Source organism: Paenibacillus sp. ALE2 (assembly GCF_054113385.1).
The window spans coordinates 2,637,501-2,695,171 of the sequence record NZ_CM134213.1 but is presented as its reverse complement, the minus strand read 5'-3'; the positions used below and the strand labels follow the sequence as shown (position 1 = coordinate 2,695,171).

Annotated in this window: 51 protein-coding genes, 15 tRNA genes and 1 rRNA gene (1 of these 67 only partly in view); 12 read left to right on the top strand and 55 right to left on the bottom strand. The window is 44.7% G+C overall.

Annotated elements, in window-relative coordinates; genetic code table 11:
• From ACXHJ1_RS11690 to ACXHJ1_RS11645, 10 genes are all read right to left on the bottom strand, one after another.
• Positions 1–221, bottom strand: the beginning of a protein-coding gene (locus tag ACXHJ1_RS11690; protein WP_457906096.1) for a response regulator transcription factor. The gene continues 1,375 nt to the left of window position 1, outside the view; only the first 221 of its 1,596 coding nucleotides appear in the window; the start codon lies at positions 219–221; its stop codon lies off the left edge, out of view.
• Between the two features lie 69 nt (positions 222–290).
• Positions 291–980 carry a DNA alkylation repair protein gene (locus ACXHJ1_RS11685; protein WP_107734738.1) on the bottom strand — a complete coding sequence of 230 codons (690 nt, stop codon included), beginning with the start codon at positions 978–980 and terminating at the stop codon, positions 291–293.
• A 19-nt stretch (positions 981–999) separates the two neighbouring features.
• Positions 1,000–1,617, bottom strand: a complete 618-nt coding sequence (locus ACXHJ1_RS11680) for a DNA-3-methyladenine glycosylase family protein (protein ID WP_457906095.1) — start codon at positions 1,615–1,617, stop codon at positions 1,000–1,002.
• A 61-nt stretch (positions 1,618–1,678) separates the two neighbouring features.
• Complete coding sequence (locus tag ACXHJ1_RS11675; RefSeq protein WP_457906094.1) at positions 1,679–2,494, bottom strand: radical SAM protein; 816 nt, start codon at positions 2,492–2,494, stop codon at positions 1,679–1,681.
• Between the two features lie 11 nt (positions 2,495–2,505).
• Positions 2,506–3,042 carry a methylated-DNA--[protein]-cysteine S-methyltransferase gene (locus ACXHJ1_RS11670; RefSeq protein ID WP_016819966.1) on the bottom strand — a complete coding sequence of 179 codons (537 nt, stop codon included), beginning with the start codon at positions 3,040–3,042 and terminating at the stop codon, positions 2,506–2,508.
• Positions 3,023–3,628, bottom strand: a complete 606-nt coding sequence (locus tag ACXHJ1_RS11665) for a bifunctional transcriptional activator/DNA repair enzyme AdaA (RefSeq protein WP_031462199.1) — start codon at positions 3,626–3,628, stop codon at positions 3,023–3,025. Before ACXHJ1_RS11665 ends, ACXHJ1_RS11670 begins: the two co-directional genes overlap by 20 nt.
• Positions 3,629–3,779: 151 nt before the next feature.
• Positions 3,780–5,270 (bottom strand): alanine/glycine:cation symporter family protein, encoded by a 1,491-nt coding sequence (locus tag ACXHJ1_RS11660; protein ID WP_045244916.1) that lies wholly within the window; start codon positions 5,268–5,270, stop codon positions 3,780–3,782.
• A gap of 220 nt (positions 5,271–5,490) precedes the next feature.
• A complete protein-coding gene (locus ACXHJ1_RS11655; protein WP_457906093.1) occupies positions 5,491–7,380 on the bottom strand; it encodes a beta-glucoside-specific PTS transporter subunit IIABC in 1,890 nt (629 codons plus the stop codon).
• 252 nt (positions 7,381–7,632) lie between these two features.
• The gene (gene licT / locus ACXHJ1_RS11650) at positions 7,633–8,463 is read right to left on the bottom strand and encodes a BglG family transcription antiterminator LicT (RefSeq protein WP_025365791.1); all 831 of its coding nucleotides are present in this window, start codon (positions 8,461–8,463) and stop codon (positions 7,633–7,635) included.
• A gap of 276 nt (positions 8,464–8,739) precedes the next feature.
• Complete coding sequence (locus ACXHJ1_RS11645) at positions 8,740–10,179, bottom strand: 6-phospho-beta-glucosidase (RefSeq protein ID WP_017427249.1); 1,440 nt, start codon at positions 10,177–10,179, stop codon at positions 8,740–8,742.
• Between the two features lie 427 nt (positions 10,180–10,606).
• Here ACXHJ1_RS11645 and ACXHJ1_RS11640 point away from each other — a divergent pair, with 427 nt between their 5' ends.
• From ACXHJ1_RS11640 to ACXHJ1_RS11600, 9 genes are all read left to right on the top strand, one after another.
• The gene (locus ACXHJ1_RS11640; RefSeq protein WP_457906092.1) at positions 10,607–12,067 is read left to right on the top strand and encodes an L-fucose/L-arabinose isomerase family protein; all 1,461 of its coding nucleotides are present in this window, start codon (positions 10,607–10,609) and stop codon (positions 12,065–12,067) included.
• Positions 12,068–12,090: 23 nt separating this feature from the next.
• Complete coding sequence (locus ACXHJ1_RS11635; RefSeq protein ID WP_019688558.1) at positions 12,091–12,936, top strand: transketolase; 846 nt, start codon at positions 12,091–12,093, stop codon at positions 12,934–12,936.
• A 3-nt stretch (positions 12,937–12,939) separates the two neighbouring features.
• The gene (locus ACXHJ1_RS11630) at positions 12,940–13,875 is read left to right on the top strand and encodes a transketolase family protein (RefSeq protein WP_457906091.1); all 936 of its coding nucleotides are present in this window, start codon (positions 12,940–12,942) and stop codon (positions 13,873–13,875) included.
• 15 nt (positions 13,876–13,890) lie between these two features.
• Positions 13,891–15,432, top strand: a complete 1,542-nt coding sequence (glpK, locus tag ACXHJ1_RS11625; RefSeq protein WP_045244918.1) for a glycerol kinase GlpK — start codon at positions 13,891–13,893, stop codon at positions 15,430–15,432.
• Between the two features lie 350 nt (positions 15,433–15,782).
• Positions 15,783–17,498: a BglG family transcription antiterminator gene (locus ACXHJ1_RS11620; RefSeq protein ID WP_457906090.1), complete on the top strand. Its 1,716-nt coding sequence runs from the start codon at positions 15,783–15,785 to the stop codon at positions 17,496–17,498.
• Positions 17,499–17,685: 187 nt separating this feature from the next.
• A complete protein-coding gene (locus ACXHJ1_RS11615) occupies positions 17,686–18,042 on the top strand; it encodes a PTS lactose/cellobiose transporter subunit IIA (RefSeq protein ID WP_016819955.1) in 357 nt (118 codons plus the stop codon).
• Entirely contained in the window at positions 18,039–18,338 is a 300-nt protein-coding gene (locus ACXHJ1_RS11610; protein WP_019688563.1) for a PTS sugar transporter subunit IIB, read from the top strand. The genes ACXHJ1_RS11615 and ACXHJ1_RS11610 overlap by 4 nt, the downstream gene beginning before the upstream one ends.
• A gap of 154 nt (positions 18,339–18,492) precedes the next feature.
• Complete coding sequence (locus ACXHJ1_RS11605; RefSeq protein ID WP_107734748.1) at positions 18,493–19,794, top strand: PTS sugar transporter subunit IIC; 1,302 nt, start codon at positions 18,493–18,495, stop codon at positions 19,792–19,794.
• Between the two features lie 75 nt (positions 19,795–19,869).
• Positions 19,870–21,150, top strand: coding sequence for an apiosidase-like domain-containing protein (locus tag ACXHJ1_RS11600; protein ID WP_457906089.1), 1,281 nt, complete (start codon positions 19,870–19,872; stop codon positions 21,148–21,150).
• 131 nt (positions 21,151–21,281) lie between these two features.
• Here the strand turns inward: ACXHJ1_RS11600 and ACXHJ1_RS11595 are convergent, their stop codons facing one another.
• The 12 genes from ACXHJ1_RS11595 to ACXHJ1_RS11540 form a co-directional block, all read right to left on the bottom strand.
• Positions 21,282–21,758, bottom strand: coding sequence for an RNA polymerase sigma factor (locus tag ACXHJ1_RS11595; RefSeq protein WP_457906088.1), 477 nt, complete (start codon positions 21,756–21,758; stop codon positions 21,282–21,284).
• Positions 21,759–21,821: 63 nt separating this feature from the next.
• Positions 21,822–22,763 (bottom strand): polysaccharide deacetylase family protein, encoded by a 942-nt coding sequence (locus ACXHJ1_RS11590; RefSeq protein ID WP_117289243.1) that lies wholly within the window; start codon positions 22,761–22,763, stop codon positions 21,822–21,824.
• 65 nt (positions 22,764–22,828) lie between these two features.
• Complete coding sequence (locus ACXHJ1_RS11585; RefSeq protein WP_457906087.1) at positions 22,829–24,043, bottom strand: ABC transporter permease; 1,215 nt, start codon at positions 24,041–24,043, stop codon at positions 22,829–22,831.
• Positions 24,040–24,777: an ABC transporter ATP-binding protein gene (locus tag ACXHJ1_RS11580; RefSeq protein ID WP_016819949.1), complete on the bottom strand. Its 738-nt coding sequence runs from the start codon at positions 24,775–24,777 to the stop codon at positions 24,040–24,042. The genes ACXHJ1_RS11585 and ACXHJ1_RS11580 overlap by 4 nt, the downstream gene beginning before the upstream one ends.
• Positions 24,774–26,246: an efflux RND transporter periplasmic adaptor subunit gene (locus ACXHJ1_RS11575; RefSeq protein WP_019688567.1), complete on the bottom strand. Its 1,473-nt coding sequence runs from the start codon at positions 26,244–26,246 to the stop codon at positions 24,774–24,776. The genes ACXHJ1_RS11580 and ACXHJ1_RS11575 overlap by 4 nt, the downstream gene beginning before the upstream one ends.
• A 35-nt stretch (positions 26,247–26,281) precedes the next feature.
• A complete protein-coding gene (locus tag ACXHJ1_RS11570) occupies positions 26,282–27,391 on the bottom strand; it encodes a TolC family protein (RefSeq protein WP_457906086.1) in 1,110 nt (369 codons plus the stop codon).
• A 215-nt stretch (positions 27,392–27,606) separates the two neighbouring features.
• Complete coding sequence (locus ACXHJ1_RS11565) at positions 27,607–29,610, bottom strand: ABC transporter permease (RefSeq protein ID WP_174821044.1); 2,004 nt, start codon at positions 29,608–29,610, stop codon at positions 27,607–27,609.
• A complete protein-coding gene (locus ACXHJ1_RS11560) occupies positions 29,576–30,355 on the bottom strand; it encodes an ABC transporter ATP-binding protein (RefSeq protein WP_025365805.1) in 780 nt (259 codons plus the stop codon). Before ACXHJ1_RS11560 ends, ACXHJ1_RS11565 begins: the two co-directional genes overlap by 35 nt.
• A 100-nt stretch (positions 30,356–30,455) precedes the next feature.
• Positions 30,456–31,442: a sensor histidine kinase gene (locus ACXHJ1_RS11555; protein WP_457906085.1), complete on the bottom strand. Its 987-nt coding sequence runs from the start codon at positions 31,440–31,442 to the stop codon at positions 30,456–30,458.
• Entirely contained in the window at positions 31,439–32,140 is a 702-nt protein-coding gene (locus ACXHJ1_RS11550) for a response regulator transcription factor (protein WP_174821041.1), read from the bottom strand. Before ACXHJ1_RS11550 ends, ACXHJ1_RS11555 begins: the two co-directional genes overlap by 4 nt.
• Before the next feature lie 582 nt (positions 32,141–32,722).
• Positions 32,723–33,511 (bottom strand): TrmH family RNA methyltransferase, encoded by a 789-nt coding sequence (locus tag ACXHJ1_RS11545; RefSeq protein ID WP_019688576.1) that lies wholly within the window; start codon positions 33,509–33,511, stop codon positions 32,723–32,725.
• 77 nt (positions 33,512–33,588) lie between these two features.
• Positions 33,589–34,251 carry a potassium channel family protein gene (locus tag ACXHJ1_RS11540; protein WP_016819940.1) on the bottom strand — a complete coding sequence of 221 codons (663 nt, stop codon included), beginning with the start codon at positions 34,249–34,251 and terminating at the stop codon, positions 33,589–33,591.
• 164 nt (positions 34,252–34,415) lie between these two features.
• Here ACXHJ1_RS11540 and ACXHJ1_RS11535 point away from each other — a divergent pair, with 164 nt between their 5' ends.
• Complete coding sequence (locus ACXHJ1_RS11535) at positions 34,416–34,649, top strand: small acid-soluble spore protein SspI (protein WP_016819939.1); 234 nt, start codon at positions 34,416–34,418, stop codon at positions 34,647–34,649.
• Positions 34,650–34,801: 152 nt separating this feature from the next.
• On the opposite strand, the gene ACXHJ1_RS11530 is transcribed toward ACXHJ1_RS11535, so the two are convergent.
• The 3 genes from ACXHJ1_RS11530 to ACXHJ1_RS11520 form a co-directional block, all read right to left on the bottom strand.
• Entirely contained in the window at positions 34,802–36,382 is a 1,581-nt protein-coding gene (locus ACXHJ1_RS11530; RefSeq protein WP_016819938.1) for a peptide chain release factor 3, read from the bottom strand.
• 297 nt (positions 36,383–36,679) lie between these two features.
• A complete protein-coding gene (gene zwf, locus ACXHJ1_RS11525; protein WP_019688577.1) occupies positions 36,680–38,236 on the bottom strand; it encodes a glucose-6-phosphate dehydrogenase in 1,557 nt (518 codons plus the stop codon).
• Between the two features lie 187 nt (positions 38,237–38,423).
• Positions 38,424–39,188, bottom strand: coding sequence for a YwmB family TATA-box binding protein (locus tag ACXHJ1_RS11520; protein ID WP_457906084.1), 765 nt, complete (start codon positions 39,186–39,188; stop codon positions 38,424–38,426).
• Positions 39,189–39,436: 248 nt separating this feature from the next.
• Between ACXHJ1_RS11520 and ACXHJ1_RS11515 the strand changes: the two genes are divergently transcribed.
• Positions 39,437–39,892: a hypothetical protein gene (locus tag ACXHJ1_RS11515; protein ID WP_016819935.1), complete on the top strand. Its 456-nt coding sequence runs from the start codon at positions 39,437–39,439 to the stop codon at positions 39,890–39,892.
• A gap of 77 nt (positions 39,893–39,969) precedes the next feature.
• Here the strand turns inward: ACXHJ1_RS11515 and ACXHJ1_RS11510 are convergent, their stop codons facing one another.
• From ACXHJ1_RS11510 to ACXHJ1_RS11445, 14 genes are all read right to left on the bottom strand, one after another.
• The gene (locus tag ACXHJ1_RS11510; protein ID WP_013372995.1) at positions 39,970–40,620 is read right to left on the bottom strand and encodes a response regulator; all 651 of its coding nucleotides are present in this window, start codon (positions 40,618–40,620) and stop codon (positions 39,970–39,972) included.
• Complete coding sequence (locus tag ACXHJ1_RS11505) at positions 40,598–41,677, bottom strand: sensor histidine kinase (RefSeq protein ID WP_013372996.1); 1,080 nt, start codon at positions 41,675–41,677, stop codon at positions 40,598–40,600. Before ACXHJ1_RS11505 ends, ACXHJ1_RS11510 begins: the two co-directional genes overlap by 23 nt.
• Positions 41,678–41,693: 16 nt before the next feature.
• Positions 41,694–42,341 carry a cell wall-active antibiotics response protein LiaF gene (gene liaF, locus ACXHJ1_RS11500; RefSeq protein ID WP_164965055.1) on the bottom strand — a complete coding sequence of 216 codons (648 nt, stop codon included), beginning with the start codon at positions 42,339–42,341 and terminating at the stop codon, positions 41,694–41,696.
• A 148-nt stretch (positions 42,342–42,489) separates the two neighbouring features.
• A complete protein-coding gene (locus ACXHJ1_RS11495; protein ID WP_016819933.1) occupies positions 42,490–43,194 on the bottom strand; it encodes a PspA/IM30 family protein in 705 nt (234 codons plus the stop codon).
• Positions 43,194–43,679: a PspC domain-containing protein gene (locus tag ACXHJ1_RS11490; RefSeq protein WP_016819932.1), complete on the bottom strand. Its 486-nt coding sequence runs from the start codon at positions 43,677–43,679 to the stop codon at positions 43,194–43,196. Before ACXHJ1_RS11490 ends, ACXHJ1_RS11495 begins: the two co-directional genes overlap by 1 nt.
• Before the next feature lie 7 nt (positions 43,680–43,686).
• The gene (locus ACXHJ1_RS11485; protein WP_019688580.1) at positions 43,687–44,355 is read right to left on the bottom strand and encodes a PspA/IM30 family protein; all 669 of its coding nucleotides are present in this window, start codon (positions 44,353–44,355) and stop codon (positions 43,687–43,689) included.
• Between the two features lie 88 nt (positions 44,356–44,443).
• Positions 44,444–44,755, bottom strand: a complete 312-nt coding sequence (locus tag ACXHJ1_RS11480) for a LiaF transmembrane domain-containing protein (protein WP_017428655.1) — start codon at positions 44,753–44,755, stop codon at positions 44,444–44,446.
• A gap of 127 nt (positions 44,756–44,882) precedes the next feature.
• The gene (locus tag ACXHJ1_RS11475) at positions 44,883–46,109 is read right to left on the bottom strand and encodes an MFS transporter (protein ID WP_107734754.1); all 1,227 of its coding nucleotides are present in this window, start codon (positions 46,107–46,109) and stop codon (positions 44,883–44,885) included.
• Between the two features lie 143 nt (positions 46,110–46,252).
• Positions 46,253–46,810, bottom strand: a complete 558-nt coding sequence (locus ACXHJ1_RS11470) for a TetR/AcrR family transcriptional regulator (protein ID WP_016819928.1) — start codon at positions 46,808–46,810, stop codon at positions 46,253–46,255.
• Between the two features lie 440 nt (positions 46,811–47,250).
• Positions 47,251–47,490 carry a NifU family protein gene (locus ACXHJ1_RS11465; RefSeq protein WP_013373004.1) on the bottom strand — a complete coding sequence of 80 codons (240 nt, stop codon included), beginning with the start codon at positions 47,488–47,490 and terminating at the stop codon, positions 47,251–47,253.
• A 313-nt stretch (positions 47,491–47,803) separates the two neighbouring features.
• On the bottom strand, positions 47,804–49,201 hold the full coding sequence (gene sufB, locus ACXHJ1_RS11460; protein ID WP_457906083.1) for a Fe-S cluster assembly protein SufB: 1,398 nt from the start codon (positions 49,199–49,201) through the stop codon (positions 47,804–47,806).
• 43 nt (positions 49,202–49,244) lie between these two features.
• Positions 49,245–50,552 (bottom strand): Fe-S cluster assembly protein SufD, encoded by a 1,308-nt coding sequence (sufD, locus tag ACXHJ1_RS11455; RefSeq protein WP_457906082.1) that lies wholly within the window; start codon positions 50,550–50,552, stop codon positions 49,245–49,247.
• Positions 50,553–50,575: 23 nt separating this feature from the next.
• Entirely contained in the window at positions 50,576–51,352 is a 777-nt protein-coding gene (gene sufC / locus ACXHJ1_RS11450) for a Fe-S cluster assembly ATPase SufC (protein ID WP_107734757.1), read from the bottom strand.
• Positions 51,333–51,854 (bottom strand): MarR family transcriptional regulator, encoded by a 522-nt coding sequence (locus tag ACXHJ1_RS11445; protein WP_016819923.1) that lies wholly within the window; start codon positions 51,852–51,854, stop codon positions 51,333–51,335. The genes sufC and ACXHJ1_RS11445 overlap by 20 nt, the downstream gene beginning before the upstream one ends.
• Positions 51,855–52,956: 1,102 nt before the next feature.
• Between ACXHJ1_RS11445 and ACXHJ1_RS11440 the strand changes: the two genes are divergently transcribed.
• Positions 52,957–53,082, top strand: coding sequence for a hypothetical protein (locus ACXHJ1_RS11440; protein ID WP_258196287.1), 126 nt, complete (start codon positions 52,957–52,959; stop codon positions 53,080–53,082).
• A gap of 44 nt (positions 53,083–53,126) precedes the next feature.
• Here ACXHJ1_RS11440 and ACXHJ1_RS11435 read toward each other — a convergent pair.
• The 16 genes from ACXHJ1_RS11435 to ACXHJ1_RS11360 all read right to left on the bottom strand — a co-directional run bounded on the left by ACXHJ1_RS11435 (position 53,127) and on the right by ACXHJ1_RS11360 (position 57,527).
• Positions 53,127–53,205 (bottom strand) — tRNA-Leu (locus tag ACXHJ1_RS11435).
• A gap of 11 nt (positions 53,206–53,216) precedes the next feature.
• A tRNA-Cys gene (locus ACXHJ1_RS11430) sits at positions 53,217–53,291 on the bottom strand.
• Between the two features lie 12 nt (positions 53,292–53,303).
• Positions 53,304–53,375 (bottom strand) — tRNA-Gly (locus ACXHJ1_RS11425).
• A 6-nt stretch (positions 53,376–53,381) separates the two neighbouring features.
• Positions 53,382–53,456 (bottom strand) — tRNA-Gln (locus tag ACXHJ1_RS11420).
• 9 nt (positions 53,457–53,465) lie between these two features.
• Positions 53,466–53,538, bottom strand: a tRNA-His gene (locus tag ACXHJ1_RS11415).
• An 18-nt stretch (positions 53,539–53,556) separates the two neighbouring features.
• Positions 53,557–53,630 (bottom strand) — tRNA-Trp (locus tag ACXHJ1_RS11410).
• A gap of 7 nt (positions 53,631–53,637) precedes the next feature.
• Positions 53,638–53,723: transfer RNA gene (locus tag ACXHJ1_RS11405), tRNA-Tyr, on the bottom strand.
• 4 nt (positions 53,724–53,727) lie between these two features.
• Positions 53,728–53,803, bottom strand: a tRNA-Thr gene (locus ACXHJ1_RS11400).
• 22 nt (positions 53,804–53,825) lie between these two features.
• Positions 53,826–53,898, bottom strand: a tRNA-Phe gene (locus ACXHJ1_RS11395).
• A gap of 37 nt (positions 53,899–53,935) precedes the next feature.
• A tRNA-Asp gene (locus ACXHJ1_RS11390) sits at positions 53,936–54,012 on the bottom strand.
• Between the two features lie 15 nt (positions 54,013–54,027).
• Positions 54,028–54,104, bottom strand: a tRNA-Met gene (locus ACXHJ1_RS11385).
• A 26-nt stretch (positions 54,105–54,130) separates the two neighbouring features.
• Positions 54,131–54,206, bottom strand: a tRNA-Val gene (locus ACXHJ1_RS11380).
• A gap of 70 nt (positions 54,207–54,276) precedes the next feature.
• Positions 54,277–54,348: transfer RNA gene (locus tag ACXHJ1_RS11375), tRNA-Glu, on the bottom strand.
• Between the two features lie 17 nt (positions 54,349–54,365).
• Positions 54,366–54,457: transfer RNA gene (locus tag ACXHJ1_RS11370), tRNA-Ser, on the bottom strand.
• A gap of 3 nt (positions 54,458–54,460) precedes the next feature.
• Positions 54,461–54,536, bottom strand: a tRNA-Asn gene (locus ACXHJ1_RS11365).
• A 65-nt stretch (positions 54,537–54,601) separates the two neighbouring features.
• A 23S ribosomal RNA gene (locus ACXHJ1_RS11360) occupies positions 54,602–57,527 on the bottom strand.
• Positions 57,528–57,671: the final 144 nt, after the last annotated feature.

Sequence of the window (57,671 nt, the reverse complement as noted above, 5' to 3'; positions counted from 1 at the left end):
CTCAATTGTTGTAGATATTCAATCCCATTCATAATCGGCATTTGAATATCTGTAAAAACGATCTGGATCGGCTGGGATAATGAAATGGTCAAAGCATCTTTCCCATTCTTGGCTTCCCATACCTTGTATTCTGGACGTAAATCCCGGATCATGGCAGCCAACCCACGACGCTGCCTAGTTTCATCATCTACAACAAGCACTCCCAGCGGGATCGAATTCACAGACTCCCCTCCTGTCGGTCTTATACACGTATGTTTTTTCAGTATAACACTTACAGGCGGGGACCCATCCTATTTTCTTTTTCGCTTCATACTACGAATGGTCGTTTTTGTGGCCTGATCCACCCGGTATGATTCTGTGATTTTTTGCAGAGCTTTATTGAAAGTAAAATCGTCTAATGTATTATGACTTAAATACGCCGTCGTTACCTCTGGCAGCTTGATATAACAGATAGATATCGCCCATGCTACCGCCATTTGTACATAATAATCTTCCCGATGGGTCTGATCTAGCAAAGTAAGCACCCGGTTAATATACTGTTCCTCAATATAAAAATTCAGAAGCATAACCACCCCAAACCGAATCTCATATTCTTTCTTAGAAAACAGATAGGGCTGAATAAAATCCCATACTCTTTCTTTATGTTGCTTCGTAATTTTCAATCCGGCACAGAAACTGTCACATACGGACCAATTATCAATTTTAGGAACAAACTTGGCGGTATAACTCAAGACTTCCTCAATATCTGTTTTAACAGAACCAATCACCATACCTTGCAGCATCACTTCTTCAAAGTGTTCACTTTCAGCGGTCTCCAGATAGAGACGCCAATCTCCCTTGGCAATTTCTTGAGCCAGCTTACGCAGCACTGGCAGACGCACACCCAGCACATTATTAATCGTCGGAAGCAATGCAGCCGTAAATTTCTGAAAATCTGTATCCACATGTGACAATATCTGTTCTCTGATGGTCTTCTCCATATTTTCCACTCCCTGTTTGTTAACGAAATGAAATGCTCCACAAATAAATGGAGGCCACTGAACCATAAGGCGAATACACTCGGCGATACTCCTCAAATTGCTGCTTGGTCAGTGTATCTAAATGGTACAACTTCATCATTCCCCGCCGAATAGCCATATCGCCCCAACTGACGACGTCTGGACGTTCCATGCAATTAATCAGCATCATTTCAGCCGTCCAAGGGCCTATCCCTTGTAGCGAGGATAGTTTCTGGATCACCTGTGTATCGGAAAACTCATACAACTCCTGTAAATCCAACAATCCCTGCTCGATCGTTTGGGCTATATTCAGGATACATGCTGCCTTTTTCATGGTGATGCCACAGCTTTGAATATCCTGAGCTGTCTGAACGGCTATATTTTGTGGAGTGATCGCTCCTAATTTTTCCTGCATCCTTGTCCATATGGTCTGAACCGCCTTGGCGGAAATAAGCTGCCCCACAATCGCATGAACAAGCGCTGCAAACAGGTCGGGAATGATTCCCCGTTCTACCTTGCCCATTTGCGTTATAGCTGTACCAAGTACGGTATCTACCGTCTTCAGGTAGTTGATTTCCTTTTCCCCATAGTCAAAGTTCTTGGTCATTACCGTTTCCATTGGTTCTCCCGCTCCCCTTGTAAGGTGCACTCTTCATTTAATGACATAGGTTGCTTTCATATCAGGGTTCGAATCCTTCTTTGCTCACATAGAGCTGTTCTTTCGAAAAAACCTGAAGAAAACGCTCATAAACCGCCTTATACGCAGCTGGGTGATACCATTCCTCCAGCCCCAATGACTCGTACAGCGCACCAATGTTCAAGCTACGCGTCCGCCTTCCCCCGCTGCCGTCTCCCATAAAATAATCATCTATACAGACACGGTTGACCAGAGACACGAGCTTGTTTGCAAAATGCTCACTGCTTGGCAGCATCGGAGCAATGGTAGCTTGCGTCGGTACACCTGCCTCTTTTAAAAGTTGCAGTGTTTGGAGACGAGCCTGGATGGGAGGAGCCTCCGGGGTGAAATGTTTGCGTATATCCTCGCGGTCTGTTTCTACCGTGACGCTCACACGTACACGTTCCTTCAATTGGAGCAATAAATCAATATCCCGTCGTACAAGCGGACTACGCGTCTGTACAAAGAGAAAATCCGGTGGATCTTCCACCATCACTTCCAGCAGAGATCGGGTCACCTCTTGTTTGTACTCGGCCGGCTGATAAGGATCTGTGCTTGACGACATAAAAATCGTAACTTTACCTTTGGATTTGGCCCTACGAAGCTCCTTACGAAGAATATCTGCCGCCTCTTTCTTAATATCAACCCATGTTCCCCAAGCTTCCTTCCGAAACGTAGAGACTGGCAATTGGCGTACATAACAATACGAGCAACCAAAGGTACAGCCGGTATACGGGTTCAACGAGTGTGTATACCCTGACAAGAAGCCAGTCCCTTTATTCAAAAGAGTCTTGGGGGATTTGTAATACTCATTTTTCATACCTGACCTCACTACTGTATTGGTTTGTGTGTGTGATTCTTTTCAAGCTGCAAAAGCTTCACCTTCATGTCCAGCCCCCCACGATATCCGGTCAAAGCTCCATTCTTACCAATGACCCGGTGACAAGGGATGGTGACCAAAATCGGATTAGCACCGATAGCGGTACCAACCGCACGAACAGAGTTCGGCTTTTGAATCGCGTTGGCAATGTCTGAATAGGATTGTGTCTCCCCATACGGAATATTACACAGCGCGTTCCACACAGCCATTTGAAATGCAGTTCCATGAAAGTCAAAAGGGAATGTAAAATGTGTACGCTCCCCTTGGAAATATTCAATCAACTCCTTGGCATAGAGCTGTAAAATGGTATCCTCTTCAACTAAAGGACTGCCGGGAAATCGACTTCCTGCCCATGCAATCAATTCCTCAACAGTTTGATTAAGCGAACCAACATAACATAATCCTTCCGATGTAGCTGCAATATATAAATTCCAATCCTCATGCACCAATAATGACCAATAGATCGTTTTATTCATTTGATATACCATGCTGTGTATCTCCTTTTTGAGTTGCTATGGATTCGAGTTGGCGATATTGCAATGGAGTGTAGCCTATATTCTTTTTAAACAACGTAATAAAGTAAGGGGTATTGGACAGACCTACGTTCTCCCCCACTTCCGCAACAGATTGTTGTGAGCAAATAAGCAGCTTCTTCGCTTGTTCCAACCTCGTACGCTGTATATATTCCATCGGAGTTACATGCATGATTCGCTTGAAGGTACGATGTAAATGGTACGGACTTCCATGACTGATCTCTGCCAGGACGTGCAATGTTAAGTCCTTCATATAATTCGAATCTACGTATTCTGTAACTCCTGCGATCCAGTCGTGATCAGGCAATCGTTGTCCTGTCGGTTTACATCTTTTGCATGGACGAAAATGCTCAGCCAAAGCCTGCTCTGCTGATATAAATAAACGGATGTTCTCTATTTTAGGAGGTCGGGATTTGCAGGAGGGACGACAAAATATTTTCGTTGTCTTCACAGCATACAAAAATACCCCGTCATACGACTTGTCATTTTCTATAATAGCTCTCCACTTCTCGTCTGTTATGGATAAATCGGATGTTCTCATTTCAATCACCCCTCTGTGCAATGTACCCTGTCTCATATCTAAATTATAAACTAAACAGTGAACATATGTACCCCTTTTGGAATGTAAAGGCAAGATAATGAAAAAAGATGACCCACAAGGAGCCATCTTTAAATGTAGTAATCTATCTTATTTAGGCTTGAATCTTACCCGGTTCAACTGTGATCGTCAACTCATCTGAAGGAAGCTGATATTCCCGTGACCAATAATCTGCATTTGAAATTCCCGCCTGCTTCGGATCAAATACCGGGTCTAGCCCTTGCCTTCGCTGCTGCTCGTAATCCTTAAGCACGAGAAACGCAGGCTTGGCCAGGAGAATCATAGCAATCAGATTGACCCAAAGCATAATACCGACGCCCATATCCCCTAGTGTCCATGCCAAGGCCGATTCTTTGACGACCGTTCCATAAAACGTCGAACCCAGAATTACCAACTTTAACAGGAACATAGGCCATTTGGCTTTACGGTCGGCAACCAGGTAGGCCATATTCGTTTCAGCGATGTAATAATACGCAATAATGGTGGTAAATGCGAAAAAGAACAAGGTTATGGACAAGAGACTTGAGCCAAAACCCGGGAATACCGATTCAATAGCAGCCTGTGTATATTGGGTTCCTTCTTCAACACCCGGGAGATGCTGCACAATATACCCCCCACCTGGTCCCTTCACATTGTACATATTTGTAAACAATACCATGAAAGCCGTAGACGTACAGACTAAAAAAGTATCTACATATACGGAAAAGGCCTGAACCAGCCCCTGTTTTGCCGGATGGGACACTTCTGCTGCGGCTGCCGGATGCGCACCAGAGCCTTGTCCCGCTTCATTAGAATAAATGCCTCGTTTTACACCCCAAGCAATGGCTGTCCCTGCTATACCTCCGAACACTGAATCTACACCAAAAGCACTGCGAAAGATCAGGGCAAATACCTCGGGAAGTGCAGTAATGTTCGTCATCATAATGTAGAAAGAGACAAGGATGTAGCCCAGTGCCATAAACGGTATGACAACCTGAGCCACATTGGCAATTCTTTTGACACCGCCAAAAATGATAAGCGCCAGCAACACGACCACTAATATCCCAGAAACCTTCATATCCATACCAAACGAACTATGAAAAGCTACGGCGATGGAGTTCGATTGGGTCCCCGGCATCAACAAACACATAGCAACCAACGCTACTACCGCAAAAATAACGGCAAACCATTTTAAGCCTGTTCCTTTTTCAATATAAAAAGCCGGGCCGCCTCGGTACTGACCATCACGCTTTACCTTATATACCTGAGCCAGTGTAGATTCAACAAACGCCGTAGCCGACCCGATAAAGGCCATGACCCACATCCAAAATATCGCCCCAGGCCCCCCCATACCGACTGCCAATGCAATCCCAGCAATGTTTCCCGTCCCTACACGTCCCGATAGCGCCATCGTAAAGGCTTGAAAAGAAGAAACGCCTGCCTCTGAGCTTTTTCCTTTAAAGACAAGGCGAATCATCTCTTTGAAATGCCTAATTTGTAAAAATCGAGTCATGATTGAAAATAATAGCCCCACGCCCAAACAGACATATACCACAGGATTGCTCCAAATGACACCATTTACTGCCTCTGCCCACTTCTCTAACATTCCTTGCATTTCCCCCTGATCCATCAATTCATCTAGTCTATGTTTTCAGAAAATTTGCATAATTACAAAAAAATTATAGATTAGTTTTTACAACCGTACAAGCTAATTTAATTGACATATTGTCAATTACAAATAGCCTTATTCGGCATCATAGGACGACAAAAAAAGCTCTGATGATCCGTGAATGCGGATCATCAGAGCTTGGTCCTTACTTAAGATTTCAAGCGTTGCCTGCTTGCTCATTTGGAGCGCTAGACAGTTTCAACAACGGTGCTTGCTCCGTTACCTGCCCTTGAGGGATGGGGAGGATTTCCGTATATTCAGAAGAATTTGTGATGATAACTGGCGTAATCGTAGGATAACCCTCTGCCTTGATTTGCTCAACATCAAATTCGAGTAGCAAATCTCCTGCCTTTACTTGGTCACCTTCTTTGATATAGGAAGTAAAATGTTTACCATCCAGCTTAACCGTATCTACCCCAACGTGGATCAGAACTTCTGCGCCATGATGTGAAACCACTGCAAGCGCATGTTTTTTCTTGAACGCTACAGTAATGGTTCCGTCGAACGGTGCTACAACTCTACCCGTTGTCGGTTGGATGGCGATACCTTTACCCATAGCCTCCGAAGCAAATGCTGGATCAGGGACCTCCGAAAGAGCGACCACCGTTCCTTCAATCGGACTTAGTACCTCTTCATTAGAAGCTACAACTGTAGATGTCGATTCTTTAGACGAATGGTCTGTGGTTTCTTCCTCTTCAACTGGATCTTCGAAGCCTAAAATATAAGTCAAGATAGCCGAAACCAAGAATGAAACAGTAATCCCTAGAATCAATCCCGGGAAGCCTTGTCCGCCAGGACCGTAAAAGATCGGCAAGGTCAGCAATCCAGGTGCGCCGGAGGCGAATGCTTGCGTCCCCGCTTGGCCGATAATGGCACCACCGGCAGCACCGCCGATAATACCTGCAATAAACGGACGTTTCAGCGGTAGCGTAACCCCATAGACCGCTGGCTCTGTAATACCGAACAACGCAGTAAGTGTAGCGGAACCCGCCAGCGTTTTCAGCTTTTTATTTTTCGTTTTCAGCATGACACCAAACGCTGCACCGGTTTGAGCAAAAACGGAAGCTGAAGCAGCGGGTTTAATGCCATCCCGGCCGTTAACAGCAATGTTATTAATAAATACAGGGATAAGACCCCAGTGAACACCGAAAATAACGAGCAACTGCCAGCAAGCACCAAGAATTGCTCCAGCGAGCAGCGGACTAAAGCTAAATGCAGCAACGAGTGCGGTAGCAATTGCGTTGCCCACATACACTCCGACTGGACCAAAGACCATCAGGGTCAGAGGAAGCATAATTACAAGTAGAATCAAAGGTGTAATAAAGTTTTTAACGCTTTCATGAATCACTCGATTGCACCATTTTTCCAGCTTACTCATGACGATAACGGCTAAAATAATTGGAATAACGGTAGATGAATAACTCATCATCACAATAGGAATACCGAAAAAGTCTGTTGCTGTACCTTCTGTTTTCAGCGTGACAATCGTCGGGTAAAGCAGCCCTCCGGCAATGGTCAAAGCAACGAAGATATTACCTCCGAATTTCCGTGCCGTTGTAACCGCTAACAAGAGCGGCAGGAAATAAAACAAGCTGTCGGCCGCAGCATACAAAATCATATAAGTAGTGTCTTTCGGGACCAACCAGCCGAGGTTGCTCGCAATCAGCAGCAGACCTTTCAAAATACCGGACCCCGCCATAACTCCAAGCAATGGTGCGAAAATGCTGGAAATCACGTCAATGACAGCGCCAAATCCTTTTTTGCCTTTAGTTGAGTTCTCTTCTTTTCCAGTTTCATTCAAAATGTTGGATACTTGGCCGATGGCATTGTATACTTCTGGTACTTTGTTGCCGACCACAACCTGGAACTGGCCACCGCTCTGCTTGACCGTAATAATTCCATCGGTTTTCTCCAGCTTTGCCTTATCTGCTTTCGCCTCATCTTTTAGCACAAAACGCAGGCGCGTGGCGCAGTGTACGAGCGATACTACATTTTTTTCCCCGCCTACCAGGTGCACAATTTCTTTAGCCAGTTTTTCATAACTCATGATGGACACCTCCATGTTCTAAGGGGCTTTTTACATATTTAGGCACACAAAAAACCTAAGCCTTGAAAAATGGTGGGCACTTGAGTCCCGCGATTTTTCATGACTTAGGTTTTGCCTGCATAACCAGTAACAATCCCAGTTAAAACTTATTAAATTCCTGTTACTCACATAATACATTTAATCTACCATATTTGTCAACAAAAACATTTAAACATATACTTTCGATTCTTTTTCGAATAAAAAGTTTAGAGCTTATCTGTTCACCACTCGTTCAATATGCACAGTCAAATACAGCTTTTCTTCGTTCGTTAATTCATGATTGTATTCTTTTTTAACGAAAGTTCCGATTTTCTCCGTACAAGCGGCTGCATCCTTGTGCTTTTCCTTAATCAAGTCATATAAATGATCATAGTTATTTTCATAGTGATTTCCCTTAAATACGCGCTGAGCGAAAAATTTCAGATGCGTAATAAAGCGGAAATAACTTAGAGAATCCTCGTCAAAATCAACCTTAAAGTGGTATTTTGCGATATTGATAATTTGCTGGATAAACTTCGTAATGCTCATGGTCGTAATGACTTCCTCATTCATTTCAGCATTCACAATGTGAAGGGCAATATAAGCCGCTTCATCCACAGGCAGTTCAATACCGAGCTTTTGTTTAATTTGTTCCAGCGTTCTTAGACCAATCGCGAATTCTTCTCTGTACAGCTGCTTGATTTCCCACAATAACGCGTTTTTGATTTCCAGTCCTTCCCGGTACCTTTCAATAGCGAAATTGATATGGTCGGTCAGAGAAACATAAATATTTTCGTTCAGCTTTCTGTTCAGATTATGCTTGGCGTCATTAATGACTTCCTCCACAATCACAATCAAATCCAGCGGTACCTCGCGCAGCAGCATTTTGAAGTTATCGGATGTCTGCTTGTTTTTCAGCGCAAATACCTTCTGAATTCTGGTTTCATCTACTGTGTCTCCAGGCTTTTTCTTAAAAGCAATCCCCCGACCCATTACTACGAGTTCAGTACCGTCTGTCTGGTAAACACTAATTACATTGTTGTTGATGACCTTTGCTATATTCATCTCGATCCCCCGTTCCATATGCCAGCAAGAGCCACTCATGCTCCATCCACTTTATTGCAAACAAAAAAAACCGAAGCACGCCAAATAAACAAGACTGTAAAATCCGCTTATTCGTGGCTTAGGTTTTGCCTGCTCTGCAGTAACAATCCTAAAAAATGATGGAATTGCGTCAAGTATAGCCCGAAAAGGAACGATTGTCAACGCTTTCAATTGAGAAACGAGGATCGGAAATTCCCGTTGATTCAGGACGTCCGATCCTATTTTCTTGTCATACGACTATTCGCCGAGATTTTCACCATCGGAATGAATTACGTTTTTATACCAGTCAAAGCTTTTCTTTTTAATACGTTTCAACGTACCGTTGCCTTCATTGTCACGATCTACATAAATGTAACCATAGCGTTTTTTCATTTCTCCAGAGGATGCGCTGACAATATCAATAGGTCCCCAACTGGTGTAACCGATAATTTCGACGCCGTCTTGAAGAGCCTCACCCATTTCAGCAATATGTCGCTTGAGATAGTCGATTCGGTAATCGTCATTCACTTCTCCTTCAGGTGAAACCACATCATTGGCACCAAAGCCATTTTCCACTACGAAAAGAGGCTTTTGGTAGCGGTCATGCAATTGGTTGGCTGTGATACGGAATCCTTTTGGATCGATCGTCCAGCCCCATTCGGACTTATCCAAATATGGGTTGGCCACGGAGCCGAAAACATTACCGCTAGTCATATTTTTGACAACCTCTGGGTCTGTGCTGGTTGTCCGGCTCGAATAATAGCTAAATCCGATGTAGTCGACGGTATGGTCTTTCAAAATGGCTGCGTCGCCGGATTCCATCTCGATGTTTAGTCCATGATCCTTGAAGAAGCGTTTGGCATAACCAGGATATTCGCCGCGTGACTGTACATCAATGAAGAAGTAGGACTCGCGGTCTTTTTCCATCCCCTGATACACATCTTCGGGATTACATGTATACGGATAGAAGCTTCCAGCAGCAAGCATACAGCCAATTTTCGCATCTGGAATGATCTCGTGACATGCTTTTACAGCCAGCGCGCTTGCAACAAGCTGATGATGCGCAGCCTGGTACTGAATTTGTTTAACGTTTTCACCTTCTTGGAATACAAGCCCGGCACCGAGAAACGGCAAGTGGAGCAGCATGTTGATTTCATTAAACGTCATCCAGTATTTCACTTTATCCTTGTAACGAGTGAATACGGTTTTGGCATAGGTTTCAAACAGACCAACCAGTTTCCGGTTGCGCCAGCTTCCGTATTTCTCGATCAGGGCTACCGGCACGTCAAAATGAGCAAGGGTCACAACCGGCTGAATGCCATGTTTATGCAATTCATCGAACAAATCATCGTAAAATTGCAGCCCCGCCTCATTGGGAGTAGCGTCTTCTCCAGTTGGAAAAATACGAGCCCAGGCAATGGAAACACGCAGTGCTTTGAAACCCATTTCTGCAAATAGTGCAATATCCTCGCGATATTGGTGATAGAAGTCAATGGCTTCATGGGAAGGATAGAATTCGCTTTCAAGTGGGGTTAGCGAAGGAACATTCCCTTTCATTATGCTTCTTCTCTTCTCTCCGGTAGGCAGCAGATCCACCAGGCTCAATCCTTTACCGTCTTCCAAATAAGCCCCCTCGGCCTGGTTGGCTGCAAGAGCACCGCCCCATAAAAAGTCTTTAGGAAAAATATAACTGGACATAAACGTTCTCCTTCCAAATGTGTGATAAAAGGGTGTACAGAAAGGGAGATGAATAATAAAAAAACCCAAACCAGCCTGGTTACACTTGCAGTGTAAACAAGCCGATTCAGGTTATGCCCTATCGGTAACATCCCATGAAAAGGTTATTCATATTTGATTGAAACTCTAACAAAGATTTAGGAGCCTGTCAAATTTAATAGATATAATACATACGCTATTCACTCTAAACAAAATAAAAATTTTTAGTTTATTTTCGCAAAATAACTAAACTAAACAACTATTTTTTTATAAACAAGCTAATTGACAGCGGTTTACAGAGGTGATACGATGACTTTGAAAATAAAAATTTATATATTTTATCCTCTACAGTTTAGTTTTGTTTAGTTAAATTTTAATTTGTTTACTTCTAGTACAAGGAGAGTTATTCATGAAAAAGCTGAAACTGGGTTATGCGCCTACTCGACGATTCACCTTCAGTGCTGAAGATGCATTCCGCTACAAAGTTGCCATTCGCCAACAAATCGAGAGCTTCGGAATGAACATTGATATCGTGGATTTGGAAGGGCTTAATGAGGAAGGTTTGCTGTATGACGACCATATTAACGCGGACTTGATTATCAAACGTTTCAAGGAAGAGGAAGTGGACGCCGTTTTCTTCCCCCACTGTAATTTTGGTACCGAGGATACGGTTGCCCGTGTGGGCAAGGCGCTTGGCAAGCCGGTTCTATTGTGGGGTCCACGTGATGAGGCTCCGTTGGCCGACGGCATGAGATTACGTGACACCCAGTGTGGATTGTTCGCTAGCGGAAAGGTGCTTCGCCGCTTTAATGTCCCTTTTTCCTATATCACAAACAGTCGTGTAGCCGATCCGGTATTTGAACGAGGCTTTAACAATTTTATCTCGGCTGCCAATGTAGTACGACAGTTCAAAAGTTTACGGATTCTCCAGATAGGTCCTCGTCCTGCTTCCTTTTGGACTATGATCTGCAATGAAGGGGAGCTGTTGGAGCGATTCGGTATTGAGATTCATCCAATTACACTAGTAGATATTCAGCTCCGTTCAAAGAAAATTGCATCCGGGAGCAGTGCTGAACTTTCAGAAGCGATTGATTATATCAAAGAGAAGCTGGACTACAGTGAAGTCACCGAAGAAGATATCAGACGCATTGCTGCACTTAAAGTAGCCATGAAATCCTACGCTATCGAAACGGGAAGTACAGCCATCGCGATCCAATGCTGGTCCTCCCTCCAGGAAGCTATGGGAATTATGCCTTGTCTGGCCAATGCCATTTTGACAGATGAACAAATTCCGGTCACCTGCGAAACCGATATTCACGGAGCAATTACTTCGGTTATGGTACAAGCGGCTGCGATGAACGAACTCCCCACTTTTTTCGCTGATATTACGGTACGTCATCCTGAGAATGACAATGGAGAGCTTCTTTTCCACTGCGGGAACTTTCCAGTATCCATGTCTATTGAGAACAAACCCAAACTACGCAAGCACTTCCTGTTCGATGATCACGCACCAGGCACACATGAAGGACAAATCAAAGGCGGCGGCATGACCATCGCCCGTTTTGATGGTGATCATGGAGATTATTCCATTTTCCTCGGCAAAGCTAAAGGAATTGAGGGACCTTATACCCGCGGCTCGTATGTTTGGGTAGAGGTCAACGACTGGCCGTTATGGGAAGAAAAGCTCGTCAAAGGTCCTTACGTCCATCACTCTGTTGGCATTCATGCTAATGTCATCCCGGCTCTGTACGAGGCCTGCAATTACCTTCCAGGTGTCACGGCAGATCCGGTAGATCCTACCGAACAGGAAATTCAACGCTGGTTGCGTGGTTCCGATCTCGCTGTCACCAAGTCGGGTATTCTGGTTTAACTATATTATTTCAGGAGGGCACTATGGAAATCCTAGACTTGAAAATCAAAGCCGCACAAATCCGTAAGGACCTGCTCACCATTATTCATCGTGCCAAAACAGGGCATACAGGAGGCTCGCTGAGCAATACGGATATACTCACCGCCCTATACTACGAAATCATGAATATTGATATCACTAATCCTAAATGGGAGGAACGTGACCGCTTTATTGCCAGCAAGGGACATTCCGTCGAGTCTTTATGGTGTATTCTGGCAGACCTTGGTTTCTTCCCTAAAGAAGAACTGGAAACCTATAGCCAGTTCGGAACCCGTCTGATTGGACATCCGAACAATAAAGTTCCCGGTATTGAAATGAATACAGGCGCATTGGGCCATGGCCTCCCCATCTCAGTCGGTATAGCACTGGCTGCCAAGCGTGACGGGCGATCCTACCGTGTATTCTGTCTCATGGGTGACGGGGAGCAAGCGGAAGGCTCCAATTGGGAAGCTGCTATGGCAGGTGCCCATTACAAACTGGATAATCTTGTCGGTATCATTGACCGCAACGGCCTGCAAATTAGCGGTACAACCGAGGAGGTTATGGGACTTGAACCCCTGGAGGAAAAGTGGGCCGCTTTCGGCTGGAACGTGATCTCCATTGACGGCAACAGCATGGAGGAACTGATCCATACATTCCGCAATGTCCCTGAAATTGAAGGCAAACCAACGTTGGTGCTGGCAAACACGATCAAGGGAAAAGGTGTATCCTTTGCCGAGGGTGTTCCAGGCTGGCATCACCGTATTCCAAGTGATGATGAACTTGAACGCGCACTGGCGGAACTGACACAAGAAATAGACGAATTATCCGGGGAAGGACAGGTGAGATAAACAATGAACAAAATCCCAAATCGTCAGGTCATCTGTGAAACGCTGCTTAGCCTTGCCAAAGAGGATCGGGATATTATGGTGTTGGCTAGTGATTCTCGCGGCTCTGCTGCTATGGCTCCCTTTGCCGATGCCTATCCGGAACAATTTGTGGAGGTAGGCATTGCCGAGCAAAATATCGTCGGTATGTCTGCTGGACTCGCACACAGCGGTAAAAAGCCGTTCGTCACCTCTCCTGCCTGCTTCCTGAGCATGCGTAGTATTGAGCAGATCAAGGTAGATGTAGCCTATTCCGGAACCAATGTAAAGCTGATTGGGATAAGCGGTGGTGTTAGCTACGGTGCACTAGGGATGTCCCATCACTCTGTCCAGGATATTGCTGTGGCGCGAGCGATTCCTGGTTTGATGGTCTTACTCCCTGCCGATCGTCATGAAACCAAGAAAATGACCGAAGCGCTGGTTCAGCATGAAGGAGGCGCATATGTACGGATCGGACGTAATGCTGTTGAGGATGTCTATCCGTCCGATGATTATCCGTTTGAGATTGGGAAAGCTGTTAACCTACAAGAAGGATCAGATATTACCCTGATTGGCGCTGGTGAGACCGTCCGTATCATTCTGGATGCGGCTGAGTTGCTGGGGCAGATGGGTATTAAAGCTCGTGTTCTCAATATGCACACCATCAAGCCACTTGATGAGGAAGCGATCATCGCCGCAGCCCGGGAAACGGGAGGTATTGTCACCGTAGAGGAGCATAGTGTATTCGGAGGCTTGGGTGCCGCTGTAGCAGAAGTGGTTGTTCAACATCAACCGCTTCCTATGAAAATGCTGGGCATACCGGATGAGCCGGCGATTGCTGGCAAAACAGCTGAAGTCTTTGAACATTATGGACTTACCTCTGAGAATATCAGCAAGATTGTGCTCGAATTGATGAACAAGTAAGGAGCTGTAGCTGTAATGAATATCGAGACCTATATTCTGGCGATCGATCAAAGCACTTCCGGAACCAAAACACTGCTGGTTAATCAGCAAGGCGAAGTGATTACCCGTTATTCTTTGGAGCACAAACAATATTACCCACAGCCGGGCTGGGTTGAACACGACCCGCTTGAGATATATCATAATGTGCTTATTGCTGCGAAAGGCGTACTGGAGAAAGCAGGGCTTTCTCCTTCCTCGCTGGCCGCAGTAACCATTACGAATCAGCGAGAAACGGCTCTGATCTGGGACCGTTCTACTGGCTTGCCTATCTATAATGCCATTGTATGGCAATGCCAGCGAACGGCAGAGGTCTGCACACGGTTGAAGAATACTGGCTATGAAGATATTATACGCTCCAAGACAGGTCTAATGCTCGATCCTTATTTCTCTGCCGCCAAGTTCAATTGGATTTTGGAACATGTACCTCATGCCCCCCAATTGCTTGCTGAAGGTAAACTACTTGCAGGGACTATTGACAGCTGGCTGCTATGGAAGCTTACGGGCGGTCAAATACATGCAACCGATTACAGTAACGCCAGCCGGACTTCCCTTTTTAACATTCATACTCTGGCTTGGGATATGGAGTTGTGCAGTATATTCGGTGTTCCTTCCTCCCTGCTCCCTGAGGTAAAAGCATCCGATGCCTTGTATGGCTATACACAGGAAGTGGAATTATGGGACGAACAAGTAGCGATATCAGGGATAATCGGAGATTCACAGGGTGCACTGTACGGGCATCGTTGCTTCGATACTGGTGATGCCAAAGCGACATATGGGACTGGAACATCTGTACTTATGAATATTGGCTCGCAACCCGTACAGGGCGGTGAAGGCTTGGTTACAACGATTGCCTGGGGGGCTTCAGGAAAGGTATCTTATGCATTGGAAGCTGTTATACGTACGACCGGAGACAGTATAAAATGGACACGGGATAATTTAGGATTATTCTCTTCATTTGAGGAAATGCAATCCATGATCACCGAATTGCAGGACAATGAGGGCGTATATCTGGTCCCTGCTTTTGTCGGTTTAGGTGCTCCCTACTGGAATCCCTCTGCACGTGCTGCAATTGTAGGTATGACCCGTGGAAACGGCAAAGCACATATTGTACGCGCAGCGCTAGAGAGCATCGGGTATCAAGTGAGAGATGCGGTTCAATTTATACGTGAACAATCCGGTGTGCCCCTTACTAGTTTACGTACGGATGGCGGGGGCTCATCTAACAGCTGGCTCATGCAGTTTCAGGCAGATATTCTGGGTACCCATGTTACCCGCTCTACCTGTGCTGAGCTGTCTGCAATGGGTTCTGTGTATCTGGGCGGTCTCGGTGTCGGATACTGGTCAGATCCTAAAGGCATCATCACGGGAAATACCTCTGATCAGAATCTGTATGAGCACTACACCCCTAGTATGGATGAAGTCAGCCGCCAGCGGCTTTATGCAGGTTGGCAGAATGCAGTGCAGATGGTAATACGTTCAGAACAACCGCTTACACCATCTTCTTCCGCTAATTGTTGATGAATCTTCCTCATTTACTTTTGAGCTTACTACGAGCTTCCGGTTATTTCACAGGTGTTACACTTGGATAATCGGAGGTTTTTTATGTACACTGCATGTATTTCGCTTTACAGAAAGGGGGAAACCTTGAATGAATGCACGCATGGTTTCAATTCTTCAGCACTTGCTGGCTGCCGATGCTCCTGTCAAAAGTGATTATCTCGCCAAATTGATTCAGCACCATCCGCAGCGATATCCGGGAGCTGGATGAATTTCTATCCAAGCATGGGGCAGCCATTGAACCAGTTCGTTCAAGGGGATATGAACTGAAGATTACAGATAGCCGTAGCTTTCATGCGCTGCTGCAGCAATTGTTCCTGTCCAGCGAGCCCGATGATCCGGGTTCTCCTGGCTACCGGCAATTGTATTTAATCAAACGTCTCCTGCTCGCTGATCATTATGTGAAGCTGGAACACCTCGCAGATGAGCTATATATAAGCAAGTCTACGGTGCAGAATGATTTCAAAGAGGTTAAGCAAACCCTGCAAAGCTACGGAATCACCATTGATAAACGGCCAAATTACGGGGTCAAGCTGAAGGGGGATGAAGTTCAGCTTCGGTTTTGCTTGTCCGAGTTTATTGTAAGCCGTTCCCAAGAACAAGGCGGAACACTTCATGCAGCGCTGCCCATCGTCAACCCGCGCGAAATAACGCTGATTTGCGGAATCATTCTGGAACAGACTCAGAAATATGAAGTGACACTCTCCGATATCGCCTTCAGCAATTTATCTATTCATATTGCGATCGCTTGCAAGCGCATTCGTGATGGTAACCAGGTAGCTATGCTCTCGGCGGAAATAGGAGATCTACGGGGCACTGATGAATTTCGAGCTGCCGAGCATATTGTCGAGCTGATCGAAAAGGAATTGCAGTTATCTTTTCCCGAAAATGAAATCGCCTACATTGCCATGCATCTTGCCGGAAACAAGTGGTTTGTCAGAATTGAAGGACACCCTATAGAGGACATGGGACCCGAGAAGCTGCTGGACTGGAACCTCTTTGAACTGGGCAAGGAAATGCTCGCCGAGATCGACAGGGATTTGAATCTGAACATCAGCTGTGATACAGAACTGCTCATAGGCATCTGCCTTCATCTGAAGCCAGCGCTGAACCGGGTAAAGTATGGAATGAACATCCGAAACCCCATGCTGGATCATGTCAAGAGCAACTACCCTCTGGCTTTTCAAGCGGGAGTTATTGGTGCCAAGCTGATCGAGAGCAAGCTGAATATTGCCATCCCGGAAGCAGAGATGGGCTATCTCGCCATTCATATCGGGGCAGCCATCGAACGACAGCGTATGAACACCCGGCCAAAACGCTGTCTGGTCGTCTGCACTTCAGGAGTCGGAAGCGCCCGGCTGCTCAAGTACAAACTGCAAAGCACTTTTGGCAGCTCGCTTGAAGTGGCGGGTACAACGGAATATTACAAGCTTCAGCAGTTTCCCCTCCATGACATTGATTTCGTGGTGAGCACCATTCCCATTCAGCTGCCATTATCGGTTCCAGTCGTGGTCGTGCATACTCTTCTTGGCGGCAGCGATATGGATAAAATTGAAAGTTTGCTGGCTGGTGAAGCCGAGTTTGATTTTCACTACATCCGGAAGGAACTCGTATTTCTGAGACAAAATTTTACCACCAAGGAAGAGGTCATCTCATTTCTGGGCCAAAAAATATATGCTGAAGGGCTGATCCGCTCTGCCGAAGGCTTTATTGGACTCGTTCTGGAACGAGAACAGGCCGCACCCACGGCTTACGGAAATTTGGTAGCCATTCCTCACCCTATCATTCCGCAAAGCAATCAAACCGTATGGGCGGTCTGCACCCTTCAACAACCTATCGAGTGGGGCGACAAACCGGTGCAGTTCATCTGTCTTCTCAGCATTGAAAGAAACGGTAAAGAGCCACCCGCTAAAATGTATAACCATCTCATGGAACTGGTCGACAATTCGGATATCGTCCAGCAGATGTTAAATTGCGAAACGTACGAGGAATTCTCCAGGATTATCGTTAAATATAAGCTGTATTGAACCAAGCTCCGCAGTGCATCCAGCTGATATCACAGAACAGGTGCTGCTTCGGAGCTTTTTAAAATGGACGAGTAACAGCAATGAATGAATTTCCGCTACTGGCGGAAAAGACTTGGGTTTAGATCTCGGCAGTAAACCTATACACTGAAACTGTAAGTTAAAGAGAAAAAAGCATGAGGTGAACGAGATGGAGGAGTATCAAGAAATCATTATGGGGATTATCACCAACTCAGGTGTTGCCAAGAGTAAAGCGATGGAAGCAATCGCTCTTGCTCAAAAGGGTAACACACAGTTGGCGGCAGAGCGGCTTGAAGAAAGCAAAGCCGAATTGGTTAAAGCTCATAAATCACAAACGAGACTGATTCAACAGGAAGCTGGCGGAACCGCCCACGAAGTCACACTGCTTATGGTACATGCTCAAGATCACCTTATGTCAGCCATCACAACTAAAGATCTGGCGGGACATATGATTGAGCTTTACAACAGATTGAATCGCTATGAAGATATCACAAATCACACTTCCAATGGAGGGAACAACGGATGAAACAAATTACACTCGTATGTGCTGCAGGAATGTCTACAAGTATGTTGGTACAGAAAATGCAAAAGGCGGCACAAGCACAAAACCTTGAGGTTGAAATTAGGGCTACTTCCGAAAGTTCGTTTAAAGAATATGCTGACAAGACAGATGTACTGCTAATTGGACCACAGGTTGGCTACCTGCAGGATGATTTCAAGGCAAAATATGAACCTAAAGGCATTAAGGTAAGTGTTATCAATATAGTAGACTATGGAATGATGAACGGCGAAAAAGTGCTAGGAGACGCGCTTAAGCTGTAAAGCTCAGAGTCAGGTACTCATCACCAGCCCGAACAAGAAGGTTGGCCAAATCGGGCAACGATATATGATGTTCTGCATGGTGTTTCACCAAATGAAAGCGTTATCTAAGTCGTTATATAGGCGGATGAAAGTCTATAGTAGGAGTTGAATAAATATGGATAACCAACAAAAATTCTCTTATAAGCTTCAAAAAGTAGCGGGTACAATTCAGCAAAACCGTTACATGAGCGCAATTTCCAACGGGCTGATGTCCACCCTTCCTTTTCTGATTATCGGAGCATTTGCAACCCTCTTCTCTGCACTTGCTTGGGAGCCTTACCAGAATCTTATTGCACCCGTAAAGGCTATAATCGGGTTGGCATCGACAATGACCACTGGCATCATTGCACTGTATGCGGTATTTTTTATCGCCTACAGACTGGCGCAAGCTTTTGACAAGGACCCCCTTGTGCCAGCGGCAACCGCTCTTCTTTCTTTTCTTATCGTTACACCGATCCAAACCTTTGATAAAGTTCGTGCCTTGCCACTTCAATGGCTCGGCGCGCAGGGATTGTTCGTTGCCATGATCGTCGGTTTGATTGCTGCACGGTTGTATATTTGGATTGTTGACCGCAATTGGACGATTAAAATGCCTGACGGGGTCCCGCCTACCGTTGTCAAAACCTTCTCAGGCTTGATCCCAGCTGTCTTAGTAGCCCTTGTGTTTGTTATCGTTGCTGGTTTGTTCATGCAGACCCCATTTGGTACAGTTCACGATTTTATCTACACTTATCTCCAAATACCACTGGAAGGATTGGGCGGATCACTCGGCGCTTTAATTATCGCGCTGATCATTATGCAGGCTCTGTGGATGTTCGGAATTCACGGTGCAATTGTTATACTCGCTATCGTTAAGCCCATCTGGATGAGTCTGGATCTAGCCAACCTTGACGCTTTCCAGGCAGGCGCTCCACTTCCGAACACTATCGGTCTGGCCTTCTGGTCCATCTACTGCAACTATGCACCGATGCTTGGATTTGCTCTGCTATTGGTTTTCCTGGCCAAGAGCAAACAGCTTCGGACGATCGGCAAGCTTGGTCTTCCGGGTACCTTTTTCTCCATTCACGAGCCGCTGATCTTCGGAATTCCAATGGTATTGAACCCGTTGCTAGCCATTCCGTTTATCGTTGCTCCCATCATTTGTGCGGTACTCGGCTATATTGCCACCAACATCGGCTTGTTGCCTGCACCCATCGGAATTTACCCGCCTTTCGGCACCCCTATCTTTGCTCTGGGCTTCATTGAGGGCAGTTGGAAACTAGCCGCCGCACAATTGGTACTCATTCCGATCAGTATGCTGATCTACTACCCGTTCTTTAGAGCGCTGGATAAGCAGGCTCTAAAAAAGGAACACGAAGCGCAGGAGCAACTGGACAAGCAAGCAAGCGAAGCTACAGCAAGTCCTGTTATTCTATAATAGAAAAAAAGCAGAAGCGGCGGACGGATACATGGTCGCCGCTTCTGCCATTACAATCGTTAGGAGAGGAAGCTTTTGATTCAACTGAGTATCGCTGAGAACAAACGATATTTCATGAATGAGGGTAACCCCTTTTTTTATTTGGCGGATACGGTTTGGAGCGCATTTACCAACATTACGCTGGAGGAATGGGCCTATTATCTGGATTACCGTAAAAGTCAGGGCTTCAATGTCCTGCAAATCAATTTGCTGCGCCAGTGGGATGCAAGTGGCAGCGATTTGAACTATGAGCCTTTTGCATGTGCCGAGGATGGCAGCTACAATTTTTATATGCCGAACGAAGAATACTTTACCAGAGCCGAGACGATGATCGAAATGGCTGTGAACAGAGGCTTTGTTCCTGCACTGGTTCTACTATGGTGTAATTATATCCCGGATACCTGGGCTGCCAAGCTTCGTGAGGAGAAAAAAATGCCACTTGGGGCAGTGGAACCTTATATACGTTACATTGCCGATCGGTTCTCCAAATTCTACCCTATTTATATTATAAGTGGTGACACTGATTTCCCTTCCGAGCGTGCCAACCAATATTACCGACTTGCTCTCCATACCATAAAACAGCACAGCCCGCAGTGTCTGACTACCCTGCATATTCAAGGAAGATTAGCGGCACTGCCAGAGGAATTTATTGATGATCCCCATTTGGATTTTTACATGTACCAGTCAGGACATAATTCACAATTTCAACCAACGGCGTATACACTCGCACTGGATTTCTGTAATAAGCCTGTCACCCGACCGGTGCTCAACTCGGAGCCCTGTTATGAACAAATGGGCTACAGTCGAAAAGTCTATGGCCGCTTCAGCCGCGCCGATGTTCGTAAGGCAGCCTGGCAAAGTCTTCTGTCCGGGGCGTCTGCGGGCATAACCTATGGAGCCCACGGTATTTGGAGCTGGCATCGAAAAGGCAAAAGGTTCGGGGTAACTGGGGAGGGATTCGACAGTCCATATGATTGGCAGTCTGCACTTAAGTTTGAAGGGGCATGGGATTACGGATTGGCCAAATGGCTCTTCGGGATATATGAAATTACAGATATGCAGCCTTGGAACATAGTGCTTAAAAATACGGAAGAAATTCGTGCGGCTGTAAGCACCGATTACACCAAGGTCGCCATCTACGTTCCAATCAACACGGTGCTGAAGCTAAACGTGGATTTGAGCGAATACGACTTCACGGTCATTGACCTGGAGAATCGTCGTTTTGGCACAGCTTCAATCTCTGTGCAAGAGCAAATCACGATCATTGGGATGCATGATTTTGAAGCTGATGTCTTGCTGATTGGCATAAGAAAATAACCGTGATTACTTACCGCCTTTTTCATCATTTCAACTACTATGTACAACGTACAAACAGCCCCGCAATCGAGATTTCTCATCGGGACTGTTTGTCTTACTTCTTGTTATAAAAAGCAAGCACTCCATTGTGGTCAGGAAATATATCTCAATTTAATACGTTTCGAAGCTCTGTGAAGCGAAGATTTCACTGAATTTTCACTCTTATTTAAAATTCTAGCCGTTTCTTTTATGGAGTATCCTTGGACTACACGCAATTTAAGTACCGTCCTTTGCTCGGGATTACTTGCCATCAAAAGAATTCGATCGACCTCATCCTGAATTTCAAAATCGGGGGTATCCCAGTGATAGTAGACGTGCTCCTTACGTAAGAAATATTCCTCCATCTTTTTTCGCTTTCTTATTATATCTATGGCTAAATTTTTAGCAATTCTCAAAAGATAAAATCGGATACGATCTTCGGGCAAATTAGGGGAAGCTCTTATAAACCGAATAAAGCATTCATGCAACAAATCTTCGGCATCCTGTTTGTTATGCACTCTTCTCAAAAGATAGCCAAGGAGTTCTGATTTATGAGATAAATATAGATCTTCCAGATCGTTAATGTCCATATTATTGCTTATCCTTTCTGTTTCGATGGGTTACGGTGTTCCCCTTGACTTAAAATACACTGGCTACTTTATAGTCTTAAATTCATATCCCTGCTTTTTTAAATATGTTATGATTTCAGGCAAGGCTTTAGCTGTTTCTTCCTTCCCGTAAGTGTCATGCATGAGTACCACTGCTTTTTCTCTAGTCCCAATGCTCTTCATAAATTCGTGTATTAATTCCTCGGCATTCTTAGATGTACCTTCCGCATCTTTAGGCAACACATTCCAGTCAATCTGATGATAATCCTTATCATGTAAAAATTTATCTAACTCTTCCATGCCTTTGGGATCCTTTCTCTGCCACGTCACATGGCCACCTGGAAATCGAATCACTCTTGTGGAAAAATCCTGTCCCAAAATTTGCTTTAAAATTTGATTTGTTTTTTCAATATCGCTCATAAAAATGCTCGAATTCACAGTCTGATTAGGATATAAATAACCATAATCATGTGAGTAGGTATGATTTCCGATAGCATGCCCTTCTTTAACTATTCTTTTGGTTAAATGTTTAGTACCTTCATTTTCTTCGACTGCTTTTCCGACCACAAAAAACGTCGCTTTTACATTTTGTTCTTTAAGAACATCTAAAATCTTAGGCGTCACGGTTACTGATGGCCCATCATCAAAAGATAAATAGACAACCTTTTTACCGTCTATCCCATCGGGCTTTTGACCTTGGATTTGCTGATTTAAGTACTTTTCAACAAATGCAGCATCCTCAACACCCGAAACATTTTTTACAGGGAATTCGCTCCCTTTGGATTCGTTATTTAATTTGTCGGTTGATACGGATTCTATTTTTTCTGCAAATTCAATCGTTTTGACTGGTTGTGGTTTACTACTGAAAATGTCAAAGAGTTTTAAAATAATTAGAACAATACAAATGATAATAATAAACAGTAGTCTTCTTCTCTTCCTCTTCATCCGATGAGCTCTGGTTCTATTTTGCACATAGCTTTTTTCCATAGTATATGTTCCTCCAAAATCTAGAAGCAGTTCACGTTTTATGTTGCGACCATGTGCCAATTCAATTATTCGTATCTCAATGCATCTATTGGCCTCAAACTTGCTGCTTTATAAGCCGGATATACTCCGAATAGGATGCCTGTGCCCGCAGAGCTAAGAAACGAATATATGATAGGCGAGATTGTAAATTCAATGGTCATATGCGCAGCCGCCTCAAGTATTTTGGAAGCTCCTATACCTGTAACAACTCCGATTGTGCCTCCTAACAGACCAAAAATGATCGCTTCAGACAGGAATTGAATCATAATATCTCTCGGCTTGGCACCAATGGCTTTCCGAATACCGATTTCTTTTGTACGCTCTATAACTGAGACCATCATAATATTCATAATTCCGATTCCCCCTACCACGAGGGATATCGCGGCTACCCCACCCAATAGGCTGGTCATAATACTATCTACACCAGAAGCTGCACCTGCTGCCTCTGACAGACTCATAATTTGAAATTGATCTGGTTCCGAAGGTTTTAGCTGGTGTGTCACACGCAAGCTTTCCAAGATGTCTAAGCGAGCCTGATCCATCAAGGCTGGTGACTTGGCAGACACATCCAATCCGGTAATATTCTTCTCACCCAGACGGTTCATCATGGTTGTAGCAGGGATGTAAATTTGTTCATTACTACTGTAGCTTAAGTTCGTAACTGGCTGAGTATCCAATACTCCGACTACCTTGAAAGGGATCTGCTTAATTTGAAACGTCCGTCCCAATACATTTTGGCTATCTCCACCAAAAAGACGTTGAACCGCTTGGCTTTCAAGTATGGCGACATTCATGCGTTTGTCCATCTCATCGTTGGTAAATGTTCTACCCTCGGCAAAGGAAAACTTTTTGACCTTATAGAATGAAGCGGAAGTTCCTACAATAGTGGCGTTATAGTTATATCGCCCCCACGTAGCTTTTGAATTGCTCGTTATATTCGGCATTAATGCATCTATAGACTTCTTTTTGTCCAACGCCTCGACATCAGCCCAAGTAAAAGATGGTGTGTGGTCATAATCTATTTCACCATCGACCATTGTCATAGCCGGCGCAACCATCAATACGTTATTTCCTAATTTATTAATTTCCGCCTTTATGCGGGCTGTAGATCCGTTTCCGATCGCCATAATGGCAATAACTGCTGCCACCCCGATAATAATACCGAGTATCGTTAAAAATGAGCGTAGCTTGTTAGTGATTAAGCTATTCATGGATACACGGATGGTTTCCATTACATTCATAGGCTTACCTTCCTTGATGAAATTCGTCTATTTGCAATAGGCTCATCTCGTTCAATATTACCATCCCGAAAGCTGATCAACCGTTTGGCATATTCAGCAATCTCCAGCTCATGCGTGACCAAGACGATGGTTTTTCCCAGCTCATTCAAGCCTTGAAATAATTCCATAATTTCAATACTCGTCTTCGTATCCAGTGCTCCCGTAGGCTCATCCGCCAGCAGAATAACAGGATTATTCACCAATGCCCGAGCAATGGAAACACGTTGCTGCTGACCACCAGATAGCTCGTTAGGCTTGTTGTACATCCGTTCTGCAAGGCCAACGCTGCGTAGTGCCTCTACGGCTCTTTCCCGACGCTCCTTGGCAGGTACACCTGCATACATCATAGGCAGCTCTACATTTGCTAATGCTGTAGTTCGGGGAAGTAGATAGAATTTCTGAAATACAAAACCCAGCTTCTGGTTTCTAATCTCCGAAAGCTCGTTCTCTCTAGCATCCAATATGGAGTACTCATCCAGGTAGTACTCTCCGGTATCGGGATGATCCAGGCAGCCAATGACATTCATCATGGTAGACTTGCCCGAACCAGAGGGCCCCATGATAGCAACAAACTCCCCTTCGCTAATAGATAAATTAACACTGCGCAGAGCCTGAATCTTCTGTCCGCCTACCTCATACATTTTTTTCAGTTCTTTAATTTCGATTACAGCTTTATGGGATTGAGTTTCACTCATTGTGCCTGCCCCCCATCAGGGTCTTGACCCTCTGGACTGCCATTCGAACCAGCACTACCACCCTGAGGTGGGATCACAATGGTCTCACCGTCCTTGACACCAGACTTGATTTCCGCCTGATCTGCTGTATAGACACCCAGTTTCACTGGTCTAAACTCATAATCGGCCGGATTCGCCGCGTTCTTCGCCACATATACTCCATCCACACCGCCTTCAGATCTCAGTGCAAACAGCGGCACAGATAACGCATTTTTGTGTTCAGCTAACAGAAGGGATACATCCATATTCATCCCTGGTTGCAGCCTTATCTTTTGGCTATCCAAAGACAATTCGATTTTGTATGTAGTCACATTGGATTCGGTAACCGGCTCTGGAGAAACAAAGAGGACTTCGCCTTTAAATTGTTTGTCCGGAAATGAATTCGAGTGCATTGTCGCCTGAAGTCCAGTCTTCAATTTAGCAATATCACTTTCGTTAACCTTGGCAAGAACCTTCATAGCCCCTGTGTTTGAATTATTCATGACAATAAAAGGTGCAGTAGGACTGGTACCCACATCGCCGTTGACCTTCAAAATGATCCCGTCCCACGGCGCCGTAACCTGTAATTTACTCAGGACACTTTTCTTCTGCTCTAATGCCGTTTCAGCCTGCAATAAAGAAGCCTGTGCGGATTGGATGTTGGAAGCTTCGGGCGGGGACTGTGCAGCCTTTAATTGTATTAAAGCTGTTTTATAGCCCATTTCCGCCTCTTCGATCGCCTCAGTTTGCTTGGTCTGTGCCTTCTTGTACTGCAGCTCCACATTGCTCATATCCAATTTTGCCTTATCCAGATTTTGCTTGGCTGTTGCCAGGTCACTTTCTGCTGCCGCATCATTCTGAACCAGATAAGCCTGGTCATCATAATCCTTCTGAGCCTTATCCAAAGTCACCTTGGCCGACTCCTTTTGAGCAGCGGCTTCCTCTAATTCCATCGTGTTCTTGGCTGTTTTAATCGCCATCTGTGCCTTTAAGACATTAGCTTTCTGCAACTCTATATCATTCGTTTTGGGTCCGCGCTTGGCTTCCTCCAGTTTGGCTCTTGCAATCGCCACATTCGATTCGGCATCCTTAATTTGCAGCCTGGCATCCGAATCATCTAATCGTGCTAGAACCTGACCTGCTTTGACGCTATCTCCTGCTTTGACATTGACAGCGACGAGCTTGGCACCCTCGACATTTGTAAAATTAATGTTTACTTCCTTGGAAGCCTGAACGGTTCCAGTGACTTTAAGCGACTCGGTCATGTTTGTCTTCTGTACCTGTACGATCTGGTTTGCAGGACCCTCCACAGGCTTTTCCTTACTCCTGTTCATATAAACAGTACCGCTAATCCCCGCTATAATGATCAGGACAAAAATGCCTATAATTCTTTTCAGCCTTCTTTTCTTTCTTACTACCTGCAATGCATCTTTCTTTTCTATTTCTGACAATGTTATATCCCCTTCAAAAGTATTTTTTCTAAATCCTATACGCTCCACGGCTTGTTCAAAGCATGTTGCAGCAACGTCATTTGAACAATCAGTTCATCCATATTCCGTTCGATTTGCTTCACTTTTAATTGATTCGTGGCGACTTCCGTACCTGTAGCAAAACCACGTTCCTTTTTTTTACGAGAAATGTCCAACACTTTATTGACGTTCTGTAGATTACTTTGCATTTGCTCGTATTGTTCAACATTTTGCTGTAAGTTAAAGTACATGCTCTTCAAGGTTTCTGCCAGTTGATCCTTGGTATTTTCCAGTCCGCCTTCTGCTGAATCTACATCAATCTGCTTAATTTCATAATCATCAGTTCCTGAGTTCCATGTGTAATATTTAACTTCCATCTTGGCCAGCTTGACAGCTTCCTCCTGTCTCCACACCGAAGGACTCGCCGAGATTGCACGCGTCACCAACGTATCCAAATTCGTGTTGTCTATTTTGGGGTAAACAGGGCGATCAACCAGTTCATATACCGTACCTTGAGGTTGACCCATTTGCGTATTTAATGAATCTATCGCTTTTTGCAATGCAGTCTTTGCAATGTCTACATTCTTTTGAGCCTCTATACGAGTCTGAATAATCGTACTTTGATCACCTGGAGAAATTTTTCCACGGTTGGCCTTCGCTTCAGCAGCCTTTTCCTCTAATAACGCGAGCGAAAGTGCATCCTCACTACTCTTCACTTTGTTATCAGCCAAAAGTACATCGTAATAGTTTTTCATTGCAGCGTAGTCTGTCTGATCTTGGGCAAGTTCAATTTGCTTCTTGGATTCCAGATAAGAAACCGTCGATGAAGCATACCCCTTCCAGGCTGAACTACTAGCCGCATCCTCTTCACCGTTGCCTGTACCTGCCGGAATAAAATCCAGATTCTTACCAGCATTTTTTAGGTTAATCCGGTTACGATCTATCGCTTGCTGGGCCTCCTTCAAGCTAAAGCTATTAGACCGCGCCCATTGCTGGGCTTGGCTCAGTGTTAGTTTCACGCTCGCTTTGGTAACCTGCTGCTGCGCCTCCTCTGCTTGAACAAAGGACTCTGATAAAGAACTGGCCGACAAGGCGAGCAGCAATAAAATGAACAAACTTTTTTTCATGATATCCCCACTTTTAAAATATGGTATCGACTTGAATAGAATTCACTAATGCGTTGTTATATGAATTAAATATCTTCTGATGAACAAATTCGCCCTGCACCTACTCGTCAAGGCTCTCAGCCCATTGAGACCTTATTTTGTATTTGATGAAAATTCCAGAAAGGAGGAGTCTAACCCTACCCTTCTGCAACTTTTTTCATGTGGCTTATCGCTCTTTACAGCATCTTTAAATCCAATTGACGAAGGTACAGGAAACGTACAATAAGAAAGGAAAAGAATTGAATTACCCAAAAGCAAATCATAATTTGAATAAGCGTAAGATGAAAGGGTACTACAGATGGTTCTGACATAACTAAACAAAGCACTATTCCTATGGATGAAACAACTAATGGCAGAAGAAATAGGAATGCAATTTGTCTGGATGCAGCTCGTCTCATTTCCCTTGAGCTTAGTCCAATTTTGGATAAAGCCCGGTATATTTCCTCATCCCGTTTAAGATCTACATACAATCTGAAATAAAGCAGGCTTACTGTGCTTGCCAACATAATGATGGCGATAAATCCGCCAATAAATTTACTAATATTCAGATCCATCTCCGATGTCAGATAATCCACTGCTCTAGAGTTAAGCGATCCTTTATTCACCTTGTTGGCCAGCAGGGAATACAACCACACCTCTTCTTGGGTCTCAGAAGTTTCCAATGATACTTGGCCACTCTTCCATTTAGGCACAAAATAATAAACAGATTTGTATGCCAATGGAACATTGAAATACTGTTGTTTAACTAAATGTTCGTAAGTTTGATCTGAGACAACAAGCAACCTTCCTAGTTCAGAAATGATGTTTCCATCAAACTTTATGCTATGGTCTATCTTCTGAGTATCCACAATCTGGATACCCGTAATTCGGGATTTCCCTTGATTGTAAGTTAGCCTTTTTTCAAAAAAGGTTTTCTGTTCTTCTAATGACATCCCGTTTGAATCAAAAATGAAAAAGCCTTGATCATCTCGAAGCGCAGGTACCTGTATTTGTTTCTTTAATTTAGAAGCAAGAGGCTCATAGTTGGATTGTTTCATCACAGGTGCCAACTGTTCACGAAAGGGAAAGATCAGTACTTCACTTTTCGAATAATCCACCCCAGCATTATAAAGATTTTGATCAATCTCATCTTCAAGATCTATGGAACTTACAACATCAGAAAAAAATGCAAATGAATAAGACTGCTCCCTAAGAAATCTATTTTGCTGCTGCATGGAGTCAAAAGTTGAAGCTGCTCCTAGAAAGGAAACGATAGAAATTAGGGTAACCAATGTGAACAGCCCGGCATTATTCCTCATTTTGTATGTGATTTCAGATAGCCATAACAAACGAGTTCCACTCCAACACCATTTCCTGTTGGCTCTAAGCAATTGAATGAACAAAACACTTGATTGGGCGTATAGTAAGTAAATTCCAATAAACCCCATTACAATCGTATATTTAAATGTGTCTCCAACTGAATAGTGCAACATATAAAAGGATAGAGTCCCCAAACGATACGGTGCCAGATAAATATATGGTGGAAAATCCAGCTTCATTAAATACACAGCTGCTCCTATTAGCGCTATTGCAAGAAAGGACAGGCTCCATGAAGCTTTGGGCTCTTTTTTGAGCTGAGTAACCTTGCTAAAAAGCTGCTGTAATTTAGATTGGCGTATGAAGAAAACAGATACAAGTGAGATCAAGGTAAATAAAAACATAAAGCCAACTACGGTGAAAGCCAGTGCTTTCCAAGGAAAATAAAATGTTAAATACAGCCCTGTGGCACTGGAGCCCAAAAGTAGAAAGAACTTTGCGGAAACAAATCCTCCCGTAATCCCGGTAATCAAGGATAAAAAGCCTATAATCAGATTCTCATAAGCAACCAAAAAATAAATTTGTCTGCGATGTGTCCCCAAAATGGTCAGTATACCGAATTCTTTTTTACGTGCAGCAATAAAAATATTGTTTGTGTATAATACGAAGAAAAAGGAAAATACAAAAATCAATAGATCAGCTACTTGTAATCCTTTTTTTACATTAAAGGCCATGATTGCATTGGAGACATCCGGGTGAAAAATAAACATCGCATATACGAAAAAAATTGTAATCATCAAGGAGCTGCTTAAATAATAAGGTACATAAGCACGCGCATTATGCTTGAGATTATTCCATGCTAACAGACGAAAGCTCATGTGCATGTCTACTTCCCCCCAGAAAGGAGAGCATATCTATGATTTCCTGAAAAAATAATTGCTGACTGTGACTACGGTGGATTTCATTAAATAACTCGCCATCTTTAATAAAAATTACCCGATCACAATAACTGGCTTCCAAGGCACCGTGTGTTACCAGCACGATTGTGGAATTGTCTACGCGATGGATGAGTTCTAACATTTCCATCACAACTCGTGAAGATTTGGAATCGAGATTTCCAGTTGGTTCATCTGCCAACAGGAGTGAAGGAGAATGAATAATAGCTCTGGCTATAGCTGCTCTTTGCTTTTGCCCCCCTGACACCTCAAGAGGCCGTTTGTCTAAAATATCTGCAATATCCAGTTTCTTCGCTACCTCTTCCAGTTTGTGTCCCATTTCCTTTAATCCTTTTTTATTCAGCATCAGAGGAAATAGTATGTTCTCTCCCAGACTAAGAGTTTCCAGCAAATTATAGTCTTGAAATACAAGCCCCAATTCTTTGCGACGAAATAAAGCGAGCTTATCCTTCTTGAGCAGATGTGGATTTTCCCCATTAATGCTAACCTCGCCAGAAGTCGGCATATCAATGGAGGAAATCATATTTAGTAATGTTGTCTTCCCACTACCAGACGGACCCATAATGCCTACAAACTCACCTTGTTGAATCGTTAAATGGATATTGTTGAGAGCTCGGTAGGGAACCTTACCATAGTATATTTTGGTGACTTGATCCATTCGTACAATCTCCATCGTTCATTCCTTTCTTTTTCCTATGTCATGATCATAATTCATCCAGAGGGATGAAGCGATCGATTAACATTACAGAAACCTTAAATGTGTTGTAAGGTTCTTATTTGTGAATTGAAAACAAGATCTCAACCGTCGTTCCTTCACCAACCGTCGATTTCAGTTGAATGTCATGACTCAGCCTTTTGCAGATTTCTGACACCATGTACAGGCCCATTCCGGTAGATTCACTATACTTCCGTCCGTTTTCACCTGTGTAATAAGCCTCAAATACCCGTTCAATATCTTTTTTAGGGATACCGATTCCTTCATCCTGTACTTTCAGCACAAACACTTTATCTCTTATCTCAGATATCAACTTCAGACTGTGGGCATGACCTGAAGAGTATTTCACCGCATTGGTCACCAATTGATTAATTATAAATCTTAGCCATTTGGCATCGGTAATCACACTCAACTGCTCGTCCACTTCATTGGAAGGATAAATTTCGTTACGAATCATTAATCTTTTGTTATCATAAATCACTTCACTAACCAGCTTTCGTAATACAACAGGCTCCACATGAAAGTCAGGTTCAAAGGCCTCCAATCGTGACATATATAAGATCATTTCCAGTCCTTTTCCCATTCGATCAATCTCATCATGAATCTGATCCGACTCGGGATCTATTTTTCCTTTGAGAATTAAATGAATAACAGAGAGGGGAGTTTTCATCTGGTGAACCCACTGGTTAATAAAAGTAATGTGATCACGCTGTTGATGCTCTAACTGATGAATTCGAGACTGATACAATCGGTAAAATTGTAAAAGCAAATTCTGTAAAGAAGAGGCAAGAGGATTAAGTACCTTCATCTGAATGAGTTCATCTAGATCTCTAATATTTGCAGTGGAAAGTAATCGATATAAACTAGAATACATGACGTACCGGAACAGTAAATAGATCAGCAATATAGAGGTCCCAAAAAAGACGGAATAAAGAGCAGTAGACAAGTTATGATAACCATCCATCCAATAAATGCTTAACACAAGAAAAAGTTGGACGATATTGAATATGATCATTGAGAAATGATCACGCCAAAAAAGCTTCACTGTTCTTCCTCCTCAGTCAAGTGCAGCCGATATCCAGCTCCTCTAACCGTCTCTATGATTTCCTCCAACCCCAACTCGGCCAGCTTTTTACGGACACGAGTAACATAAACATTCAGTGTATTTTCACCGACATATTGGTAATCATCCCATAAAGCTTCTAAGAGATGAACTCTCCCTACAACCTGCTTAGGATATGTCATCAGTAGCTCCAGTAGCGCAGCTTCTTTATGGCTCATTTCTACCTGCTTGTCATGAAACACAAGCTCCATAATGTCAGGGTATAGAGTCAAGCCTGACACTGTTATGGAGCGTGATTTTTGGGCAACTGCATATAAACCATAGGCACGTCGCAGATTACTTTCTATTTTGGCTAACAGTACTTCGGGATGAAACGGTTTAGTAATGTAATCATCCGCCCCGTTCTGCAAAGCAATGACCTGATCCATCTTATCATCCCGCGCGGACACAAAAAGGATAGGACAAGTAGATTGGGTGCGAATTTGTCTACACCAATAAAATCCATCAAAACGAGGTAAATTCACATCAAGTATGACCAAATCAGGCTTAACTTCCTGAAAAGTACTCAATACCTGATCAAAATTTGAAACGACAACTCCTTGATAACCATACTTTTCAAGATAGGATTGGAGTAAAGAGCTAATTTGAGAGTCATCCTCTACGATTAATATTTTATGCATTGTGTTTTCTACCTTCTTAGTGCTTGAATTTTTAATAACATGATTTTCTCTATATAATGCCTTGATTTAATCGTCCAAGCAATAACAACAATCCATTTTCTTTAATTGTAATTAGGAAGATTCAATTGTGATATAGATTGAGTCTCGAATAATATGCATTGTGCCAAGCACCAGAGCAGTTAACGTTATAATCATCATAACGATAACTGTTACTGTAATAATGATCCCTTTATATTTTTTTATCGTCTCATCGAAGTCTTTTTTTGATTTGATTACCTTTTTTATTTTGTTCTTTGAATACTTCATATGCTCACATCTTTCCTTGCCTAGCTATTAAACATACTAACTAGCCTATACATCACAAACAACAGTCAAAGCTTACAAAAACCTTACTTTGTTGTAAGGTATATAGAAAACAGCTCAACAGTAATTATGTATTATGTCCAAATGAAGACTTACCCTTAAAAGGGATCAAGATCATGACAGATATAACATTCTCTAAAAAAATGAGTCGGGCTCTATGACCCGACTCATTTTAGTATTCATTGATGCTATAACCCACACAGATCCGTGTTCATTCTCTTAGCTTCGCTGTCTCATCGCCTCGAATAATAACACCGTAGAGGCCATGGCTGCATTCAGTGACTCTGCTTGTCCCTGCATTGGAATGAATACTGATTCATCCACCATACTAGCGGTAGCAGCAGAAATACCTTGGCCCTCGTTGCCAATCACGAGCCAGGTGGATACACGCAAATCCACGGCATAGCATGACAAGCTTGCATCCAGCGAGGTGCTGAGCAAGCGGGCCCCTTTGCTTTTGGCCTGCGGCAAAAGCTCCTCCAGACTGCCTTCGATCACCGGCAGATGAAATAACGATCCCATCGTGGAACGGATCGTTTTGGGGTTGTACAGGTCGGCGCAGCCATGACCCAATATAACGCCTGCGGCTCCAGCAGCGTCCGCGCTGCGGATAATGGTGCCTACATTGCCGGGGTCCTGTACCCCGTCCAGCACCATCACCAGCGCATCTGGCTGCTCAAGTAATGCTGCGAATGCGCTCTGCTCCTGCTTACGCACGATAGCAAAGACAGACTGCGGCGTCTTGGTATCGGTGCATTTGGCAATGACCGCCGCCGACACGGGAATCCATTCCACCGGCTGGTCGGCTGAATCCAGACCATTCAGCTCGGCAGGAATCCCCTTGTCCAAATCATAGGCGACGCTTTCTACTGCCGCGTTCGAACGCAACGCTTCCTGCACTAGATGAATACCCTCAACAATATATTTATGCTGCCGTGTACGATGCTTTTTCTCCAGCAATTGCGACCATTCTTTTACACGCGCATTATTCGGTGAAATGATTTCCATTCGTTTAACCTTCCGTTCTATGGTCCGTTTCTTTAAAAATAAATGATGCATCACTTGTACTTGAACATCAAACCTCTCTAAGCTGCAAAAGCCAGCTCCAACTTGGTTAGATCGTCCTTGTGACCCACAATGACCAGCACATCACCCGCTTCAAGACGATCCTCAGCATAAGGTGAAATGTTCATCTCCTGGTTTCTGCGAATCGCCATTACATTGCAGCCGAAGCGTGCACGTATGTCTAGCTCCTTCAGATTTTTGCCAATCATGGAATCAGCGGCTCGCATCTCCAAAATACTGTAGTCCTTGGACAGCTCGATATAATCCAGAATATTGGGAGATGTTAGATGATGGGCTACCCGCAGTCCCATATCCCGTTCAGGATAAACCACTTTATCCGCACCTATTTTTTGCAGCACTTTCCCGTGTAGTTCATTTTGTGCTTTGACCACAAGAGCGGGCACACCCATGTCCTTGAGAATCAATGTTGTTAGAATACTGGCTTGTATATCTTCACCAATTGCGACTACAATTACGTCAAAATTGCGGATACCCAGTGCTCGCAGTGCTTCCTCATCCGTCGAATCGGCAGACACCGCATGCGTCACAATATTCGACATTTCCTGTGTACGCTGCTCGTCCGAGTCGATAGCCAACACATCAAAACCCATCTCACTCAGCGCGCTGGCAACACTGGAGCCAAAGCGCCCCATGCCAATGACCGCATACTGTTTTTTCGCCATTCCTTCTTTACCTCCCGCTCACCATACTGTCCGTCATAGTATAGCATATCATGCTACAAACATAAATTTTAGCATCCTTATTCCAAATGCTTCTTCATGTATACTGGACCACAGCCCAAGCCATAATACATTCGATCACTATTACAACATACGGGAGGGAACACATGCCCATTACAATGGATTTACGACAAGCGATTGTTCACAAAGTTCACGGCAAATCAGAGGCTGATCTTACGGATATGATTATTGGGTCAGTGGATGGACCGGAAGCCGCTTTGCCTGGATTGGGTGTCATTCTTGAAATCGCATGGAAGCATATGAGTCCAAACCAGCAGCATGACTTCGTCCATTTGGCACATGAACAAATCGATAAAATCAAACCCGTGCCCTTAACCTAGCTCTAGCTACTCAACTTCTTGTTATGTTTTAATTGTGCTCATTATTTTTACCCGTATTCGAAAATAAGAATAGTCCACTCGCATTCATATCGAGTGGACTATTCGTGGTATATATCAAATGACTGAGATCAGACTGCTCTGCATATAAAATTTTATGGAGCCATTTCCAAAAACTTAGCAGTCGGATTTTTTTCTATAGCCGTACGCATGGCATACTCATTTTCGAACAAGGCGACATAATTGCCTTTCTTATCTTTCACCAGCGTAGAGTTGATACGAAACTTGCTCGGATCAATCTGCTCATCCACAATCCAGCGAGCAAATTGGAACGGCATACGCTGAAGCTGTACATCTACCCCATATTCACCCTTCATGCGGTATTCAAATACTTCAAATTGCAGTTGGCCGACTACGCCTAGAAGCGTATCATCGAAGCTTACCGTACGGAACACCTGAATCATACCTTCTTCAGTCAACTGGTCGATACCTTTCAGATACTGCTTGTGCTTTAAAGCATTCTTTACAGTAACCTTAGCAAAAATCTCAGGTGAAAAGGTTGGCAGTTCATCAAATACAACCTCGCCACCTTGACTCAGTGAATCGCCAATGCGGAAAATACCTGGGTCAAACAAGCCTATAATATCCCCAGGGAATGCTTCTTCGACAATATCACGGTCCTGTGCCAAGAACTGCTGTGGTTGGGACAGCTTAATCTCCTTACCCATTCGAACATGTTTAACACTCATCCCGCGTTGGAACTTACCAGACACGATACGCAAAAATGCAATACGGTCACGGTGAGCCGGGTTCATATTGGCCTGAATTTTAAATACATAGCCAGTAAACTTCTCGTTCGTTGGCTGAATTTCCCCAACTGTACTGCGGCGCGGTTCTGGCTTAGGCGCAAGCTGGAGGAAGTTTTCCAAAAATGTTTGCACGCCAAAATTGTTAATCGCACTGCCAAAGAATATAGGCGTCAATTCTCCACGCTGTACTTTTTCCATATCAAAAGGGTCACCTGCGACATCAAGCAACTCTAAATCCTGGCATAATTGGTCGTGCAAATATTCGCCCGCCATCTCGCGAATAATCGGATCATTGTAACCTTCCACTTTTTGTACCTTGATCGTGGAATGGTCATCTCCCTGAAACAACTCAACCTGATTTTTGACACGATCATAAACACCGCACAGATCACGCCCAGTACCAATCGGCCAGTTCATCGGCACCGAACGGATACCAAGCACCTGTTCCAGTTCCTCCATCAGATCAAAGGGACTGCGTCCCTCACGGTCCAGCTTATTAATGAAGGTGAATATCGGTATTCCGCGCTTCGCACAAACCTGGAACAGCTTGATCGTTTGCGCTTCCACACCTTTCGCTACGTCAATCAGCATGACCGCACTATCTGCAGCTGTCAGTGTGCGGTACGTGTCTTCACTGAAATCCTGGTGACCTGGGGTATCCAGAATATTAACGCGATGCCCATTATAATCAAATTGCATTACTGAGGATGTTACCGAAATCCCCCGCTGTTTTTCAATCTCCATCCAGTCACTCGTCGCATGCTTGCTAGCTTTACGAGCTTTGACTGTACCTGCAAGACGAATAGCGCCCCCGAACAGCAGCAACTTTTCCGTCAGTGTCGTTTTACCCGCATCCGGGTGAGAAATAATCGCAAACGTACGCCGTTTGTCGACTTCCTGTTGAAGTATATCTGTTGTTTTACTCATTTCACATATCCCTTCATGATCGAATCCATTGCATTTCTGCTCAAGCTATTATAAAAAGGCCATGATGCACGCCTATTTTCACAAGTTCATCGGCTCATTGCCGTTAGCTCCAGTATTCGGCATACTCCGTCACCATATTCATGATAAATACGATCTATTTACATGTTTTAGCCTGCCTTTAACGTATAATCAGTTGCAAACTGAAAACCTGAGACTAAGCTATTATAGCATACTCCGAACGCAAAGCATCCCCTTACATCCTGAACAGGACATAGGGGGATGCTGGACAAATCGGGATTACTGAGTGCCGCCTACTCGCCAGATGACATTATCTTCATCCTGACCGCTAACCGGCCACCACTTGTAGCCATCCTGCTCCAACAGCTTGTGAGCACCATCAGGTCCCCATGAGCCTGCAGCATAGGTTTCCAGTGTATCCGGGGTCTGCTGCCATGCTTTGGCGATTCGATCAACGAATCCCCACGCTGTAGCCACCTCATCCCAGCGCGTGAAGTACGTCGAATCACCCTCGATCGCATCCATCAGCAACCGTTCATAAGCTTCCGGTGAGTTGATCCCCACCATACAGCTTTGGCAAAAATCCATCGCCAGCGGCTCAATATCTGACTCCGAACCAGGCTTCTTGGCATTGATTTTAATGTAAATGCCCTCCATTGGATTAACCCGAATGACGAGCAAGTTGGGTTCGAGCTTATGCTTTTGACCGAGATATACATTGGTCGGCATACTCTTAAATTCCACAACGATCTCCGTAGTTTTTACAGGGAGGCGTTTGCCCGTACGAATGTAGAACGGTACGCCAGCCCAACGGAAGTTATCAACAAACACGCGTGAAGCAAAATAAGTCTCTGTATTCGATTGTGGATCAACCTTGTCTTCTTGACGATACCCTGGTAACTGCTGACCGCGATAACTGCCCTCAGTATATTGACCACGTACCACGTTGGTCTTCACATCCTCAGATGATCCAAAAGGTCGTAGTGAACGCAGCACTTTTACCTTTTCATCGCGGATATCCTCTGGCAACAAACGACTAGGTGGCTCCATCGCGATCATCGTAAGCATTTGCAGCATATGGTTTTGTCCCATATCACGCAAGGCACCGGAATGATCATAATAACCTCCGCGTTCCTCTACCCCTACCGTTTCACTCAGCGTAATTTGCACATTGGCAATATGCTTGTTATTCCATAGTGGTTCAAAAAAAGCGTTAGCGAAGCGGATCACCTCGATATTTTGTACCATTTCCTTACCAAGATAGTGATCAATCCGATAAATTTCTTCTTCGGCAAATACTTCACGTATTTCAATGTTCAGTTCTTGTGCAGATTCGAGGTTGTAGCCGAAAGGCTTCTCTATAACCAGACGATTCCAGCCCTTGCCGTCCAACATGCCGCCCTCTTTCAAGCTCTTCGACACACTTCCGAATAATTCAGGAGCCAAGGCCAAATAAAACAACCGATTTCCCGGTATGTTAAACTTACCTTCTATAGCCTCCGTCTGCTGTCTCAGCTCATGAAACCCATCGACATTGTTGATATCCAGCGATTTATATTCAAAATGCTCGGCAAATGCCTGCCATTCTTGATCATTTTCTGCTTTATAGCGACTAAACTCCTGTATGGAAGCGTACAGGTCATTACGGAATTCTGCTTCCGTGCGAGGACGTCTTGCTACACCAATTACAGCAAAATCTTCAGCAAGCTTGCCTTCGCGATACAAGCTGTAGATAGCAGGAAATAACTTGCGGCGAGCCAAATCGCCCGTAGCACCAAAAATAAACAGAACTGCACCTTGTGTCACAAGAGATTCTTTAACAGGTATGTCAGCCATGAAGTACCTCATTCTTCCCATGTCAAGATTCCGCAATCCACAATCCTCGAAATCCGCATGTAGTATTGTGTATATTTATACAAGATCATACTTGATTTTCGAAAAACATGGAACTAAAGATTTGATGACATTTTAACATATTCCACATGGATAAGCTATCCGATGAATCATAAATTTACCTTATAAGTCAGTATTCAATCGTGATAAGCGGAAAACCAAGTGTTATGCGTTTATCCTGCTGCTCCTTATTTTCATGTACAGCCATCTGCATCTGAACTTGATGCTCACCGCTTTGAACCATTAATGGCAGGTCTGGAGCTTCATAAGATACGGCTACTGTATTTACATCTGTGTATCTTTCTTTAGCCTGCATAGAGATGGTCCCTGCTAAGCTCGCTTCTGTTTGTTTCATCAGTTGATCCACGCTTTCCTTTGCTTGCAGCGAACGCTGAACGGAGGTGTTCCACTGCGCTTGAACCCCTATAGAATTTAATTGCTCTGCACAAAGCTTATGAAGCTGAATCAATTGCTCACGTCCTGTGTCACTGCTTTCCAGCTGAACGACTACATACCATTGTCCAGTTTGACGTTCCATCACATTTAAACGAATTTTCAAATCTTCACGATCACGAACAGAACGATAAAGTGAATGTCCATTTTCCACGAGTTTACTTGCTGTGGGTATATTCAGTTGATCAGCTATCTGTGCCGCTATATCTGCCGGATCTTCATGATTAGGAATCCAATCGCCTTGCCATTTTACAACTAGCTTATCCAGTGTACCCGGGGTTTGATCCGATAGGAATAACAACGAGCGTAAAGCCGTTTCTGCCTCGCGGGAATCAGTTCCGTTGGTCTGAAGAGTTCCGTAACGCCAGCCAGCCAGTACCAACACCGTTCCTAATACCAAAATCGCAATAACTCCCTTTTTAATCATCTCTACTTTTAACATGGACGTTCCTTCCCCTCCATAACCATACGTTCTCCGCATATCCACGATAGAATGCTTCTTTTTTCGGCTCGATTGAAATCTATGAATCTATCAATAGCATGCCCGTTGCCAGAGGTTTTATACGCAGAGGAAGTCAGCACAACCCTTAAGAAATATTCATTCGCCTACTGGGTGTTCGACCATACACCGTAGGCACTATAGGAATAGACTATAATCACAACGCATCTTACACCAAAAGAGGTGAAATCATGTTTCCCATTTATCCAGTAAATGAAGCCAGTGTGGCACCTCATGGCGGACGGATGGTCTGTGCCGTCATGCGTGATGGTACACGACACATCGGCATCTTAAGCGGGTGTAGCAAAGGCAAGCTGATGTTGAACGGATATCCATCCTCCTTTCCTGGTAGTCTCTATGCCGGAAGCTACAGTAACAAAGGAAAACAAAAAGCTAAAAAAATCTCCTCTAAAAAGAAAAAAAGGAATTCCAAAAACAAAGCTCGCCCTTCTGCCAAGCTAAATGCCTTTAATAGACCGCCCGACGAACTTCTAAATCCATACTTTCCTTATAACGTAGGCGAATTTGGCTCAAACGGAAATGGAAATTATGCAAATGGCAGAGCAGGCTATCGCGGCAGATATGGATACGGGGGAGGGCTTGCACTAGATCTGGCCTTAATCGCCTTTCTATTCCTCCTTATCTAAACGCCGTATTTCAGAACACAAAAAAAACCGGAGGACCATTCATCGCCTCCGGTTCTTTGTATTTGTCGTTTTATAATCTACTCTGCTAAGCCGTTCTTATAGGCATAGATTGCCGCCTGTGTGCGGTCCTCCACTCCTAATTTGGCGAGAAGGTTCGTGACATGGAATTTTACCGTCTTAATCCCGATAATCAGTTCATCTGCGATATCCTGGTTAGACTTCCCTTGTGCCAACAAGCGAAGAACCTCCATCTCACGATCTGTTAGCTCTGTATGCGCGGGCGCTTCAGCCTGTGGCTGGCGGAATCGATTCATCATCTTAGAGGCCACCTGTGACTCGAGTACGGACTGTCCGCGTGCAGCTGCACGGATCGCATCCGCAATCTCGGAAGCACGAGACGTTTTGAGCAAATAACTGAATGCACCTGCCTCAATGACCGGGTACATTTTCTCATCATCCAAATAACTCGTCAGTACAATCACCTTTGTCTCTGGAAGCAGGCGTGTCACTTGGCGTGTCGTTTCAATACCATCCATGCCATCCATGACCAAATCCATTAAAATCACATTTGGCTTGTATTCTGATGCTAACCGTATGCCTTCTTCTCCGCTTCCAGCCTCGCCGACCACTTCAATCCCTTCTTCTGTCCCCAGCACTGCCGCAAGCCCGATCCGCACCATTTCATGGTCGTCTACCAGCAGCACGCTAATCGGTAATTCCGTTTCCATGATCATCGTTCCTTCCGCTTTCATCATAAATAACTGGCACAGACACCTCGATCCGTGTCCCTTTTCCCGGAGCCGTTATATACTGAATAGCTCCTCCAATTTCACTGACCCGCTCCTGCATGGTGGATAATCCATATGATGTCTGCTTTTTCTCATCCATTTCAAAACCAATACCATTATCCCGAATCGTCAGCCTAATGGAATCCGGGCGCTGCACGATACGAATTTCCATACGAGTTGCTTTGGCATGGCGCAATGTATTAGACATCGCTTCCTGAACAATGCGAAATAAGTGATTCTCAATGCCTTTAACCAACTGTACTCCGCTTTCCATCTCAAAATCAATCTCCATTGGTACTTTTGCCTGTAATTCCTGTACCAAATCACGCAAACCCTGCTCAAGCCGTTTCCCTTCCAGATAGACAGGCCGTAGATGAAGGAGTAACGCCCGCATTTCAGATTGTGCCACGGAAGACATTTCTTCAATTAATGCAACTTGACGCTGCGCTTTATCAAAATCCTTGTCCAGCGTCCTGCCCACAGCCGTCGCTGTCATTGAAATAGCAAACAATTGCTGCGATACTGCATCATGCAACTCTCTGGCCAGCCGCTGCCGTTCCTCTACGATCGCAGTCATTCGTGCCTGTTCTGCCAGCTGAGCATTATCTGTAGATAAGCGTTGTAAAGACGTAACTTGTTCCTGCCATTTACGCCCAATTCTTTCCAACTGCTCTCCTAGCCTGCCAAGCTCATCATGCCCTAGGGGTGGCAACTCACGTGCAGGGGTGCCCTTTTCCCACATCAGCAATGTCTCTCTTAACATTTCCAGTCTGCTTTTAAAGCGATAGCTTTCATAAAATCCGTACATTGCGCCTGTACCAATCAACACCAGTATAACGGCTCCTGCTACTTTCAGTATCATTCCCCAGGTTGGGAACGACTTCACATATCCATATGTATACAGCATATAAAAGACCACTACGCCTACAACAACACACAGGAGGATACCTTCACCCATACTGCGGGTTACCATGTTGGACGTTTTTTTATGATTCATCCCGGTTCCTCCTGATTCAATAAAATCGAATGCGGACATCGCCCGCCAGGTACGAAACGACAAACTTCACTTTATATTCACTCTGCTCAAAATGAGGAGACTTCCACACCAGTCGGTTGAGCATCCCCGCCTCATGATCCCGGTCGAACTGAATCTGCCCGAACAATACGAACATCTCCACCTCTACACCGTAATTATCCGGCAGCGTGATGTCAATGTCACCGAAGATCCCCTGTAAAAATATGACGGGCTCACGTTCCTCTGGAAGAGCCAGTGTCAGGTCAGCATCCACATCCCCAACCACATGCCATATGCTTGTGCTGCGCAAGCTCCACGGCACTTCATCCCATTTGTGATTGGATATGAAATTGTGTTTGAATATGGAGCTTTGACCTTTATGCAGCTTCCTGGAACGTGAATAGAACACAGCCAGCGAAGCCAATGTGATCACCACAAACAAGAACAAATGATCCAGCACCAGCAGACCAGCACCGATGGCAAGCATCGTATAGCCCTTTTTGATTTTGGAATTGCGAATCTTATATATTCCCGCCAACATTAGGATCAGTGCAAACACGGAGAGGAACCCAATCCACTGACCGAATAAAACGATAATTCCGATGCCAATCCCTGCCAGTGCCAAGGCTGATTTTCTTCTCTCCATGCTGCACCCCCTTTTTTGTTTATACAGGAAGGAAAAGCCATAGTGGCGCAATTTATCGCCATATGGCTTCCCGAACCATACAGATTGAGCACTGTTATTGGTCAGTGTCCATCTATACAGCATATCATAATGTTTGGGTTCCGAGTAGTTAGTCCTTCTTCATATCTACAGGTTTAGCACCTGTCTGAATTTTGGACTTCAATTGTTGAAGCTGCTCATCCACTTTAAATTGTTTTTCAGCTTCTGCGGGATTAACATATGCCTCTCCCGGTGCTTGACGATAAGGGGCACGCAGTACGTCAGCTTCCGCCTCCATTTGCATGATTTTTTCCTCCATGCGGTGGAAGCCCAGCGAAGCAGACCCGCTTTCAATCGTGTGCAAGCTATTGATTTGCGACATTTGCTTTTTGGCTTTTGCCATTTGAGCACGGGATACCAGTTCATTACGCTTATTGCGCATTTTGTAGAATTCATCCTTCATTCCATGAAGCTGCTGTACCAGTTCTTTCGCTTGAAGCTCGGCTTGAGTGTGCAAGTCACGGTATTCATCCTGCTTTTGCACAAAATAAATCTTCTCGCCCAGCAGCTTGCGGGCTACTTCTTCCTGACCATTTCGCAATGCAGATTCGGCCTGCTTTTCGCGCTCATTGGATACACGTACAGCCTCCTCCAAGCGCTGTTTCATACGACGCTCATTTGCCATTTGCTTGGCGACTGTTACCTCAGCCTCGTGAATTTCTGCCTCCATATCACGCAAGTACTGATTTAACATGATAATCGGATCTTCAACTTTATCCAACATTTCATTCACCGATGCTCTTGTCATATCCTTCATTCTTTTAAAGATTCCCATTATTTACGTTCTCCCTTCTCGAATTGCTCTACTTTTTTACGTAACTCTTCCAGTTCCTTTTTCATTGCTTTTTTCTCGATATCTTCCATCATGGAATCCAGATCACTGTTGTGTCCTGCATTAAATTTGGATGAATAGCGAGCATCCTGACCAAACGGGTTCGAGTTGCCGTATGCTCCGCCTTGATTGTAACCAGTTCCTTGTCCGTACTGTGTTCTAGTATTACTACCGCCATAATAGCGCGGATCTTGCTGGGTATAGGGACCGCTATCTGGACCGAATCCTCCATCGTAAGGAGATCTTGGTTCCTTGGAAATAACCAACGCTGCAATCACATAAATCATAAATGTGGTGCCTGCTGTAATAAAGAAACTGATCACAACCAGAATACGTATCCAAGTTGAGTCCATTCCTGTTGCGTCAGAAAGACCGCCACATACTCCAGTTAATACTCTATCCCGGCTTGATCGGTAAATTCGGGTCATAATTTACTTACTCCTTCCCGCTGTTGTTCAGCTTGCTTTTCAATCTCGCCCACTCTTGTTCGAGCAGCGATCCACCGCTGTGAGCATCCCTTGTATACTCCTCACCCCGACGCAATTCACGCAGACTCATCGTTTCTGCTTCCATATCGGCTACCCGGTCTTCCAAGCGGTTGAACATTCGGGGAACATTTCGTCCACCGTATGTACCTGCCCGTTCGTTCATTTGCTGCTGGAGTCTCAACGTTTGTACACGTGCAGCGTAATACTGGCGCTTACTGTGTACCGTTTGGTATTCTGTCTTTAATGTATCCAGCTGTTGCTCCAATTCACGTAATGATTCACGGCTCTGCTCCCACAGTTCTCTATACTGCTCTTCTTTTTCTGCATACAGCATTTTTTCCTGAAGGGCTAGCTTTGCGACGTGTTCCTCATCTGCTTTCAAAGCCAGAAGCGCTTGTTCCTCCCGTTTGGCCTGCATGGACAATGCATGATCCAACTGCTGCTTCATTTGTCTTGTATGCACTGCATACTGCTGATGAAGCTTTTCCGCTTCGGCGATTTCCTGACGGGTATTATATAGAAACTGGTCAATGAGTTGTACCGGATCTTGACTTTGTTCCAAATGCTCATTGAAGGTTGCTACCGTAATATCACGCATTCTTCGAAAAACACTCATTGGCGTCTACTCCTTTCACAAGTTCGTATTTTCATCATTTCTTGCTCTTTGCTTTCGTACATTTTTCTTCATCCTCAAACTGTCACATTCAGTAGCGTCTTCTACGGTCACTCAGCATGGATACACCAAATATGATTAATCCGATTGCCAGCAGTGGTCCAATAAGCCAGGACAGCTTGCCCAGTAAAATCAGTACCCCGAGCACAAGCACGATCCAACCGAAGAGCGCATTACCTCTTTTCACACCGTAGTACCCCAGCATAATCATCGCTATCGGAATTAAGTAACCAATCAGATGTCCTACAAAGTGACCGAAAAACGGAGTAAACTTACCGAGCAGCATAATCGAACCCAACACGATCAGTACAATGGCTAACCCATTCCCTTTGTTAACTCTCATCATCTCTCACCGCCTTTCACTGTGTCTTGCTTATGTCCTTATTGTACGCTGACCTAACGTTTGACAAAACGGACCCCAGACGGTTTTTGAACCTAGACCTAAGTCGGGGGTGAATATAGACCTGCGGCTAACCACTTCTACGCTGCTCTACTGCAAGGGTTGTTGAGTGTCGCTTTCCTGCATGCTTAGAGCGTAGTGAAAGGACGAGACAAGCAAATAAGGCTACCGCTGCCACCATATAAGGCAAATTAATATGAACATCAAACAGCAGTCCTGCAACTAACGGTCCAATTACATTCCCCAAGCTGGTATAGGACGAGTTCATACCCGCTACAAACCCTTGCTCATCCCCAGCCTGCCGCGATAGAGAAGTGCTTACTGCTGGGCGAAGGATATCCATAGCCAGAAAAATGATAAAAGTCGTCAGCATAATCATCACGTACTGCTCGGCAAATAAAGTTAGGAAAATAAACAGTCCTCCAATAGCCAAGCAAAGGTGAATTACTTTTTTTTCACCAAAACGGTTAATGATCCAACCAAATATAGTTGCTTGAACAACTGCCCCCAAAATAGACCCTGTCGTTATAATGATGGCAATATCCATCGGTGTAAAACCATATTTATGGTCAACAAACAGTCCAAATACCGTTTCAAAATTCGCCAATCCAAAAGCAACGACAAATACAATGAGCAAGCCCATGAAATACGGAGATTGATAGGACTTGGCAAATTGCTGTAAAAGGTTTTCCTTTTCACGCGGAAGCTCTCTATTGTACTGTTGTTTTTCCTCGCTCAAAGACTCAGGCAGCACGAACAGAGACAAAATAGCCGCTATTCCTGCAGCACCTGCCGCCGCAAAGAAGGGAATACGTATTCCATAGGCTGCAAGCAAACCGCCAATCCCTGGCCCGATTATGAAGCCTGTGTTAATCGCTGCATTAATCATGCCCATACCCTTGCCTCTTTCCTCAAATGAGGTCACATCAGCGACGTAGGCCATTATAGAGGGAGTAAGCAACGCAGCCCCTACCCCGCCCATGATTCGTGCAACAAACAAGGTAGGAACGGAACTCGCCAATCCAAAAACAAGCTCTGACAGCATGAAAATAAACATCCCAGAGACAATCAACTTTTTACGTCCATAACGGTCAGACAACTTTCCTGACAAAGGTGATAATAAAAGCTGTGTCAGCGCAAAGGCTGCAACCATTAGTCCCATTGAAGAACCGTTCATCCCTAGCTCACTTATAAATTTAGGTAAAACAGGAACGACTAATCCAATCCCCATGAATGCTAAAAAAATGTTAAGCATCAATAACAGCATTGCTCCCCGATTTCTTGTTAGTACAGACATATTTCCACCCTTCCTTTTCAGAACCCCTTTTATTTATCAGTAGTTAATTTCAGTATCCTAGCTTCAAAAACAAAAAAACCTTAATTGTTTTATTAGTTTTCATATAAAAAAATAGCCTCTTTTAATACACACATATTATTAGGCTATTTTTGTTTTTCGACTAACCCAAATAACAATATATCTACAATGGAATAAGTTGCTTCCTCTACCGTCACACTGTTATCCAGAAAGAAACGCTGATCAAGCGTTAAATTCACTGAATCAATAATTAGCTTCATGATTAGAGCCTCATTTTTATTCACAATAATTCCTTCTCGAATACCTTCCTGAATTAATGTTCTGATCGGAGACCAATCATTTAAATCAGCATGTACTCTTTTCCATTGCTCAGGATAATACTTTTTCATCTGGTCCAAAATTCTTAAATCATAAAACTTATAATACAGCGGCATAACCCTAATCGACTGCTTAATCTTTTCTAACAAAGATAATTCATTGTTTTGGATAATTTGCTCCGTCTTTTGAATCATATCATCATTTGTACGCTCAATAAGTGTCTCTAAAATAAGAGTCTTAGACGAAAAATTTTCATACAACGTACGCTTACTGATGGCAAGTCTTTTCGCAAGATCATCCATAGTAAATTTCAATCCATTCTCATGAACTTCCTCTACAAAAGCTTCCAAAATTCTTTCTTGCATATGCATTCCTCATTTCTTTTACACTTAATAAACTATAAATGTTTTTTCAGTACCATTATCCTACTACAACCTCAAAGTCACAGTCAAATATACTATTTAGAAAAGAAACTATGTGAAGTTCTTATCTTCATTCATCTGACACCCGATTAATTATGTAGCCGAAATTGAGAATGCAATTAATAAAAAGGGTGATAAAATGCCTTTAAGCATTTTATCACCCTTTTGTGTATACCGGCGAGAGGACTCGAACCTCCACGGTTTCCCACTCGATATCGAATTAAATCTTGATAATACCTTGTTTGACGAAGGGAAAAAAGCGCTGTTCGTCGATTTCTACCCGCAAGGTAATCTGTCGATGTACTTTGGTATTGAGCAGCGGGATCAACTTCCGTAGCTATGGTCTGCGACAGGACTAACTCAGTTGCTCAGTATCGAGAATTTTAGAATACTTGTACAACTTCTTTAATATCATCAATTTCCTCAAGAATTGCGCGCTCAATAGCAACCTTTAACGTAATCGTAGCACTTGGGCAACCATTGCATGCTCCCAAAAATCTTAATTTTGCTATACCGTTCTCAACTTCGACCAGTTCAGCATCTCCACCGTCACGCAGTAAGAAAGGACGTAGTTTGAGAAGAACTTCCGATACTTCATCGAATAAAACTCCATTTTCATCCATTATGTCAACTCCTCCCATTGTTTTACCAACCGTCATTCAGACCTTTTTTCATCCTAGATCGTCTGAGTAATCCTTTGCTTTTTGCCTAAGAGTAACCTCTTGATCCGAAAGTTCCCTTATAAGCGTATGAATAGAGTCTAAAGGTATCATCACACCACAACTTGCGCTCAATCCTGACAGCATATGGAGGCAGAATTGAAGTTTTCGTATCTCTCGGGTAATTTGAGCTAGTTCTGAATCGTCCGATTTATTTTTCTTCATTACTAGCACCTCTTTAAAGAATGATAAAGGTTTGATCTATTAAATTAATGAATCAACCGATGCTTCCTTCCATCTCAAATTGAATCAACCGATTCATTTCAACGGCATATTCCATTGGCAATTCTTTGGTAAACGGTTCAATAAAGCCCATTACAATCATTTGTGTAGCATCTTGTTCTGTAAGCCCGCGGCTCATTAAGTAAAACAATTGTTCCTCAGACACTTTGGATACTGTTGCCTCGTGCTCCAAAGTAATCTGATCGTTTTTAATTTCATTGTATGGAATCGTATCTGATGTTGACATGTTATCTAATATCAACGTATCGCACTTAATATTGGACTTAGACCCTGCGGAATCGCGGCTGAAGCTGGACAACCCTCGGTAGTTTACTTTTCCGCCCTGCTTGCTGATAGATTTGGATATAATCGTAGATGTTGTCTCGGGAGCAAGGTGAATTACCTTCGCGCCAGCATCTTGATGCTGATCTTTACCGGCTACAGCAATAGACAGGATGGACCCCTTGGCTCCCCGTCCTTTCAATACTACTGCCGGATACTTCATTGTTACCTTGGAGCCGATGTTGCCGTCCACCCATTCCATTGTGGCATTTTCTTCTACCACAGCCCTTTGGGTTACCAAGTTGTAGATATTAGGAGCCCAATTCTGAATGGTCGTGTAACGGACACGGGAATCTTTCCGGCAAATAATTTCAATAACTCCACTATGCAAAGAACTGGTACTATAAATAGGTGCTGTACATCCTTCAACATAATGGACAAAGCTGCCCTCTTCGGCAATAATTAATGTCCGCTCGAATTGACCCATATTTTCAGAATTAATACGGAAATAACCTTGTATAGGAACCTCGCAATGAACACCCTTCGGAATGTATACAAAGCTACCGCCTGACCAAACCGCACTATTAAGCGCCGCAAATTTATTGTCTGTGGGAGGGATGATCGTCCCAAAATATTGCTTAAACACTTCGGGGTATTGCTTTAATGCAGTATCCGTATCGAGGAAAATAACGCCCTGATCCTCCAGTTCTTTCCGCATGCTGTGATAAACTACTTCCGACTCATATTGAGCGGATACGCCCGCCAGGAACTTTTGCTCCGCTTCAGGGATTCCCAGCTTGTCAAAGGTTGCTTTGATCTCGGAAGGAACCTCCTCCCAGGTCTTTCCCTGTTTTTCAGAAGGGCGAACGTAATACTGGATGTCATCAAGATTTAGCCCGGTCAAATCCGCTCCCCATTCAGGCATCGGCATTTTGTAGAATTGATTCAAAGCTTTCAACCGAAAATTGAGCATCCACTCCGGCTCTTCCTTGATCCGGGAAATTTCCCGGACAATCTCTTCCGTCAGACCTTTTCCAGATTGAAAAATAGACTGGTGCTTGTCGCGAAACCCATATTTATATTCGCCCATATCTGGTGCTTTTTTAGCCATTAGTATCACTCCTTTTTAACCTTTCAAGAATCATTTTGATTTGCTATGATCTGCCGAGCTTGCTTTCCACTAAATCTTTTAGGCGACTACGAACACCTTCCAGCGGGATCTCCGAAATGACAGGAGCGAGAAATCCGAAAATAACAAGATGTTCGGCTTCACTCCTTGATATCCCGCGCGACATCAGATAATAGATCTGCTCTGCATTTACTTGCCCCACGGATGCAGCATGACCCGCGGTTACATCATCCTCATCTATCAGCAGGATCGGATTGGCATCGCCGCGAGCTTTAGGACTTAGCATAAGCACGCGTTCTGTTTGCTGACCATCACAATGGGTTGCACCTTTTTCAATCTTTGTAATGCCGTTGATAATGGCCGTAGCTTCTTCAAGCATGACTGCACGCGTAATCATCTGGCTTACCGAGCTTCTGCCAAAATGCTGAGCTTGAGTTGTATAGCTCGATTTTTGATTACCCGTGCCAATAGCAATTACCTTATTGTCGGAGACCACCCCGTTGCCTTGTAGCAAAGTCTTGGTATCGCTGGCGGTATAACCATTGTTCATCTCACCGATAATCCATTCCACACCCCCATCAGCAAGAACGACCGCCCGTCGCTGGGTGAAATCTGTTGTAGTTGCAGCAAGCTGATGAACCGAAGCTACTTGCACCTTTGAGCCCGCCCCCGCGAAGACCTCCGTCACACCGTTATGCAATACCTTGACATCATCACCACTCGATACACAATTATCCACATAAGTGATCTTGCTGTTGCTCCCTGCCACAATTAAGACGTGAGGAGCAAAACACACACCGCTTGTATCGTTAAGAAAGATCGCTTGAATAGGTGCTTCAACCTCTACACCGTCTGGGACATATAGAAAAACGCCACCACTCCATAAGGCACTGTGTGCAGCAGATAAACGATGTTCTTCTGGCTTTACTGCCTGAAAGAGATAACGTTGAACCAGCTCCTCATGCTCTTTTGCCGCAGTATGCAGATCCGTTAAAATGATTCCCTGGGCGGCTAAGCTCTCGGACAATTTCGTATACACTACATCCGAGTTGAACTGAACGATTAGTCCGCCTTTCACCGGAGAAGTAACCAAACCTCGAACAACCTCCGGCGCTTCCTCCAAACTAGACCACGCATTCTCAGCTTTGTAATCTCCACTTTCGTAGATATCCCATTTTTCAAGATTGATTTTCTCCACTTTAGGCAACTCCAGCGTCCCTGCCAGTTCGAGTGCATGAACGCGGCGTTCAATCAGCCAACGAGGTTCATCCTTAGCACTTGACCATGCGCGTAAATCGTCCACATTCATTGAAACTCTAGCTTGTATATCCACGTGCTGTTCCTCCTCTCCGGCTTTTAAGCTTCCCTTACCGTCTCATCCGTAATCCCAAGTTCCTCCTTCACCCAATCGTACCCTTCAGCCTCCAAACGGTGGGCAAGCTCCGGACCGCCAGATTTAACTATCTGGCCTTGCATCATGACATGCACAAAATCCGGGGTAATATAATTCAACAGTCGTTGATAATGGGTGATGATTAAAAAGCCTCTATCCAGGCTGCGCATCTCATTTACGCCATTGGCCACAATACGCAGTGCATCAATATCAAGCCCTGAGTCCACTTCATCCAGGATCACAAACTTGGGTTCAAGTAGCATCATTTGCAAAATCTCATTCCGCTTTTTTTCACCGCCAGAGAATCCCTCATTCAAATAACGATGCACAAATTCCGGGTTCATCTCCAGCCCCTTCATTTTGCTCTCCATTTCACGGATAAAACGGATTAAGGATATCTCATCGCCTTCTTCACGCCGTGCATTGATGGCACTTCTGAGAAAATCCGAGTTGGTCACGCCAGCAATTTCACTTGGATATTGCATAGCGAGGAACAAGCCTGCCTGGGCACGCTCATCCACCTCCATCTCCAGAAGGTCTTCATTGTCCAATGTCACCTTACCGCCAGTAACCTCATATTTGGGATGGCCCATTAAAGCTGAAGCCAATGTACTTTTCCCCGTCCCATTAGGCCCCATAATCGCATGAATCTCTCCGCCATGAATCTCCAGTGTGAGCCCTTTTAAAATTTCTTTCCCTTCAATCTTGGATCTTAATTCCTCAATCTTTAATGTCGTCATTTATCATAAACTTCCCTTCGGAGTATTCTTCGGCACGCGCCACCAAATCACTCATAAATTTTCCAATAGTCTGCAGCTCAACCTCTGAATAGGATTCAATGAATTGGTAAAACCTTTCTTCTTTTTCTTTGTGCAGTTCTTTATGCAAATGATAAACGTGTCTTCCCTTATCCGTTAAACTAAAGTAAATCTCCTTACGATTGCTGTTCAGTTGACTTTTCATAATGAAGCCCATTTCCAGCAGCTTTGCACTAATTTTAGTAATACTAGCTTTGGACAACCCCATCTTCTCCACAATCCCGGTATGATTTATCGGTTCATAATCACCAATGCAATCAATAACGTGTACACTAGTAATATTGTTGGAGAGCATGTCAATCTGGTACTTTCTGGCCTGTTGCCGAAACGAGTTAATTTCTTGTTCAGTATACAGCTCATTCAGATGTAGCATTTTAATATATTGCTCGTAAAGATGACCTTTAAAATGATTTTGAAACTCCAATTTCCCAATCTCCCCTCTTTTGTAGTAGTTGCAGACCAAGTTTAGTGTCACCATTAGATTATTTTTGTTCACTAGTAAACAAAGTTATATTAACACAATTGATATTGATTATCAATATCAATTGTGTTAAATGTGATACAATTTTGGAGGCACTTTTCATCATGGGTTTGTTGTCATTGTCATCGGCCTCAGGCTGTGTTTTGACTAGGGCACGTTCTGGAAATGGTTTTGAATACCTACGTCATGGTACACCTGCCAAAGACCGGGGTCGCTATCGTAAAAGAGGACGAAGGTGGTGCTTGGCCGAGCTGTTTTAAAGCCGTATCGCCGCGTTTGAGTACGCTATCGTGAGCATGTATAGCAATGAATAATCAGTCAGTTACCTGTGTCTGGATATGTTATGAGGCCAAAGAGTATACCAAAAACTGTGGTTTTTGCTGGTGAATCCGAACAGGCGATGCTCCATTCTAGCCAGCACCGATCTGACACTGGAGATGACCTAGATCATCGAACTTTATCCGCCCAGTTCAAAATCAAATGCACCTTCTGGGCGCTAAAGCAATCCATCGGCGGATTAGCTACCACTTTTGTAGCAAATCCATTCCGAAGCTCAACTGGTATTTGAAAAAGGATCGGGTTCACCCTTTGGAGTTGTTGGAAGAGGAGAAAGCGCAATGGGACATCCGCCTAACTGTAAAGATGAGAATGGTAAACGATAACCAAAATGGATCCCTACGGGGCTTAAGATAAAAGGAACCAAGAAAAGAGCCGAAATCTTGCTTCAGGAAGCCAGGAAGAATTATCATATGGAAGGACAAGCACTCGCGGTTGAAAACGAAGATATGCTGCAAGAGTAAAAGCGGCTACTCCATCCGGTAATAGCTAAAGGCTGTTCGCAGACTTTTTGCTTCAATGGCAAGAGATGATGAAAAGGACCGAACCAAGAATAAAGCCAGTCGCCATATACTGCCATTGGTGAGACACGTTCTATGAGCTTCTGATTCGTATGAAGGAATAACAGGAATCCTATCGCTTATCTTCTGACAATTCTTATTGTCTTGAATACCTGGAGTATATTTATGTAGATGTATTAGGAGTAAGCATGAAAGAAGTTCAGGAATGGTTCCGCAGCGATTATGCAACAACGGCAAATATTTATTCGCATTTGGAATACAACTCAAAGGTGTCTTCAGCTCAAGCAATGAGTGGGGTACTAAAGCTCAAATAAAAAAAGTTCATTAGAGAATGTCTCTAATGAACTTTTTTAGTTAATACCGGCGAGAGGACTCGAACCTCCACGGTTTCCCACTCGATTTTGAGTCGAGCGCGTCTGCCATTCCGCCACGCCGGCATATTTAATTATGGAGGCGCCACCCAGATTTGAACTGGGGAATAAAGCTTTTGCAGAGCTTTGCCTTACCACTTGGCTATGGCGCCAGAATATAACTAAGCGGACGACGGGAATCGAACCCGCGACCCTCGCCTTGGCAAGGCGATGCTCTACCGCTGAGCCACGTCCGCATAAGATGGCTGGGGATATAGGATTTGAACCTATGCATGACGGAGTCAAAGTCCGTTGCCTTACCGCTTGGCTAATCCCCAATAAGAAAGGGCGGCCGATGGGGCTTGAACCCACGAATGCCGGAGTCACAGTCCGGTGCGTTAACCACTTCGCCACGACCGCCACAGGAAAAGAAGTAATTGGCAGGGGCAGCAGGAATTGAACCCACACCAACGGTTTTGGAGACCGTTGTTCTACCTTTAAACTATGCCCCTATAAAACTGGTGGAGGATGATGGATTCGAACCACCGAACCCGTAAGGGAGCAGATTTACAGTCTGATGCGTTTGGCCACTTCGCTAATCCTCCAAAATGGTGCCGGCGAGAGGACTTGAACCCCCAACCTACTGATTACAAGTCAGTTGCTCTACCAATTGAGCTACACCGGCACAAAAACTATTCAATTAAAAGTGGCTCGGGACGGAATCGAACCGCCGACACGAGGATTTTCAGTCCTCTGCTCTACCGACTGAGCTACCGAGCCTCACAATAAGACTCTTTACCAAGCAATGTATTACTAATGGCGGAACTGACGGGATTCGAACCCGCGATCTCCTGCGTGACAGGCAGGCATGTTAGGCCTCTACACCACAGTTCCATAATAGATTTAAATTGGTTGCGGGGGCAGGATTTGAACCTGCGACCTTCGGGTTATGAGCCCGACGAGCTACCGAACTGCTCCACCCCGCGACAGTAATAAGTATTTACTTTTTAAATGGTGGAGGCTGAGGGGATCGAACCCCCGACCCTCTGCTTGTAAGGCAGATGCTCTCCCAGCTGAGCTAAGCCTCCTCAACGGAACACTTCTCATATTATACCACAACAAACTTTTTATTGCAACTTTTTGTGATTATTTTTTTTATGACCCGTAGGGGATTCGAACCCCTGTTACCTCCGTGAAAGGGAGGTGTCTTAACCCCTTGACCAACGGGCCATACTATAAAATAATTCTGGCGGAGAGAGAGGGATTCGAACCCTCGAGACGCTTTTGGCGCCTACACGATTTCCAATCGTGCTCCTTCGGCCAACTCGGACACCTCTCCATATGGCTCCCCGAACAGGACTCGAACCTGTGACAACTCGATTAACAGTCGAGTGCTCTACCAACTGAGCTATCAGGGAATACTAACATTTGTTTCAAGGTTACACCCTGAAAACTGGATCCGAAACTCATTGCGTCTTATCTTTAGGATAAGCCCTCGACCGATTAGTATTGGTCAGCTCCATGCATTACTGCACTTCCACCCCCAACCTATCTACCTCGTCGTCTTCAAGGGGTCTTACTAATTGGGAAATCTCATCTTGAGGGGGGCTTCACGCTTAGATGCTTTCAGCGCTTATCCCTTCCGTACATAGCTACCCAGCGGTGCTCCTGGCGGAACAACTGGTACACCAGCGGTACGTCCATCCCGGTCCTCTCGTACTAAGGACAGCTCCTCTCAAATTTCCTACGCCCACGACAGATAGGGACCGAACTGTCTCACGACGTTCTGAACCCAGCTCGCGTACCGCTTTAATGGGCGAACAGCCCAACCCTTGGGACCTACTTCAGCCCCAGGATGCGATGAGCCGACATCGAGGTGCCAAACCTCCCCGTCGATGTGGACTCTTGGGGGAGATAAGCCTGTTATCCCCAGGGTAGCTTTTATCCGTTGAGCGATGGCCCTTCCATGCGGTACCACCGGATCACTAAGCCCGACTTTCGTCCCTGCTCGACTTGTAGGTCTCGCAGTCAAGCTCCCTTCTGCCTTTGCACTCTTCGAATGATTTCCAACCATTCTGAGGGAACCTTGGGGCGCCTCCGTTACTCTTTAGGAGGCGACCGCCCCAGTCAAACTGCCCACCTGACACTGTCCTCGTACCGGATCACGGTACCAAGTTAGAACCTAGATACGATCAGGGTGGTATCCCAAGGATGCCTCCCCTCAAGCTGGCGCTCAAGGTTCAACGGCTCCCACCTATCCTGTACAGATCGTACCCAAATTCAATATCAAGCTGCAGTAAAGCTCCATGGGGTCTTTCCGTCTTGTCGCGGGTAACCTGCATCTTCACAGGTATTAAAATTTCACCGGATCTCTCGTTGAGACAGCGCCCAAGTCGTTACGCCATTCGTGCGGGTCAGAATTTACCTGACAAGGAATTTCGCTACCTTAGGACCGTTATAGTTACGGCCGCCGTTTACTGGGGCTTCGGTTCATAGCTTCGCCCGAAGGCTTACCACTCCCCTTAACCTTCCAGCACCGGGCAGGCGTCAGCCCGTATACTTCGCCTTGCGGCTTCGCACAGACCTGTGTTTTTGCTAAACAGTCGCTTGGGCCTTTTCACTGCGGCCCCCTCGGGCTATTCACCCTACCGAGGCACCCCTTCTCCCGAAGTTACGGGGTCATTTTGCCGAGTTCCTTAACGAGAGTTCTTCCGCGCGCCTTAGAATTCTCTTCTCGCCTACCTGTGTCGGTTTGCGGTACGGGCACCTTCTCCTGGCTAGAGGCTTTTCTTGGCAGTCTGAGATCATGACCTTCGCTACTATAATTTTCGCTCCCCATCACAGCCCAGCCTTAACGATGTGCGGATTTGCCTACACATCAGCCTCACTGCTTAGACGGACATCCATCAGTCCGCGTCACTACCCTACTGCGTCACCCCATCGCTCATAACGGATTACGGTGGTACAGGAATTTCGACCTGTTGTCCTTCGACTACGCCTATCGGCCTCGCCTTAGGTCCCGACTTACCCTGAGCGGACGAACCTTCCTCAGGAACCCTTAGGCTTTCGGCGGATCTGATTCTCACAGATCTTTTCGTTACTCATACCGGCATTCTCACTTGAATGCAGTCCAGCGCTCCTTCCGGTACACCTTCAACCCGCATTCAACGCTCCCCTACCCCTGATGCAAGCATCAAGCCATAGCTTCGGTGGTGTGTTTAGCCCCGTTACATTTTCGGCGCAGAGTCACTCGACCAGTGAGCTATTACGCACTCTTTCAATGGTGGCTGCTTCTAAGCCAACATCCTGGTTGTCTGTGCAACTCCACATCCTTTCCCACTTAACACACACTTGGGGACCTTAGCTGATGGTCTGGGCTGTTTCCCTTTCGACAATGGATCTTAGCACTCACTGTCTGACTCCCGGAACTAAATCTATGGCATTCGGAGTTTGACTGAGCTTGGTAACCCTTGCGGGCCCCGCACCCAATCAGTGCTCTACCTCCACGATTCTTTTTTCCGAGGCTAGCCCTAAAGCTATTTCGGGGAGAACCAGCTATCTCCGGGTTCGATTGGAATTTCTCCGCTACCCCCACCTCATCCCCGCATTTTTCAACATGCGTGGGTTCGGGCCTCCAGTGCGTGTTACCGCACCTTCACCCTGGACAGGGGTAGATCACCCGGTTTCGGGTCTACGTCCACGTACTCATTCGCCCTATTCAGACTCGCTTTCGCTGCGGCTTCAGCTCTTCACCTTAACCTTGCACGGGAACGTAACTCGCCGGTTCATTCTACAAAAGGCACGCCATCACCCATAGATCGGGCTCTGACTTCTTGTAAGCACACGGTTTCAGGATCTATTTCACTCCCCTTCCGGGGTGCTTTTCACCTTTCCCTCACGGTACTGCTTCACTATCGGTCGCCAGGGAGTATTTAGCCTTGGCAGATGGTCCTGCCGGATTCATACGGGGTTTCACGTGCCCCGCACTACTCGGGATCCGTCTCGAAGGGAACAAGTTTTGAACTACAGGGCTTTTACCTTCTCTGGCGGGCCTTTCCAGACCTCTTCATCTAACCGGTTCCTTTGTAACTCCATGTGAGACGTCCCACAACCCCAAGGAGCAAGCTCCTTGGTTTGGGCTAATCCGCGTTCGCTCGCCGCTACTGACGGAATCACTATTGTTTTCTCTTCCTCAGGGTACTTAGATGTTTCAGTTCCCCTGGTCTGCCTCTCACTCACCTATGAATTCAGTGAGTAGTGACTGTCGATGAAGACAGCCGGGTTTCCCCATTCGGACATCCCCGGATCAAAGCTTGCTTACAGCTCCCCGAGGCCTTATCGTTGTTCGCCACGTCCTTCGTCGGCTCCTGGCGCCTAGGCATCCTCCGTGTGCTCTTTGTAGCTTAACCTAGACTTCTCTTTCAGAGAAAGAAAATGTCGATGTTCAATAAAGAATGATTTTTGCCAAAGGCAAAATATCTTCCCTTATCTGCTACCTTTATTTCACTTGTTTACACAAGATCAGCTTAAAGGAATATTCTAAAACGCAATTT

Bases quoted from the DNA above. Each gene is read 5' to 3' on its own strand.
- ACXHJ1_RS11685 (WP_107734738.1), bottom strand. From the start codon at position 980: ATGGAGAAGACCATCAGAGAACAGATATTGTCACATGTGGATACAGAT.
- ACXHJ1_RS11680 (WP_457906095.1), bottom strand. From the start codon at position 1,617: ATGGAAACGGTAATGACCAAGAACTTTGACTATGGGGAAAAGGAAATC.
- ACXHJ1_RS11675 (WP_457906094.1), bottom strand. From the start codon at position 2,494: ATGAAAAATGAGTATTACAAATCCCCCAAGACTCTTTTGAATAAAGGG.
- ACXHJ1_RS11670 (WP_016819966.1), bottom strand. From the start codon at position 3,042: ATGGTATATCAAATGAATAAAACGATCTATTGGTCATTATTGGTGCAT.
- ACXHJ1_RS11665 (WP_031462199.1), bottom strand. From the start codon at position 3,628: ATGAGAACATCCGATTTATCCATAACAGACGAGAAGTGGAGAGCTATT.
- ACXHJ1_RS11660 (WP_045244916.1), bottom strand. From the start codon at position 5,270: ATGTTAGAGAAGTGGGCAGAGGCAGTAAATGGTGTCATTTGGAGCAAT.
- ACXHJ1_RS11655 (WP_457906093.1), bottom strand. From the start codon at position 7,380: ATGAGTTATGAAAAACTGGCTAAAGAAATTGTGCACCTGGTAGGCGGG.
- licT (WP_025365791.1), bottom strand. From the start codon at position 8,463: ATGAATATAGCAAAGGTCATCAACAACAATGTAATTAGTGTTTACCAG.
- ACXHJ1_RS11645 (WP_017427249.1), bottom strand. From the start codon at position 10,179: ATGTCCAGTTATATTTTTCCTAAAGACTTTTTATGGGGCGGTGCTCTT.
- ACXHJ1_RS11640 (WP_457906092.1), top strand. From the start codon at position 10,607: ATGAAAAAGCTGAAACTGGGTTATGCGCCTACTCGACGATTCACCTTC.
- ACXHJ1_RS11635 (WP_019688558.1), top strand. From the start codon at position 12,091: ATGGAAATCCTAGACTTGAAAATCAAAGCCGCACAAATCCGTAAGGAC.
- ACXHJ1_RS11630 (WP_457906091.1), top strand. From the start codon at position 12,940: ATGAACAAAATCCCAAATCGTCAGGTCATCTGTGAAACGCTGCTTAGC.
- glpK (WP_045244918.1), top strand. From the start codon at position 13,891: ATGAATATCGAGACCTATATTCTGGCGATCGATCAAAGCACTTCCGGA.
- ACXHJ1_RS11615 (WP_016819955.1), top strand. From the start codon at position 17,686: ATGGAGGAGTATCAAGAAATCATTATGGGGATTATCACCAACTCAGGT.
- ACXHJ1_RS11610 (WP_019688563.1), top strand. From the start codon at position 18,039: ATGAAACAAATTACACTCGTATGTGCTGCAGGAATGTCTACAAGTATG.
- ACXHJ1_RS11605 (WP_107734748.1), top strand. From the start codon at position 18,493: ATGGATAACCAACAAAAATTCTCTTATAAGCTTCAAAAAGTAGCGGGT.
- ACXHJ1_RS11595 (WP_457906088.1), bottom strand. From the start codon at position 21,758: ATGGACATTAACGATCTGGAAGATCTATATTTATCTCATAAATCAGAA.
- ACXHJ1_RS11590 (WP_117289243.1), bottom strand. From the start codon at position 22,763: ATGGAAAAAAGCTATGTGCAAAATAGAACCAGAGCTCATCGGATGAAG.
- ACXHJ1_RS11585 (WP_457906087.1), bottom strand. From the start codon at position 24,043: ATGAATGTAATGGAAACCATCCGTGTATCCATGAATAGCTTAATCACT.
- ACXHJ1_RS11580 (WP_016819949.1), bottom strand. From the start codon at position 24,777: ATGAGTGAAACTCAATCCCATAAAGCTGTAATCGAAATTAAAGAACTG.
- ACXHJ1_RS11570 (WP_457906086.1), bottom strand. From the start codon at position 27,391: ATGAAAAAAAGTTTGTTCATTTTATTGCTGCTCGCCTTGTCGGCCAGT.
- ACXHJ1_RS11565 (WP_174821044.1), bottom strand. From the start codon at position 29,610: ATGCACATGAGCTTTCGTCTGTTAGCATGGAATAATCTCAAGCATAAT.
- ACXHJ1_RS11560 (WP_025365805.1), bottom strand. From the start codon at position 30,355: ATGGAGATTGTACGAATGGATCAAGTCACCAAAATATACTATGGTAAG.
- ACXHJ1_RS11550 (WP_174821041.1), bottom strand. From the start codon at position 32,140: ATGCATAAAATATTAATCGTAGAGGATGACTCTCAAATTAGCTCTTTA.
- ACXHJ1_RS11545 (WP_019688576.1), bottom strand. From the start codon at position 33,511: ATGGAAATCATTTCACCGAATAATGCGCGTGTAAAAGAATGGTCGCAA.
- ACXHJ1_RS11540 (WP_016819940.1), bottom strand. From the start codon at position 34,251: ATGGCGAAAAAACAGTATGCGGTCATTGGCATGGGGCGCTTTGGCTCC.
- ACXHJ1_RS11535 (WP_016819939.1), top strand. From the start codon at position 34,416: ATGCCCATTACAATGGATTTACGACAAGCGATTGTTCACAAAGTTCAC.
- ACXHJ1_RS11530 (WP_016819938.1), bottom strand. From the start codon at position 36,382: ATGAGTAAAACAACAGATATACTTCAACAGGAAGTCGACAAACGGCGT.
- zwf (WP_019688577.1), bottom strand. From the start codon at position 38,236: ATGGCTGACATACCTGTTAAAGAATCTCTTGTGACACAAGGTGCAGTT.
- ACXHJ1_RS11520 (WP_457906084.1), bottom strand. From the start codon at position 39,188: ATGTTAAAAGTAGAGATGATTAAAAAGGGAGTTATTGCGATTTTGGTA.
- ACXHJ1_RS11515 (WP_016819935.1), top strand. From the start codon at position 39,437: ATGTTTCCCATTTATCCAGTAAATGAAGCCAGTGTGGCACCTCATGGC.
- ACXHJ1_RS11510 (WP_013372995.1), bottom strand. From the start codon at position 40,620: ATGGAAACGGAATTACCGATTAGCGTGCTGCTGGTAGACGACCATGAA.
- ACXHJ1_RS11505 (WP_013372996.1), bottom strand. From the start codon at position 41,677: ATGAATCATAAAAAAACGTCCAACATGGTAACCCGCAGTATGGGTGAA.
- liaF (WP_164965055.1), bottom strand. From the start codon at position 42,341: ATGGAGAGAAGAAAATCAGCCTTGGCACTGGCAGGGATTGGCATCGGA.
- ACXHJ1_RS11495 (WP_016819933.1), bottom strand. From the start codon at position 43,194: ATGGGAATCTTTAAAAGAATGAAGGATATGACAAGAGCATCGGTGAAT.
- ACXHJ1_RS11490 (WP_016819932.1), bottom strand. From the start codon at position 43,679: ATGACCCGAATTTACCGATCAAGCCGGGATAGAGTATTAACTGGAGTA.
- ACXHJ1_RS11485 (WP_019688580.1), bottom strand. From the start codon at position 44,355: ATGAGTGTTTTTCGAAGAATGCGTGATATTACGGTAGCAACCTTCAAT.
- ACXHJ1_RS11480 (WP_017428655.1), bottom strand. From the start codon at position 44,755: ATGAGAGTTAACAAAGGGAATGGGTTAGCCATTGTACTGATCGTGTTG.
- ACXHJ1_RS11475 (WP_107734754.1), bottom strand. From the start codon at position 46,109: ATGTCTGTACTAACAAGAAATCGGGGAGCAATGCTGTTATTGATGCTT.
- ACXHJ1_RS11470 (WP_016819928.1), bottom strand. From the start codon at position 46,810: ATGCAAGAAAGAATTTTGGAAGCTTTTGTAGAGGAAGTTCATGAGAAT.
- ACXHJ1_RS11465 (WP_013373004.1), bottom strand. From the start codon at position 47,490: ATGGATGAAAATGGAGTTTTATTCGATGAAGTATCGGAAGTTCTTCTC.
- sufB (WP_457906083.1), bottom strand. From the start codon at position 49,201: ATGGCTAAAAAAGCACCAGATATGGGCGAATATAAATATGGGTTTCGC.
- sufC (WP_107734757.1), bottom strand. From the start codon at position 51,352: ATGACGACATTAAAGATTGAGGAATTAAGATCCAAGATTGAAGGGAAA.
- ACXHJ1_RS11440 (WP_258196287.1), top strand. From the start codon at position 52,957: ATGAAAGAAGTTCAGGAATGGTTCCGCAGCGATTATGCAACAACGGCA.